Source organism: Mediterraneibacter glycyrrhizinilyticus (genome assembly GCF_015560805.1).
In the GTDB taxonomy this organism is placed as follows: domain Bacteria; phylum Bacillota; class Clostridia; order Lachnospirales; family Lachnospiraceae; genus Schaedlerella; species Schaedlerella glycyrrhizinilytica_A.
In genome coordinates this window covers 173,015-230,685 of sequence record NZ_JADMSO010000003.1, presented here as the reverse complement: position 1 = coordinate 230,685, position 57,671 = coordinate 173,015, and the positions used below count along the sequence as shown (strand labels likewise).

Annotated in this window: 53 protein-coding genes, 1 tRNA gene and 1 other RNA gene (1 of these 55 cut by a window edge); 7 read left to right on the top strand and 48 right to left on the bottom strand. The window is 47.8% G+C overall.

Annotated features, from left to right (window positions below; all coding sequences use genetic code 11):
- The 9 genes from I2H87_RS04700 to I2H87_RS04660 form a co-directional block, all read right to left on the bottom strand.
- Window positions 1-260: the 5' end (the start) of a GGGtGRT protein gene (locus I2H87_RS04700; protein ID WP_009268241.1), read on the bottom strand. The gene continues 751 nt to the left of window position 1, outside the view; 260 of the gene's 1,011 nt are visible here — the first part of the coding sequence; its start codon is at window positions 258-260; its stop codon lies off the left edge, out of view.
- A 97-nt stretch (window positions 261-357) separates the two neighbouring features.
- On the bottom strand, window positions 358-1,050 hold the full coding sequence (locus I2H87_RS04695; protein ID WP_009268242.1) for an iron-sulfur cluster assembly scaffold protein: 693 nt from the start codon (window positions 1,048-1,050) through the stop codon (window positions 358-360).
- A gap of 99 nt (window positions 1,051-1,149) precedes the next feature.
- A complete protein-coding gene (locus I2H87_RS04690; protein ID WP_195609425.1) occupies window positions 1,150-2,670 on the bottom strand; it encodes a GNAT family N-acetyltransferase in 1,521 nt (506 codons plus the stop codon).
- A 25-nt stretch (window positions 2,671-2,695) separates the two neighbouring features.
- Window positions 2,696-3,193: a CinA family protein gene (locus tag I2H87_RS04685; RefSeq protein WP_022151935.1), complete on the bottom strand. Its 498-nt coding sequence runs from the start codon at window positions 3,191-3,193 to the stop codon at window positions 2,696-2,698.
- A gap of 2 nt (window positions 3,194-3,195) precedes the next feature.
- Entirely contained in the window at window positions 3,196-3,738 is a 543-nt protein-coding gene (pgsA, locus tag I2H87_RS04680; protein WP_009268245.1) for a CDP-diacylglycerol--glycerol-3-phosphate 3-phosphatidyltransferase, read from the bottom strand.
- Entirely contained in the window at window positions 3,735-5,060 is a 1,326-nt protein-coding gene (gene rimO / locus I2H87_RS04675) for a 30S ribosomal protein S12 methylthiotransferase RimO (protein ID WP_195609468.1), read from the bottom strand. The genes pgsA and rimO overlap by 4 nt, the downstream gene beginning before the upstream one ends.
- A 224-nt stretch (window positions 5,061-5,284) precedes the next feature.
- Window positions 5,285-5,590 (bottom strand): DNA-directed RNA polymerase subunit omega, encoded by a 306-nt coding sequence (gene rpoZ / locus I2H87_RS04670; RefSeq protein WP_009268247.1) that lies wholly within the window; start codon window positions 5,588-5,590, stop codon window positions 5,285-5,287.
- Window positions 5,591-5,596: 6 nt separating this feature from the next.
- Window positions 5,597-6,229 (bottom strand): guanylate kinase, encoded by a 633-nt coding sequence (gene gmk, locus I2H87_RS04665; protein ID WP_117549382.1) that lies wholly within the window; start codon window positions 6,227-6,229, stop codon window positions 5,597-5,599.
- Between the two features lie 18 nt (window positions 6,230-6,247).
- On the bottom strand, window positions 6,248-7,126 hold the full coding sequence (locus I2H87_RS04660; RefSeq protein ID WP_117549380.1) for a YicC/YloC family endoribonuclease: 879 nt from the start codon (window positions 7,124-7,126) through the stop codon (window positions 6,248-6,250).
- Window positions 7,127-7,443: 317 nt separating this feature from the next.
- Between I2H87_RS04660 and I2H87_RS04655 the strand changes: the two genes are divergently transcribed.
- Window positions 7,444-9,180: an Rqc2 family fibronectin-binding protein gene (locus tag I2H87_RS04655; RefSeq protein WP_195609424.1), complete on the top strand. Its 1,737-nt coding sequence runs from the start codon at window positions 7,444-7,446 to the stop codon at window positions 9,178-9,180.
- A 43-nt stretch (window positions 9,181-9,223) separates the two neighbouring features.
- On the opposite strand, the gene I2H87_RS04650 is transcribed toward I2H87_RS04655, so the two are convergent.
- Genes I2H87_RS04650 through pheA form a run of 3 tightly spaced genes read right to left on the bottom strand, consistent with a single transcriptional unit; the run spans window position 9,224 to window position 12,521 of the window.
- On the bottom strand, window positions 9,224-10,057 hold the full coding sequence (locus I2H87_RS04650; RefSeq protein WP_195609423.1) for a DUF6612 family protein: 834 nt from the start codon (window positions 10,055-10,057) through the stop codon (window positions 9,224-9,226).
- A gap of 23 nt (window positions 10,058-10,080) precedes the next feature.
- Window positions 10,081-11,376, bottom strand: a complete 1,296-nt coding sequence (locus I2H87_RS04645; RefSeq protein WP_009268252.1) for an ATP-binding protein — start codon at window positions 11,374-11,376, stop codon at window positions 10,081-10,083.
- Window positions 11,377-11,390: 14 nt separating this feature from the next.
- A complete protein-coding gene (pheA, locus tag I2H87_RS04640; RefSeq protein ID WP_009268253.1) occupies window positions 11,391-12,521 on the bottom strand; it encodes a prephenate dehydratase in 1,131 nt (376 codons plus the stop codon).
- A gap of 172 nt (window positions 12,522-12,693) precedes the next feature.
- On the opposite strand from pheA, the gene I2H87_RS04635 reads away from it, so the two are divergent.
- Genes I2H87_RS04635 through I2H87_RS04625 form a run of 3 tightly spaced genes read left to right on the top strand, consistent with a single transcriptional unit; the run spans window position 12,694 to window position 14,643 of the window.
- Entirely contained in the window at window positions 12,694-13,230 is a 537-nt protein-coding gene (locus I2H87_RS04635) for a nitroreductase family protein (protein WP_009268254.1), read from the top strand.
- A gap of 21 nt (window positions 13,231-13,251) precedes the next feature.
- Window positions 13,252-14,172 carry an aspartate carbamoyltransferase gene (gene pyrB, locus I2H87_RS04630; protein WP_009268255.1) on the top strand — a complete coding sequence of 307 codons (921 nt, stop codon included), beginning with the start codon at window positions 13,252-13,254 and terminating at the stop codon, window positions 14,170-14,172.
- 27 nt (window positions 14,173-14,199) lie between these two features.
- The gene (locus I2H87_RS04625) at window positions 14,200-14,643 is read left to right on the top strand and encodes an aspartate carbamoyltransferase regulatory subunit (protein WP_009268256.1); all 444 of its coding nucleotides are present in this window, start codon (window positions 14,200-14,202) and stop codon (window positions 14,641-14,643) included.
- Window positions 14,644-14,774: 131 nt separating this feature from the next.
- Here the strand turns inward: I2H87_RS04625 and I2H87_RS04620 are convergent, their stop codons facing one another.
- The 13 genes from I2H87_RS04620 to I2H87_RS04560 form a co-directional block, all read right to left on the bottom strand.
- A complete protein-coding gene (locus tag I2H87_RS04620; protein WP_195609422.1) occupies window positions 14,775-16,217 on the bottom strand; it encodes a DUF1266 domain-containing protein in 1,443 nt (480 codons plus the stop codon).
- Window positions 16,218-16,515: 298 nt separating this feature from the next.
- Window positions 16,516-17,547 carry a 3-deoxy-7-phosphoheptulonate synthase gene (locus I2H87_RS04615; RefSeq protein WP_009268258.1) on the bottom strand — a complete coding sequence of 344 codons (1,032 nt, stop codon included), beginning with the start codon at window positions 17,545-17,547 and terminating at the stop codon, window positions 16,516-16,518.
- Between the two features lie 19 nt (window positions 17,548-17,566).
- Window positions 17,567-18,050: RNase P RNA component class A (gene rnpB, locus I2H87_RS04610), an RNA gene on the bottom strand.
- Window positions 18,051-18,063: 13 nt separating this feature from the next.
- Complete coding sequence (gene rnhA, locus I2H87_RS04605; protein ID WP_054703055.1) at window positions 18,064-18,573, bottom strand: ribonuclease HI; 510 nt, start codon at window positions 18,571-18,573, stop codon at window positions 18,064-18,066.
- A 6-nt stretch (window positions 18,574-18,579) separates the two neighbouring features.
- Window positions 18,580-19,290, bottom strand: coding sequence for an MBL fold metallo-hydrolase (locus I2H87_RS04600; RefSeq protein ID WP_009268260.1), 711 nt, complete (start codon window positions 19,288-19,290; stop codon window positions 18,580-18,582).
- Window positions 19,287-19,748: a MogA/MoaB family molybdenum cofactor biosynthesis protein gene (locus tag I2H87_RS04595; protein WP_009268261.1), complete on the bottom strand. Its 462-nt coding sequence runs from the start codon at window positions 19,746-19,748 to the stop codon at window positions 19,287-19,289. The genes I2H87_RS04600 and I2H87_RS04595 overlap by 4 nt, the downstream gene beginning before the upstream one ends.
- Before the next feature lie 87 nt (window positions 19,749-19,835).
- Window positions 19,836-21,125, bottom strand: coding sequence for an amidohydrolase (locus I2H87_RS04590; protein ID WP_054703054.1), 1,290 nt, complete (start codon window positions 21,123-21,125; stop codon window positions 19,836-19,838).
- 48 nt (window positions 21,126-21,173) lie between these two features.
- Window positions 21,174-21,995, bottom strand: a complete 822-nt coding sequence (locus I2H87_RS04585) for a purine-nucleoside phosphorylase (RefSeq protein ID WP_009268264.1) — start codon at window positions 21,993-21,995, stop codon at window positions 21,174-21,176.
- Window positions 21,996-22,109: 114 nt separating this feature from the next.
- Window positions 22,110-23,582 (bottom strand): stage IV sporulation protein A, encoded by a 1,473-nt coding sequence (gene spoIVA / locus I2H87_RS04580; RefSeq protein ID WP_195609421.1) that lies wholly within the window; start codon window positions 23,580-23,582, stop codon window positions 22,110-22,112.
- Window positions 23,583-23,640: 58 nt separating this feature from the next.
- Window positions 23,641-24,660, bottom strand: coding sequence for an NAD(P)H-dependent glycerol-3-phosphate dehydrogenase (locus I2H87_RS04575; protein WP_195609420.1), 1,020 nt, complete (start codon window positions 24,658-24,660; stop codon window positions 23,641-23,643).
- A 31-nt stretch (window positions 24,661-24,691) separates the two neighbouring features.
- Window positions 24,692-25,324 (bottom strand): glycerol-3-phosphate 1-O-acyltransferase PlsY, encoded by a 633-nt coding sequence (gene plsY, locus I2H87_RS04570; RefSeq protein WP_009268268.1) that lies wholly within the window; start codon window positions 25,322-25,324, stop codon window positions 24,692-24,694.
- A 6-nt stretch (window positions 25,325-25,330) separates the two neighbouring features.
- Entirely contained in the window at window positions 25,331-26,659 is a 1,329-nt protein-coding gene (gene der, locus I2H87_RS04565) for a ribosome biogenesis GTPase Der (RefSeq protein WP_117549357.1), read from the bottom strand.
- 9 nt (window positions 26,660-26,668) lie between these two features.
- Entirely contained in the window at window positions 26,669-27,988 is a 1,320-nt protein-coding gene (locus I2H87_RS04560; RefSeq protein WP_009268270.1) for a DUF512 domain-containing protein, read from the bottom strand.
- Between the two features lie 224 nt (window positions 27,989-28,212).
- Between I2H87_RS04560 and I2H87_RS04555 the strand changes: the two genes are divergently transcribed.
- On the top strand, window positions 28,213-29,385 hold the full coding sequence (locus tag I2H87_RS04555; protein ID WP_195609419.1) for a ribose-phosphate pyrophosphokinase: 1,173 nt from the start codon (window positions 28,213-28,215) through the stop codon (window positions 29,383-29,385).
- A gap of 143 nt (window positions 29,386-29,528) precedes the next feature.
- On the opposite strand, the gene ilvA is transcribed toward I2H87_RS04555, so the two are convergent.
- From ilvA to mgtE, 11 genes are all read right to left on the bottom strand, one after another.
- On the bottom strand, window positions 29,529-30,743 hold the full coding sequence (ilvA, locus tag I2H87_RS04550) for a threonine ammonia-lyase (protein ID WP_009268272.1): 1,215 nt from the start codon (window positions 30,741-30,743) through the stop codon (window positions 29,529-29,531).
- 2 nt (window positions 30,744-30,745) lie between these two features.
- Entirely contained in the window at window positions 30,746-31,687 is a 942-nt protein-coding gene (gene ftsY, locus I2H87_RS04545; protein ID WP_009268273.1) for a signal recognition particle-docking protein FtsY, read from the bottom strand.
- A 38-nt stretch (window positions 31,688-31,725) separates the two neighbouring features.
- The gene (smc, locus tag I2H87_RS04540; protein WP_195609418.1) at window positions 31,726-35,286 is read right to left on the bottom strand and encodes a chromosome segregation protein SMC; all 3,561 of its coding nucleotides are present in this window, start codon (window positions 35,284-35,286) and stop codon (window positions 31,726-31,728) included.
- A 13-nt stretch (window positions 35,287-35,299) separates the two neighbouring features.
- Window positions 35,300-35,989 (bottom strand): ribonuclease III, encoded by a 690-nt coding sequence (gene rnc / locus I2H87_RS04535; protein WP_044955052.1) that lies wholly within the window; start codon window positions 35,987-35,989, stop codon window positions 35,300-35,302.
- Between the two features lie 70 nt (window positions 35,990-36,059).
- Window positions 36,060-36,290, bottom strand: coding sequence for an acyl carrier protein (gene acpP / locus I2H87_RS04530; RefSeq protein ID WP_009268277.1), 231 nt, complete (start codon window positions 36,288-36,290; stop codon window positions 36,060-36,062).
- Window positions 36,291-36,311: 21 nt separating this feature from the next.
- Window positions 36,312-37,340: a phosphate acyltransferase PlsX gene (gene plsX / locus I2H87_RS04525; RefSeq protein ID WP_195609417.1), complete on the bottom strand. Its 1,029-nt coding sequence runs from the start codon at window positions 37,338-37,340 to the stop codon at window positions 36,312-36,314.
- A gap of 231 nt (window positions 37,341-37,571) precedes the next feature.
- Window positions 37,572-37,751, bottom strand: a complete 180-nt coding sequence (rpmF, locus tag I2H87_RS04520; RefSeq protein ID WP_009268279.1) for a 50S ribosomal protein L32 — start codon at window positions 37,749-37,751, stop codon at window positions 37,572-37,574.
- Window positions 37,752-37,754: 3 nt separating this feature from the next.
- Window positions 37,755-38,282, bottom strand: a complete 528-nt coding sequence (locus I2H87_RS04515) for a YceD family protein (protein WP_195609416.1) — start codon at window positions 38,280-38,282, stop codon at window positions 37,755-37,757.
- A gap of 95 nt (window positions 38,283-38,377) precedes the next feature.
- Entirely contained in the window at window positions 38,378-39,568 is a 1,191-nt protein-coding gene (locus tag I2H87_RS04510; RefSeq protein ID WP_009268281.1) for an acetate kinase, read from the bottom strand.
- A gap of 72 nt (window positions 39,569-39,640) precedes the next feature.
- Window positions 39,641-40,639: a phosphate acetyltransferase gene (gene pta, locus I2H87_RS04505; protein WP_009268282.1), complete on the bottom strand. Its 999-nt coding sequence runs from the start codon at window positions 40,637-40,639 to the stop codon at window positions 39,641-39,643.
- 144 nt (window positions 40,640-40,783) lie between these two features.
- Complete coding sequence (gene mgtE, locus I2H87_RS04500; RefSeq protein WP_117549342.1) at window positions 40,784-42,118, bottom strand: magnesium transporter; 1,335 nt, start codon at window positions 42,116-42,118, stop codon at window positions 40,784-40,786.
- A gap of 96 nt (window positions 42,119-42,214) precedes the next feature.
- On the opposite strand from mgtE, the gene I2H87_RS04495 reads away from it, so the two are divergent.
- On the top strand, window positions 42,215-43,498 hold the full coding sequence (locus I2H87_RS04495) for a nucleotidyltransferase (protein ID WP_120171137.1): 1,284 nt from the start codon (window positions 42,215-42,217) through the stop codon (window positions 43,496-43,498).
- 102 nt (window positions 43,499-43,600) lie between these two features.
- Here I2H87_RS04495 and I2H87_RS04490 read toward each other — a convergent pair whose 3' ends face one another.
- Genes I2H87_RS04490 through polA form a run of 6 tightly spaced genes read right to left on the bottom strand, consistent with a single transcriptional unit; the run spans window position 43,601 to window position 50,197 of the window.
- Entirely contained in the window at window positions 43,601-44,464 is an 864-nt protein-coding gene (locus I2H87_RS04490) for a DegV family protein (protein WP_195609415.1), read from the bottom strand.
- Between the two features lie 17 nt (window positions 44,465-44,481).
- Window positions 44,482-45,846, bottom strand: a complete 1,365-nt coding sequence (locus tag I2H87_RS04485) for a PFL family protein (protein ID WP_117549610.1) — start codon at window positions 45,844-45,846, stop codon at window positions 44,482-44,484.
- 34 nt (window positions 45,847-45,880) lie between these two features.
- Window positions 45,881-46,153: an ACT domain-containing protein gene (locus I2H87_RS04480; protein WP_009268287.1), complete on the bottom strand. Its 273-nt coding sequence runs from the start codon at window positions 46,151-46,153 to the stop codon at window positions 45,881-45,883.
- 33 nt (window positions 46,154-46,186) lie between these two features.
- On the bottom strand, window positions 46,187-46,984 hold the full coding sequence (locus tag I2H87_RS04475; RefSeq protein WP_009268288.1) for an MBL fold metallo-hydrolase: 798 nt from the start codon (window positions 46,982-46,984) through the stop codon (window positions 46,187-46,189).
- Window positions 46,981-47,562 carry a dephospho-CoA kinase gene (gene coaE / locus I2H87_RS04470; protein ID WP_117549608.1) on the bottom strand — a complete coding sequence of 194 codons (582 nt, stop codon included), beginning with the start codon at window positions 47,560-47,562 and terminating at the stop codon, window positions 46,981-46,983. Before coaE ends, I2H87_RS04475 begins: the two co-directional genes overlap by 4 nt.
- A 19-nt stretch (window positions 47,563-47,581) precedes the next feature.
- A complete protein-coding gene (polA, locus tag I2H87_RS04465; RefSeq protein WP_195609414.1) occupies window positions 47,582-50,197 on the bottom strand; it encodes a DNA polymerase I in 2,616 nt (871 codons plus the stop codon).
- A gap of 173 nt (window positions 50,198-50,370) precedes the next feature.
- Here polA and I2H87_RS04460 point away from each other — a divergent pair, with 173 nt between their 5' ends.
- Window positions 50,371-50,994, top strand: a complete 624-nt coding sequence (locus I2H87_RS04460; RefSeq protein ID WP_195609413.1) for an HAD family hydrolase — start codon at window positions 50,371-50,373, stop codon at window positions 50,992-50,994.
- Between the two features lie 3 nt (window positions 50,995-50,997).
- Here I2H87_RS04460 and aroE read toward each other — a convergent pair whose 3' ends face one another.
- The 6 genes from aroE to I2H87_RS04430 all read right to left on the bottom strand — a co-directional run bounded on the left by aroE (window position 50,998) and on the right by I2H87_RS04430 (window position 57,596).
- Complete coding sequence (gene aroE, locus I2H87_RS04455; protein ID WP_009268292.1) at window positions 50,998-51,864, bottom strand: shikimate dehydrogenase; 867 nt, start codon at window positions 51,862-51,864, stop codon at window positions 50,998-51,000.
- Between the two features lie 182 nt (window positions 51,865-52,046).
- Window positions 52,047-52,129: transfer RNA gene (locus tag I2H87_RS04450), tRNA-Leu, on the bottom strand.
- Window positions 52,130-52,246: 117 nt separating this feature from the next.
- Window positions 52,247-53,518 (bottom strand): diaminopimelate decarboxylase, encoded by a 1,272-nt coding sequence (locus I2H87_RS04445; protein ID WP_009268293.1) that lies wholly within the window; start codon window positions 53,516-53,518, stop codon window positions 52,247-52,249.
- Entirely contained in the window at window positions 53,511-54,263 is a 753-nt protein-coding gene (locus I2H87_RS04440) for a TrmB family transcriptional regulator (protein ID WP_044955056.1), read from the bottom strand. The genes I2H87_RS04445 and I2H87_RS04440 overlap by 8 nt, the downstream gene beginning before the upstream one ends.
- A 191-nt stretch (window positions 54,264-54,454) precedes the next feature.
- Window positions 54,455-56,221, bottom strand: a complete 1,767-nt coding sequence (ade, locus tag I2H87_RS04435) for an adenine deaminase (protein ID WP_009268295.1) — start codon at window positions 56,219-56,221, stop codon at window positions 54,455-54,457.
- A gap of 13 nt (window positions 56,222-56,234) precedes the next feature.
- A complete protein-coding gene (locus tag I2H87_RS04430) occupies window positions 56,235-57,596 on the bottom strand; it encodes an NCS2 family permease (protein WP_195609412.1) in 1,362 nt (453 codons plus the stop codon).
- Window positions 57,597-57,671: the final 75 nt, after the last annotated feature.

The window sequence follows — 57,671 nt, the reverse complement described above, 5'->3', positions numbered from 1 at the left end:
GCCTGAAGTCCCTCTCCGATTGCTGCCGCTGCGTCTGCTGCTGTCTTGCATCCTTTTTTGATCGCGATCGCTGCACCTACAATGTAAGCCCAGCATGCATTTTCAAAACAGATCGGCTGGATTCCTTTAACCTGATTGTATACATCAAGTCCGGCATCCTTTGTGATCTTCTCTGCTTCTTCGATAGAAGCAATGCCATAGCTGTTCAAAACTTCATTGATTTTATCAATTCTTCTTTCATATGATTCAAATAAAGCCATTTAATTTTCCTCCTGATTTTTTACCTGTATACATCCTTGCGAATACAGAATGAATTTCGTCCATTCTGGCGCGTTACGCCTTCATCGGCTGCACCGATTATTCTTTACGCGGATCAATGATCTTCACAGCGTCAGCTACGCGACCATACTGTCCTTTTGCTTTCTCCCATGCATCGTTCGGAGTGTCGCCGGCTTTGATAAAGTCTGTGAATTTTCCAAGGCTTACGAACTGGTATCCGATGATCTCATCGTGCTCATCCAGAGCAATTCCTGTCACATAACCCTCTGCCATCTCCAGGTAACGAGGTCCTTTTGCCAATGTTCCGTACATTGTACCAACCTGAGAACGAAGTCCTTTTCCAAGGTCTTCCAGTCCTGCACCGATCGGAAGTCCGTCTTCAGAGAATGCGCTCTGTGTTCTTCCGTATACGATCTGCAGGAACAGTTCTCTCATTGCTGTATTGATCGCATCACAAACGAGGTCTGTGTTCAGCGCTTCCAAAATAGTTTTTCCCGGGAGGATCTCGGAAGCCATAGCTGCGGAGTGTGTCATACCGGAACATCCGATTGTCTCTACAAGCGCTTCCTGGATAATACCGTCTTTTACGTTCAATGTCAGCTTACAAGTACCCTGCTGCGGAGCACACCAGCCCACACCATGAGTCAGACCGGAAATATCTTTTACTTCTTTTGCTTTTACCCATTTTGCTTCTTCCGGAATCGGAGCCGGTCCGTGATTTGCACCCTGTGCTACCGGACACATCATTTCTACTTCATGTGAATAAATCATGTTAATACTCCTTTCAAATATGTATGATTTTTCTCGGCATAATGTTGATAATTATTTAACATCATACTGCTATTATTGTCGCATAAAATCGACTGTACGTCAATTGTCACTTTCTACAAGTTTCCACATTTCATGCTCTTTTTCGTACGTCATAAATTCTTCCTTTGTAAACTCTACATCATCCCATCCGCGTGAGATGATATTTCCGTCCGTGCTTCGGAAATGATAAGTAAACGGAAGAAGCACACCGGTCTTTGTCAATACCATACCCGTCATATATCTGCCGTCTACGACTTCTCCCTGCAGCGCCCGTGTAAACACATCATCGCCTAATTCCAAAAAGGCTTCATTTTCCGGCTGCTGTTTCAAAAGTCTGTCATGAAATGCTTTTCCCATCGCTTCATCTGCCTTGTAGGTATCTTCCGGCTTGATTGCCTCCCCGGTCTTCAAGTTGACGATCACGGTTCTGAGATCTGCATATTCCGCCATTGCGCTTCCGAGAAAATAATGATCTGCATAGACGACACTGATCAATTCTTCACTCAGATATGTGATCTTATATCCGACCTCGCTCGCACAGTATGTAGCATTTTGTTCCTCCAGCATCTGTTCCATATCTTCCGTCGGCTCCAGATATAATCCGTCTGCCATCAGCATCGCGGTATCCCGCAATTCCTGATTGACCGCTGCCGCAGTCTCCGGCGGAAGATTATTGATCTGCGGATAGTGTACATTAAATTCCAGGTGTATTTCCCCGCTGTATTCATCCAGTGCATAGACTTCCTCTTTCAGCCTGTATGGAATCCCCTCTTCCACATAGACTTCTACGTCTTTCATATCCTCATCCAAGATCGTCACATAATCTCTCGGACCATTCTCCCACTCATTTTCCGATTCTTCTTCCGGATTCCCGGCTTCCGTATCATTTTCATCTGTATCGGACATATCTCCATCCTCCCCGGCATCCTCCGGCGTGCGGAATTCTTCTTCATCCTCCTCCCACACAACTTCCGACGCTTCTTTCCGGTCATCCATATATGTAGATACCTTTTTTCCCGCAAAAATGACCAATCCGATCAAGATCAGCAGGATCAGTATACTGCCGCCTACAAGAGCCGCGATCAGACCGGTGTGTTTTTTCGCCGACACCACGTCTGTCGTAGAAAACATTTTCTCCATCGGGAGGAATGAAACGCCCGACTCTGTCTGCATATCTCCCCTGCATTCAAATCCACAGGCGAGATAAAATGCCTGAATCTCCGGATCTGCATTTACGGTGATCCGTGTCACGGAATACTGTTCAAAACATGCCATACAGAGTGCATGCAACAGTTGTTTGCCAAGCCCCTGCCGCTGAAATCCCGGTTCCACCGCCAGAAATCCGATATGTCCTCCGGAGCGGATCAGACCACATGCATGCAGCCCCATCTCATCTCCGCAGCCGATCAATATCGCTTCATTTTCCGCACGCATCCGGTTCAGATTTTCCGGCTCGATAAATGCATAAAACGCACTTTTTGCCTCCTCCGGATAAGTGGCTTCCACATGTTCTCCTAACACTTGACGCACCAACTGCGATGCACTTGTCATCTCTGCCTCTGTCAACGGTCTGATCTGCATACACATTCCTCCTTATTTTCTTCTACTATATTTTCTCTTGTAACATTTCCACTGCCAACTGCAAAGCCGTCTCCACCGTCTGAAGCCGGTTCTCGAGACGGGTTCCGGAAAACCGACACTCTTTCACCCGGATTTCTTCTCCGACACAACAGCCGATATATACAAGTCCGACCGGTTTTTCTTTTGTTCCGCCTCCCGGTCCTGCGATCCCGGTTGCGCTGATGGCCACATCACTTCCCGCAGCTTTTGCTGCTCCTGCTGCCATCTCCCGCGCTGTTTCCTCGCTGACCGCTCCAAATCGCTCCAATGTTTCTGCTTTCACATGTACCAGACGCTGCTTCGCCTCGTTGGAGTACGTCACATATCCCTCATTCAGCACATCCGACGCGCCTGCCACATTCACGATCGTTCCTGCGATCAGACCGCCGGTACAGGACTCCGCCGTCGTGATCGTCATCTGCTTTTTTGCAAGCAGACGGACCAGTTCTTCCTCCGGCGAATACGCTTCCATACAGCCTTTCATGCTTACATGCCTCCCTGTGTCAAAACCTGTTTGTTTTTCACGATATAATCCACAAGCGAGATCACAGTCAAAGCCAGAGAAATCCAGATCAACGCTGTTCCGATCAGATCAAATACACCGCCGAGGTCTGCGATCAGAACGATGATCATTGCCATCTGGGAAACGGTCTTAAACTTGCCCCAGTAACTTGCCGCGATCACAATGCCATTGTCCGATGCGACGAGACGGAATCCACTGATGATAAATTCTCTTGCAATGATCACGATCACAAACCATGCCGCCAGTTTTTTCGTCTCGATCATACAGATCATCGCGGAACATACTAGCAGTTTATCAGCGAGCGGATCCATGAATTTTCCGAAATTTGTCACAAGGTTATACTTTCTTGCGATCTTTCCGTCCAGAAGATCTGTTAAACTTGCCACACAGAATAATGCAAGCGCGATCCACTTATTTGCCGCGCCGCCTACATCGGTCAGCATAAAAAACACAAAAAAAGGTACCATCAATATTCGTAAAACCGTTAATTTATTTGGCAGATTCATTCTTCAATTCCTCCTATCAGATCATATTCCAATGCTCCGGTCACCCGCACTTTTGCAAAATCTCCCGACACCAATTCCACGCCGGTTTCTACGAAGATCAGTCCGTCGATATTCGGTGCATCTTTATAAGTTCTTCCCACATATACATTTTCATCGGCAACTTTTCCCTCGATCATGACCAGCACTTCTTTTCCGACCATATTTTCCGCCGCCTCAAATGCGATCTCCTGCTGCAGTTCCATCAATTCCGCCTGACGTTCTTCTTTTACGGATTCCTCGATCTGATCCGGCATCAGAGCTGCCGGTGTATCTTCTTCCGGTGAATATGTAAAGACTCCAAGACGGTCAAATTCCATTTCCGACACAAAGCGGTACAATTCCTCATATTGCTCCTGTGTCTCCCCCGGAAATCCCGTGATCAGCGTTGTTCTCAGACAGATGTCCGGAATCTCTTTTCTGAGTTTCCCTACGATATCGATCAATTCCTGTTTGGATGTTTTTCTGCCCATCCGCTTCAAAATATCATCGTTGGCATGCTGGATCGGCAGATCCAGATAGTGACAGATCTTCGGCTCTTCTTTCATTACCCGGATCAGTTCATCGGTGATCTCTTCCGGATAACAGTACAGTACCCGGATCCAGCGCAGTCCGCTGATCTTACAAAGTTTCCGCAGTAAAACAGGGAGCGATTTCTCACCATACAGATCTTTTCCGTAAAGCGTCGTCTCCTGTGCCACAAGGATCAGTTCTTTTACGCCCTGCTCCGCCAGTTCTTCCGCCTCCCGGATCAGTTCTTCCATCGGTCTGCTGCGGAACCGTCCGCGGATCTTCGGAATGATACAGTATGTACAATGCTTATCACACCCCTCCGCGATCTTCATATAAGCAAAATGACCGCCTGTCGTCACCTGCCGTTTTGCTTCCACTTTCGGAAGACGCTGCAGCTCTTCCATCCGGACGCTGTTCTGTCCTTTCAACGCTTCGTCCACCGCATCTAAGATCTGATCGTATGCCGTTGTTCCGAGAACCGCATCCACTTCCGGGATCTCATCCAAAATTTCCTGCCGGTATCGCTGAGCCAGACATCCGGTCACGATCAGCGCTTTTAAGCTTCCCTCTTTTTTATATTCTGCCATCTCCAGAATATTCTGGATACTCTCCTCTTTCGCATCATGGATAAAACAGCAAGTGTTGATCACGATGATATCCGCTTCGCATTCATCATCCGTCATCTCATACCCTCTGGATGCCAGAAGTCCGAGCATGACTTCCGTATCCGTCAGATTCTTATCACATCCAAGTGAAATAAATAGTAATTTCATCATTCAGCTCCTATCCTTTTGTATCAATTCTTTTTCGCATAAAATATATAACGAAATCACCGGAAGTGCCAAAAGGCACATTCCTGGATTGTAAGCAGTCGCCAAGGTCTCGAGCAAGCCCGGACTTTGGCTCGTCGCCTATACAAGGAAAGGCAGATACCGCCTGTGCATCTGCCTTTTTCACCTGATTTCTTTCGAAATCCCTTTGTCATCGACTGACTGATCTATGCTTCCGCTTCGCTCAAAGCTGCCTCTGCGGCTTCTTCTGTCTCTGCCTGAAGTGCATCTGCTTCCTCCGCATTCTCAGCCATGATCTTCAATTGTCCCTCTTCCAGTTCTTCGATCGCAATAGAGAGCGGTTTTGCTCCGGATTTCGCGTGAACCATCGGCACATCTCCGTCGATCAGCTGCCTTGCACGTTTGGAAGTTGCAAGAACGATAGAATATCTGCTGTTGACTACTTTGGTTTCGCCCTCCTCTACGTCTTTGTTGACCACTTTCATCAAATCTGTGTAAGATGGATGTAACATAATGTATTATTCTCCTTTCAAATCTTTCAATTCTTCTTTCATCTGCTGTATGAATCCCATATTACGGCTGCTTCTGTGATGTTCTCCGCAGATGATCTGATGCATCTCTTCCACACATATCTCCAGATCATCGTTGACGATCAGGTAATCATACTGCTCCATACCGTCGGATTCTTCCACTGCGCGTTTTAATCTGGACTCGATCACTTCCATCGACTCCGTTCCGCGACCGACAAGCCGGTGCTTTAATTCCTCTGCACTTGGCGGCACGACAAATAGCAAAAGCGTATCCGGAAATGCTTTTTTTACTTTCAGCGCTCCCTGGATCTCGATCTCAAGGATCACATCTTTTCCCGCTTCCAGCATCTGCTCCACATAAGCGCGCGGTGTGCCATAATAATTCTCAACATATCTAGCATACTCTATCAGTTCTTCTTTCGCAATCATTTTTTCAAATTCTTCTTTTGTTTTGAAAAAATATTCGATCCCGTCGCACTCTCCCTCGCGCGGCTGTCTCGTTGTCGCAGAAACGGAAAGCGCGTACCGCTCTTCATATTTTTCCAGAAGCCGCTTCATCAGCGTTCCCTTTCCTGCTCCGGAAAATCCGGAAACTACAATCAGAATTCCTCTCTCATTCATGTCCATGTTTCTCCCTGATCATTCAATATTCTGGATCTGCTCCCGGATTTTCTCAATCTCCGTCTTCAGACCGATCGCATAATTGGAAATCTCCAGATCATTTGCCTTGGAAAGGATCGTATTTGCCTCGCGATTCATCTCCTGTGCAATAAAATCCAGTTTTCTTCCGATCCCCTCTTTTTCCTCAAGCGTATCCCGCATATGTGTGATATGGCTTTTCAGCCGTACGATCTCCTCATCGGTACAGATCTTATCCGCAAACAGAATCACTTCCGCTGCGATCCGCCCCTCTTCCATCTGGGTATCACCAAGAAGTTCTTTTACTTTTTCCTCGAGTTTCGCCCGATATGCCGAAACGATCTCCGGAGAATGCGCTTCAATCTGTCCGACCAGCTGTTCCATTCCTGAAAGCTTCTCCAGAATATCCGTTTTCAAGTGCATCCCCTCCGCTGTCCGCGTCTCCACAAACTGCGAAAATGCTCCGACAAGAGCTTCCTTTAACCCTTTCCAGAGTTCTTCTTCGTCCTCACACTGTTCTTCCATTGTAAGAACTTCCGGACAGCGCGCCAGAACCGAAGCGCACAGATCATTCCGGATCTGGAATTCTTCTTCCATCTGTTTGAAATACCGAACGTATTCTCCGGCAAGCGCCGCATTATATTTTAAAGACACCTGACTCTCCGAAGTATCTTCGTATGTAATAAAGATATCAACCTTTCCACGACTTGCATATGTTTTCAGCAGCGACCGGATCGAAGTCTCGAAAAAATTCAGCTTTTTCGGCATCCGGATATTCACATCCAGATAACGGTGGTTCACACCTTTCATCTCCACAGTAAACTTCCTTGTTCCCAGTTGATGCTCACATCTTCCAAAGCCTGTCATACTTTTGATCATTTTGTTCACCCTCTGATTTTTATTCAGTTCATTATACCTCTCACCGGTCTATCCGGTCAACTTTTTCTTCTGTTTTCCTCAAAAATACCGATCCGCATAGATCAATTCACATCTTATAACTTTCAGAAATGTCGTATTTACGCAGCTTTCTGTCTTTTTTCTAAAGTTTCTTCTGTTTTGATGAAAACTATGGTAAAATAACGGGGTCGGTGGACAGGGAGAAACGGTCGATGAAGAGCAAATCCAAGCCTCTTTTCGCTCCGCATATGTCTCTGTACACGTCGTTCAAGTGCCTAAAAGAAAGCGAGGATATAATTATGGCTTTTGACGGAATCGTTGTGGCAAATCTTGCCCACGAACTTCGCAGAGAATTATTGAACGGGAGGATCGCCAAGATCGCACAGCCGGAAGCGGACGAACTTCTCTTAACGGTCAAGACACCCGCCGGACAAAAACGGCTGGTCTTGTCTGCAAGCGCCTCCCTCCCACTTATATATTTAACCGAATCCAACAAACCAAGTCCGATGACTGCGCCGAATTTCTGTATGCTTCTCAGAAAGCATATTGCAAACGGACGGATCGTCGATATCCGACAGCCAAAGCTGGAACGGATCCTGATCTTTACGATCGAACACCTCGACGAAATGGGCGACTTATGTCGGAAAGATCTTGTGATGGAGGTCATGGGCAAACACAGTAACCTGATCTTCTGTACAGAGGACGGTACGATCATCGACAGTATCAAACACATTTCCGCTCAGGTCAGTTCCGTGCGGGAAGTGTTGCCGGGAAGAACGTATTTCATCCCGGATACCCAGTCCAAATTAGATCCGCTCACCGTTGACTGCGACGCTTTCATCCAGACACTCCGGGAGAAACCAACAGTCCTTTCCAAAGCGATCTACACAAGCTTTACGGGCATCAGCCCGGTCACCGCGGAAGAGATCTGTTTTCTCTCCGGTCTGGATTCTGCTTTGCCGCCCGGTGAATACTCTGAAGATGTGCTGACGCACTTATTCAATCAATTTTCTATTTATCTGTCCGCAGTCAAAGATGGGAATTTCCAGCCGCAGATTTATTACAGCGGACGGGAACCGAAAGAATTTTCCGCGCTTCCGCTGACTCATTTTTCAGAATACCGTGCGGCAGCGTACGACAGCATTTCTCAAGTTTTGGAAAATTATTACGCCGTCAAAAACACGATCACAAGGATCCGACAGAAATCTGCCGATCTGCGCCACATCGTCCAGACTGCATTGGAGCGGAACCGTAAAAAATATGACCTGCAGCTCCGTCAGCTTCGCGACACCGAAAACCGGGAAAAATACAAAGTTTACGGCGAGCTCATCCACACATATGGCTACGGTCTTTCTGAGGGCGCCAAGTCCATGGAAGCATTGAATTACTACACCAACGAAATGATCACGATCCCGTTAGATCCGACAAAAAATGCACAAGAAAATGCCAAACGCTATTTTGATAAATACGGAAAACAAAAGCGGACCTTTGAAGCGCTCTCCCATCTGATCAAAGAAACAAAGGAAGAGATCGCTTATCTGGAATCCGTCCGTACCGCTCTGGATATCGCACGCAGTGAAGATGACCTCGCCGAGATCAAAGAAGAACTGATCACCGCCGGATATATGCGCAGAAAATTTACAAAAAAGAAAGTAAAGATCAAAAATAAACCGCTGCACTATATTTCCAGCGACGGATATGATATGTACGTCGGCAAAAACAATCTTCAGAACGACGAACTTACTTTCGGCTTCGCTGTCGGAAACGACTGGTGGTTTCATGCCAAACAGGCTCCCGGCTCCCATGTGATCGTCAAATCGGGAGGAGACGAACTCCCCGACCGTACCTTTGAAGAAGCCGGAAGACTTGCCGCTTATTATTCCAGCATGCGCGGGGTAGAAAAAGTAGAAATTGATTATGTAGAAAAGAAACATGTCAAAAAACCAAAAGGCGGAAAGCCCGGATTTGTTGTCTATTACACGAACTATTCACTTGTCATCGACAGCGATATCAGCAATATAAAAGAGGGGGATTAAATCCTCCTCTTTTATATTGCCGCTCTCATTTTCAGATTATCTTTTAACCTGCCTCTGCCGCATTAATCACTTCCTGCGGCACAACGATCTCTCCGGTCCTGTCATAATCTTTAAACACAAGCTCGATCGTAAAATCATTGACATCGGTACGTTCATCATAGGAATCATACAACGTATTCAGCACATCCGTCATATCGACGATCAGCCTGGCCGGCAGCAATTCTTCTTTATAAATATCCAATGTCAGAGGAATCTCCAGATTCGGGATCGCATTCTCATCCGGCAGTTCCACCAGCCCGAACCCATGGATCATCTGACTCCCCAAAAGCCCGATCAGATCTTCTCCTGTGACATCCCCGTACAATTCATAACATTCCTGTTCTTCCACAGTCACTGTTTCCTCCGCCAGACGGAATTCTTCAATTGAATCCGTCATCTCTCCAAACAGATCCGTATCCACAGACAGACCGGAAGCAGCGCCATTCGTCTGCTCTTTTACCCACAGATCGTCCATACCGCTGTAAGTTGCGGCGACATCTCCCTCTTCCACCTGATAGATCTCCATCTCACTGTTCAATGTCGTTCCGCGCATCACGACTTCCGCCTGTCCTTTCGCATGACCGGCTTTCGGATCCAGCGTCGTCTCCATCGTCATATCCATCGTCACTTTTGTATAATGCACGACGTCTTCCATTTTGAGATCCATCTCAAATGTATTTGTAAATGATTCCACATTTGCAAGCCGTTCCGTCATCGTGTGCATCAGCTTTTTCGGGGCTGCCTCTCTGCCGCATCCGGTCAGGAACACCGCTGTCATTCCCACTGTTATCCCTGCCGCCATGATGCAGCGCCATGTCCGTCTGTAACTTTTCCTCATACAATCTCCTTTTTTCTGCCTATCTACCGTTTCTGTCCCAGCAGGTGATCGATGAACTGTTGCGCCGTCCGTCCGGACAGTCCTCCGTGTGCCAGTTCCCATTTATTCGCCTCGAGTAAAAGCTCCTCTTCCGGCATCTCGATCTCGTTTTGCTTTGCCAGTTCTTTTACGATATTCTGGAACATCTTCTTATCCGGAGAACCAAAATAGATCGTAACGCCAAACCGCGCGACAAGCGAAAGTTTTTCCTGCACCGTATCGTTGGTGTGCAGTTCCTCATCCCTGTCCGCCTTATCCCGGAATGTCTCCCGCACGAGATGCCTCCGGTTGGAAGTAGCATAGATCAGCACATTATCCGGTTTCTTTTCCAGTCCGCCTTCGATCACGGCTTTCAGATATTTATACTCGATCTCAAACTCTTCAAACGAAAGATCGTCCATGTAAATAATGAACTTATAATTCCGGTTTTTGATCTGCGCGATCACATCGTTCAGATCCTGAAACTGATGCTTATATACTTCGATCATCCGAAGTCCCTTATCATAATACTGATTGAGGATCGCTTTGATCGACGAAGACTTTCCGGTCCCCGCATCGCCGTAGAGCAGGCAGTTGTTTGCCTTTCTCCCCTCCACAAACGCCTCTGTGTTCTCGATCAGCTTTTGTTTCGCGATCTCATAACCGACCAGATCGTCCAGATGCACATGCGCAATGTTCGTGATTGGCACGATTTCTGCCCGTCCGCCTGCCGGATGTTCCACGCGGAACGCCTTGTGAAGCCCCAGCTTTCCGACGCCGAATTCCCGGTAGAACTGTGTCATCGTCTCCTGAAATGCTTCCGCTGACTCTGTCTCCGCCAATGCCCGGCTAAGATCACAGATCCGGTTACGGATCCGGGTATTGAATACTTTGCTGTTTCCGTTTGTATGACGGTAATCTCTGAGGATTGCAAAACATCTGGCTTCCAACGTCTGTTCCATTGCCGCAAAATCATAGTCAAACAATTCTTTCATCACTTCAAAATCATGCAGCGCAATAGCGTTGATACTGCCCTCTACTGCGCCCACGATCTCACAGGATGTGCTGTAAGCATTCTCATCACTCGCCAGTAAAAAAGTCAGATATGTATGCCAGAGATTTCCCTCAAATCCGTGACGGACCGACAGTTCCAAAAGCTCATGGATGCATTCAAACAACAGACTTTTCAGATCCTCACGGTTGTAATATTCATTGTCATAATTCTCCATCAGAAACGTGATATTATCCAGGATCTCCCCGTGTTCCATACTCTTATACAGCATCAGTTCATTAGTACGCATCTTCTCCGCTCCTTTCAATAATTTCCAAGGATTTTTAAGTTTCTCGCTTCTTCCCGCAGACCTCTGATCGCATTTTTCACAGCCGGATTGGCCAGATTCCCCTCAAAATCCACAAAGAACCGGTATTCCCAGCTTTTTCCCTCCATCGGACGCGATTCGATCCGTGACATATTCAGATCATTGTAAATAAAATGCGAAAGGATCCGGTACAGTGACCCGCTCTCATGCGGCAGTTCAAAACAAATGCTGATTTTCGTCGCTTTTTTTAAAAAGATCTTCTGATTCGTCACAATGATGAATCTTGTATAGTTGTCTTTTTCATTATTGATATGATCTGCCAGCACTTCCAATCCATATACCTGCGCTGCATACGCGCTGCACACGGCAGCCTGAGTCGGATCGTTTTCCTCCAGCACTTTTTTGGCTGCCACCGCCGTATTCACCACGCTGATCTTCTGCCAATCTGCATGTTCATCCAAAAAATGAGACGCCTGCATCAGCGCGATCCCTTTGGAGTAAATCTTTTTCAAATCGGTAAGTTTTGCCCCCGGAAGTCCGGAAAGCGTGTGGGTGATCGGGATGATCGTCTCTCCGACAATGTAATTTTCAAACTCTTCCAAAAGATCATACATCTCGACTACGGATCCTGCCGAGGAATTCTCGATCGGAAGAACAGCATAATCCGCCGCTCCGTCCTCGATCGCTTCCATTGCATCCCGAAATGTATGGACATGGAAACAATTACAGTTTTCTCCGAAATAGTGCTTCATCGCAGCCTGACCGTAAGCACCCTCCGTTCCCTGAAAAACAACACGAGCCGTCTCTTTCTCCAGAGAATCCACTTCGATGAACGGCAGTCTTCCCAATGCCCCCGCCTGAACAAGCTGCCGATACTGCAGTTTCCGGCTCATGGACATCAGCTGCTCATACAATTCCTGAACGCCCTTTTTGTTGAACTCCCCGGATACCTTTGACGCTACATCCGCAAGCTTCGCTTTTTCCCGCGTCTGATCGTATACTTTTTTCCCGGACTGTACTTTATATTCTCCCACCGCCTCACAGACGCGCATCCGTTCTTCATATAAATGCACGATCTGATCGTCGATCGTATCCAGCTGCTTTCTCAGTTCTTCCAGTGTCGCCATTTTCGCCCTCTCCTTTACGCACAAACTAACACACATTATAATACATTTTTTGTGGAAATTCTACTGACAAATTCACACGTCTTTTCCGTCCAAAAGTCGAAAATAGTCTTGAAAATGCACAACAGATAGTATATGATAATTAGGAGAATTTTAGAGACGGAGGTTTTAAGATATGAACGTCAATGAATGTATTCGGAGCCGAAGAAGTATCCGTAAGTACCAGTCCAGACTGGTCGATCATTCTATTATTGATTCTATTGTTTCTGATGCATCTTATTCTCCCTCCTGGAAAAATACGCAGATTACCCGTTATATTGCAATCGAAGATCTTTCCATTCTGGAAACGATTGCCGAACAATTCACCCCAGACTACAATTCAAATATTATCAAACAGATCCCTGTCCTGATTGCGGTCACATTTGTAAAAGGCAGGTGCGGTTTCGAGCGGGACGGTTCCTATACTACGAAAAAGAAAGACCGCTGGCAGATGTTTGATGTGGGAGCAGCCTGTCAGACATTTTGTCTTTCGGCAAAAGACCACGGACTTGGAACGGTGATCATGGGCGTATTTGACGAGGACGGCATTACCGAACTGCTGCAGCTTCCCGATGATCAGGAACTTGCCGCATTGATCGCGCTTGGATACCCGGATATCGATCCGGAAGCACCCAAACGTAAAACGACAGACATTTTACTACAATACCGGTAGACAATACTAAGGAGGTTTTTTATGAGACATTTAATGAGTCCTCTGGATTTTTCCGTGGAGGAACTGGACACACTGCTGGATCTTGCGCAGGATATCGAGGCGCATCCGGATAAGTATGCACATGCATGCGACGGCAAAAAACTTGCCACACTTTTCTATGAGCCGAGTACCCGTACCCGCTTAAGCCACGAAGCCGCGATGCTGAATCTCGGCGGAAGTATTATGGGATTCTCTTCCGCAGACTCCAGCTCTGCCGCAAAGGGAGAAAGCGTTTCCGATACGATCCGCACCATTTCCTGCTATGCGGATATCTGCGCCATGAGACACCCGAAAGAGGGCGCGCCGATGGTAGCCTGCCAGCATTCTTCGATCCCAGTGATCAATGCCGGAGACGGCGGACACCAGCATCCGACCCAGACGCTGACTGACCTTTTGACGATCCGCAATCTGAAAGGTCGTCTGAACAATTTAACGATCGGTCTGTGCGGCGACCTGAAATTCGGTCGTACCGTCCACTCGCTGATCCACGCACTTGTACGCTACACCGGGATCCGTTTTGTACTGATCTCCCCGGAAGAGCTGCGTCTCCCGGATTATATCCGTCAGGATGTGCTCGACAAACAGGAAATCCCTTACCGTGAAGTAGTCCGCCTCGAAGACGCGCTTCCGGAACTGGATATCCTTTATATGACCCGCGTACAGAAAGAACGTTTCTTCAACGAAGAAGATTATGTCCGCATGAAAGATTTCTACATTCTGGACAAAAAGAAAATGCAGCTCGCGCCGGAAGATATGTATGTAATGCATCCGCTTCCGCGTGTCAACGAGATTTCCGTTGAAGTGGACGAAGATCCGCGCGCCGCATATTTCCGTCAGGTTCAGTACGGCGTTTATGTGCGTATGGCATTGATCCTGACACTGCTTGACATTCATGTTGACTAAGCCCACTGGGAAAGAAAGAGGTAAGATATGGTAGAAAATACATTAAGCGTAGGTAAGATTTCCGAGGGATTTGTGCTCGATCACATCGAAGCCGGAAAAAGTATGGAGATTTACAAATATCTGCATTTGGACAAACTGGACTGCTGCGTGGCGATCATCAAAAATGCGAAAAGCAGCAAGATGGGACGCAAAGATATTATGAAGATCGAATGCCCGATCGATTTTATGGATCTGGATATCTTGGGATTCATCGATCACAACATCACAGTCAACATCATCCAGAATGAAAAGATCGTGGAAAAGAAACTGCTCAAGCTTCCGAAAGAGATCAAAAATGTGATCCGCTGCAAAAATCCGCGCTGCATCACATCCATCGAACAGGGACTGGATCATATCTTCGTCCTGACTGATGAGGAAAACCAGGTATATCGCTGCAAATACTGCGAAGAGAAATACCGCAACAATAAATAAATTCCGATCCAAAACACACGTCTTAAGACGCTGTTTAAAAAGAACCCGATGATTTTTATACGAATCACCGGGTCCTTTTTATTGAACTTATTTTTCTTCCTGTTCGACCGAACTCCTGCAAACGCAACCGTCTAATATTTGATATCTGCGAACACGGTATCCAGGATCAATCCCTCTTTGTCGATCATCAATTCTTTTGCTTTGTTATCCGCGTGAGATACTTCCGCCAACAATAAATAGGAATCCCCGATCGGCGCCCATGCATAGTAATCGATCTCATGAATGCTGGTATCATCCAGATTATCATAAAACATGATATAACTCACATCCAGATCACCGACTTTTTTCGTCTGGATCCCGCTGCTTTCGAACACGCCTTTCCCCTCTGCCGACTCTCTTCTCGTCTTTTCCTTACTCAGCGCCGACTCTTCTTCCATTTCCACCATATCCGGAAATTCTTCTTTTGACCGTAATTTATAAGAAACTGACAGATCTACTCCGCCCTCCGGATTCTCCTTTTCAAACAGTACCATTCCCGTGGAGGAATCAAAATCTTCCTGCCACACATAGTCCTCCGGAAGACGTACTTTCACCTCACCTAATTCTCCTGCTTTTACAGAAACATAACCGGCTTTTGCATCATCCTTATCTTCTTTTTCTTTTGCCTTAGCTCCGTCTTTCCATGTATTTTCCAACTTGGTGTCATAAGGAACTGTATAAGGACCGGATTCCATATTTTTTAATTCCTCATAAACCTCCCAGCGTTTCTGGCTGTCATAATCATCCGTCCGTTCCCCTTTCCAGAACGAATATCCATAAAGATAACTTTCAGCCACGCCATCCCAATTTTCGTATGTTTTCTGCAGTTCCTGCGCGATCGGAAGTGACAGATCCAGGCACTCTTCCAGATTGATGTACTCTGCCTGATAACAATCTCCCAATATCTGAAGCGCCCGACAGTAATCCCAACCGTCAATGCCGTTTTCGCCATATTTCTGATATGCTTCATATGCAGTCTGATACTTGCAGACCTCTTCCTCCGACAAGGAATCGTATCCTGCGATCTCTACCATGGCTTCTCCGGAGCTCAATTCTAAAATCCCTGCCTTTTTCAGTTCACTGACCGCCTCTTTGTATTGCTTTCGATGTCCCTCTTCCAGAAGATCTTCCAATGTATCTTCCACATCCTTCCGGTCATAGATCCCCCAGCCTCCTGCCAGAGCTTCTTTCACCTCTTCCCGATACCACTCCCGGTCATCGCCTGCCAATCCGCCGACCACCTCCAGCGATTTGTCATTATATGCGGAATAGATCGCATACGCGGAACACATCCAACGGATCGTGTCGCTATTGACGTCCCGCTGTTCAAAAGAAGCCGGTTTGTATTCTCCCTCTAAAGAAATGGAAGCTTTTTCCGCATCCTTTCTCTCTTTTTCCATATCCTTTTGTTCTGCTTCTTCCCGCCTGTTTTCTTTTGGCTCCTCCGGCGTTGCCCCACATGCGCAAAAGGAGAGTCCTACTGTCACTGCCGTCGCAACGGACAGAAGTCGTGTGATCATTCTTTTCTTACTCATGTCGTTGTGTTCTCCTGTTCTTAATATACTGATATCTGTATTATACCTACCCGGGTTCTGTCACGCAAGCAATACAAGACGGATTTTCATACAAATTTTCCATCAATCACCGGAAGTGCCAAAAGGCACATTCCGGGATTGTAAGCAGTCGCCAAGGTCTCGGGCAAGCCCGGACTTTGGCTCGTCGTCTATACAAAAAAAGACCATTACCTCCGGCAGGAATCCATATCCCTTTCGGATATATCTCCGCCAAAATCAATGGTCTTCTCTCTATCCTATGATTCCATAGAAAAATAAATCAACACTGCTCCGCGATCTCGAAGATCAGTCGCTCGGTATCTTCCCATCCAAGACATGGATCGGTAATCGATTTTCCATATACGCGCTCATTTCCGATACTCTGACAGCCCTCTTCCAGATAACTCTCGATCATCAATCCTTTGATCAATGTCTTCAGTTCCGGATTGTAGTTCCGGCTGTGCATGATCTCCATCGCGATCCGGATCTGTTCCTTGAACTGCTTGTTGGAGTTGGAGTGGTTCGTATCGATCACTGCCGCCGGATTCTTCAGATCCATCTTCTGATACATTTCCAGAAGCCGTACCAGATCCTCATAATGGTAGTTCGGATTGCATGTGCCGTACTTGTCAACGCCGCCGCGCAGGATCACATGCGCCAGATCATTCCCGTCTGTCGTCACATCCATTCCACGATAAATAAATGTATGCGAGCTCTGTGCCGCCACAACAGAATTCAGCATCACAGAAAAATCTCCGCTTGTCGGGTTCTTCATTCCGATCGGAATATCCATACCGCTTGCCGTCAGACGATGCTGCTGGTTCTCCACAGACCGCGCGCCGATCGCCTCATATGAAAGCACGTCATCCAGATAACTTCTGTTCTCCGGATACAACATCTCGTCTGCTGCGGTCAACCCACTCTCTTTGATCGCACGAATATGCATTTTACGGATCGCAATGATCCCTGCATACAGATCCGGCGCCTGATCCGGTTCCGGCTGGTGCAGCATCCCTTTATATCCGGCTCCGGTCGTTCTCGGTTTATTCGTATAGATCCGCGGAATGATCATCAAGCGGTCAGAAACCTTTTCATTCACCTTTGCCAGACGGTTTACATATTCACAGACCGCATCTTCATTGTCCGCAGAACACGGTCCTACCAATACGATAAATTTATCCGATGCTCCGGTAAAAATATCCCGGATCTCCTTATCGCGTTTTTCTTTGATCTCTGTAATCTCTTTTAAAAGCGGATATTCTGCTTTCAGCTCTGCCGGAAGCGGAAGTTTCTCATTCAGTCTCATTCCCATATCTGTCTCTCCTCTTCTGTGGTTAAGCAAGACGATAAGCCGGGTTATGTCGTTGGACAATCATCTATCTAGGTCCGATGTCGCCACCGGACTCAAGCGACCTACCTAAAGCGTGACGGGCAGCCACATTGCTTTTTTCCGGTCTTGCTTCGGATGGGGTTTACATGTGCCCTCGCTGTTACCAGAGAGGCGGTAGTCTCTTACACTGCCTTTCCACCCTTACGCCAGATAAGTACCGCAGAAACCGGAGGCGCAAAGCGCTATCGGTTACGCGGCATTCGCCGTATACCTGCCCGGCAGAAAGCTTATCCATGTAAGCAAGCTTACGGAAAAACTTTCTGCCAGACAAGCTGCACGGCTCATTGCTGACGCGGTATATTTCTGTTGCACTGGCCTTGGAGTCACCTCCACCGGACGTTATCCGGCATCCTGCCCTGTGAAGCCCGGACTTTCCTCGTCTGCTGCCTTTCGGCAACTACAGCCGCGATTGTCTGTCTTACTTAACGCACGAAGATATTATACGCTGATTCCTGCTGTTTGTCCAATCTTTTTTTCAAGTCCCTCGTCCACGATCCGTGCATTTCCGTCTGCCGCTGTCGTTGCCAGTTCATCACACCGCTCGTTCTGCGGATGACCGGCATGTCCTTTTACCCAGTGGAATGTCACTTGATGCTTCTCCTTTGCCGCAAGCAGCCGTTTCCAGAGATCCACATTTTTCACCGGTTCATTTTTCCCGCGTTTCCATCCCTTTTTCAGCCACCCGTCGATCCAGTGCTGGTTAAACGCATCCACGACATATTTGGAATCCGAATAAATCTCCACGACACAGGGACGGTTCAACGCTTCCAATCCTGCGATCACTGCGGAGAGCTCCATCCGGTTATTCGTCGTCCGCACATACCCCTGCGAAAGTTCTTTCGTATGCAGTACGCCTTTCGTATCCACATACTCCAACACAGCGCCGTATCCGCCCGGTCCGTCCGGATTGCCTCTTGCCGCGCCGTCGGTATATAATTTCACCTGCATGTTTCTTCACCTTTCCAGATCAAAAATCTGCCCCTCCCGCTCAATTCGGATCATACGTTCCCGATATGCTTCGGTACACGCCTCCGAATCCAGCCGGTCAAAAATTTCATATTCTCCCCAAAAATGCATCGGAAATACATTTTTCGTCCTTGTCTGCCGCATAAAATAATCCAATCCCCAACAGTACTGCTCCCCCAGTCTTGGATCCACCGGAACAAACGCCGCGTCGATCTCCATATGATCCAGCTTATCGATCTCTCTCTGATAATTACGGCGCATCATTCGGTTGAACGGCTCTTCCTCTTCCTCCCAATGCCACCAGTTCAAATCTCCGGCATGGTAGATCCTCTTTCCCCGGTACGAAACAAGATACGCTACACCCTCATCTGTGGAACGCAAAGTCCGGATCTTACAGCCTGCCGCTTCATACTCTCCTCCCGGTACCGTCAAGATCAGACGATCCTCCGAAAGTTTCACTTTTGGTTCTTTTGGAATTTTGATTTCCTCCGGAAGAATATAATACGTCTCTTTTTCTCTTTCCGCCAATCGGAAAATTTCCTTTTTATAATGATCGTAATGCCCATGGCTTACAAAAACAAATAGCTGTTTTTCTCTGTCTATATCGGGAATTTCTCCTTTATAATAGTCAAACAAAAAACAAGCGTCATCCATCTCCACCAAAAAGCCGCTGTGGCTCAAATAAGTAACCCGCATCATAAATTCAACGTCTCCATCACCTGTATGATCTGCGGCAGTACATACTCTAATCCCTCTTTCGCCAGTTTCGGACTTGCCGGAAGATTCAGCATCACCGTGCCGCTGCATATCCCTGCCTGGGACCGGTCCAGCATCACTTTCTTGGAATAACGCATATTATAAGCGCGCATCTGCTCCGGTATCCCCGGGAGCAGGCGTTCCGCCGCGTCTTCCACCGCTTCCGGCGCACAGTCCCTTTTCAGAAATCCGTTCGCCCCAACCGTCAGGATCAGCTGGACCGAACCGTTTTCGGAAAGCTGCCGCATCACCGCCGAGACAACTGCGCGGTCCTCCGGAAGCACTCCCGATTTCACTTCCAGACCAACCTGTTCCAACAACCGCGTTAATACCGCACTCTCCGAACTGTTTTTCTTCTCTTTATACATTCTCGTATTGATCGTAAATATTGCTGCTTTCAATCATTCGTACCCCTTTCACGATTCTCCCTCAATTTTCCTTACCCAAAGCGAACACTTTCAATACAAAAGTGTTCGCTTTGGGTACGCTTATTCTCCAAGTATTTTCTGCGCGATCTCATTTGCTTTTTCAAAAATTTCTTCTTTTGGACAATCCAGATAGAACTCCCCATCCTGATACAGCACATTTCCGCCTACCATCGTCATTTTGACATTCTGCTTGGAACCGCTGTACACAAGATTTTTCTCCAGATTCCGAAGCGGCTGCATATTCGGCTGGTTCAGATCGATCAGGATCAGATCGGCTTTCTTTCCTGCCTGAATACAGTCACATTCCGACAGCCCCATGGCATGAGCTCCTCCTGTCGTCGCCATCTTCAAAACCTCGATCGCCGGAACCGCCTCCGGATCTTCGCAAACTGCTTTCTGCAGTCCGGTCGTCAAAAACATCTCCCGGAACATATCCAGGCAGTTATTGCTTGCCGGTCCATCCGTTCCGATCGCCAGCGGGATTCCCTCTTCCAGATACCGCTTGATCGGCGCGATCCCGCTCGCCAGCTTTAAGTTGGATGCCGGATTCGTCACGACATAGATTCCCCGCTCCCGAATGATACGGAAATCATCCTCATCCATATGAACGCCGTGAAATAAAGTGCCGCCGTATTCAAACAATCCCAGAGAATCCATATACGCTACCGGAGTCATTCCGCTGTGTGCGCGGCACTCTTCCACTTCTTTTCTCGTCTCGGAACAATGCACCGATACCGGCGCCTGATATTTATGTGCCAGAGCTGCCACTTCTTCCATTAATTCTCTGCTCGTCGTATACTCTGCATGAAATCCGATCCGATGACTGATCTGTCTCTTTTCATCTGTATTAAACCGCAGATAATCTTTCTCCATCTGCGCGACCGTTCCGCCGAAATTATTGATGCTGTCACAAAATACATAACGGAAACCACAGTCCTTTGCCGCGCGCGCGCCGTCGTCCATATAAAAATACATATCGTATGCCGACGTGATCCCGCTTGTCAGATATTCCATGATCGCAAGCTTTGTAAACCAGTAGACCGCTTCTCCGTCCAGTTTTGCTTCCGCAGGAAACACCTGCTTGTTCAGCCAGTCATCCAGCTTCATGTCGTCTGCGTGGGATCTTAAAAATGTCATTGCGGAATGGGTATGGGCATTTTTAAATCCCGGCATCAGAAGATTTCCCTGTCCGTCGATCTCTCGATCCCACTTCGGCACATTTCCTCCGGTTGTTTCCGGACCTTGTCCCACATAGGTGACCATATCGCCCTCGATCCAGACTTCTCCCTGAAAAATCGACCTGTTTTCTTCCATCGTGAGGATCCTCACATTATAAATCCGTGTATTCATATCGCTTTTCTCTACTGTCCTTTCTCTGAAATCTCCTTATTACTCTGCTTAAAATTTACCGATGACCTTTGTCACAAGCCGTTCAAATTCTTCCGCCCGTTTGTTGGCGATCGTCTGCACATCCAAATGACTCAGTTCTTCCTCAGAAAGTCCGCTTGCCATATTCGAAATACAGGAAATACCGCATACGCGGACTCCTGCATGGCGTGCGGCGATCGCCTCACATGCCGTACTCATTCCGACCGCATCTGCGCCCACAAGACCGTACATCCGGATTTCTGCCGGGCTTTCAAAGTTCGGTCCCGTCGTCTGCAGATAAACCCCCTCACGGATCTCGATCTGCTCTTCTTTTGCCGTATCCCGGATCAACTGCTGCAGCTTTAGATCGTAAATGTGGGTCATATCCGGAAAACGATCTCCCAGTTCCGATACATTTTCCCCGATCAGCGGAGATGGTGCGAAACTGGAGATCTGATCTGTGATCATCATAAAATCTCCTACATGGAACGCACGGTTGATCCCGCCGGATGCATTCGTCAGAAACAGCACTTCGATCCCGAGCATCTTCATCAGACGGGTCGGGAGCACAACTTCCTCCATCGAATATCCCTCATAATAATGAACGCGCCCTTTCATCACAACCGCCGGGACATCCCCGATATATCCAAATAAAAATCGTCCGTCATGTCCCTCCACAGTCGAAACCGGAAATTCCGGAATATCTCCGTACGGGATCTCGCATATGATCTTCATGTTTCTCGCATAATTGCCAAGTCCGGATCCCAGGATCAGACCTACTTTCGGCTGAAAATCTGTCACAGTTCTGCAATATTCATAGCATGCTTTTAATTTTTCAAACGGTTTACTCATCTGTATCATTCTCCTTTTTCTCGAAAAGTCCCAAAATCCCCTCAAATACCATACATTTCATTATAACGTTTTCCCTGCGGTCTCACAAGGGGAATTTTCCGGAAATTCCCCTGTTCAGATAATAATACAGACCAGACCGCCGTTGCTGTCGTTGACGATCTTCTGCATCGTATCCTGCAGTTTTACCTGACTCTCTTCGTTGATCATCAGAATTTTATTTTTCATACCGTCCATTACAAGTTCTTCTACGGATTTTCCGAAAATATTTGTTGACCAGACGCCCTCATCCGATTCGCTTTCCGATTTAATATAAGCAGCCAGATCTTCCGCCTGTTTTTCATTCCCGACGATCGGCGCGATATCCGTCTCAATATTGGCGCGGATCATATGGATCGACGGTGCTTCCGAATGGATCTTCACCCCATATTTATTTCCCTGCCGTATGATCACCGGTTCTTCCAGCACAACTTCTTCTTTTTTCGGGCTCACAACGCCATACCCTTTCATCCGCACATCCGCAAATGCATCTTTGATCTGCGTATATTCTTCTTTCATAGACGCAAGCTCTTTCATAACGGAAATCAACTCATATTCCCCATGGATCTTCGTTCCGGTCAGTTCGCTGAGCACTTCATAGTAAAATTTTTCTGCAAATTGGATCCGTACCGTAACATTTCCGGTTCCCATCTCGATCTTTTCCACCGCGATTTTCTCTATGTATGTCGTTTCCTGTTTCGGTATCCCTCTCACCGCTCCCCGGATGTCCTGAAGCTGCTGCATCAGATTCTGCACCGTATGCAGAAGTTCCTGTTTGATCGGATGCTCGATGGACAGCATTTCCACCCACTTCGGCAAATAAAAAGCGACCTCGGAAACCGGAAATTCATAAAGGACCCTGCGCATGATCTCATGAATATCTTCCACTTTCATCTGTTCACAATTGAGCGCGACAACCGAAACGCCGTATTTTTCCTCCAGCGACCTCTGCAGCGCTTTTGCCTCCTCGGTGTACGGCTTTTTACAGTTCAAAAGAATCAGAAACGGCTTTCCGATCGACTGCAGTTCCCGCACGGTCTTTTCTTCCGCCGCCACATAATTTTCCCGAGGCAGTTCCCCGATGCTCCCGTCTGTCGTGACAACGATCCCGATCGTCGAATGATCATGGATCACTTTCTGCGTGCCGATCGCAGCCGCTTTTGTAAACGGGATCTCATAGTCGAACCACGGTGTTTTTACCTGTCGCTCCTGATCATTTTCGATATGTCCCGATGCCCCCTCCGCCATAAATCCGACACAGTCGATCAGCCTCACTTTCACTTCCAGATCTTCCGTCAGCCGGACTGCCGCCGCTTCTTTCGGCACAAATTTCGGCTCGGTCGTCATCACCGTCGTGCCGGACGCCGACTGCGGGAGTTCGTCTTTTGTACGTTCTCTGGCATGTTCATCGGTTATGTTCGGAAGCACGAGCAGATCCATAAAACGTTTGATAAAGGTTGACTTGCCTGTCCGCACCGGTCCGACTACTCCGATATAAATTTCCCCGTTCGTACGCGCGTTCATATCTTTGTATAGCTGAAATGAATCCATAAAAATACCCCCTTGTTCTGCTGATACCAATGTATGCAAAAACAAGAGGGTTTATTCTCTATTTTTCTTCCGGCCACGGCAGGGAATCGTGTTCGCTTCTGGATTCTCTCTGCATCAGTTCATCCACCGCTTCCGCCGGGTTCTTTCCGTCGAAAAGAACGGCGTTGACCTGTGTAACGATCGGCATGGAGACATCATATTTTTCCGCAAGCTTTGCCGCTGCTTTTGCGGAGTAAACGCCCTCCACGACCATCTGCACTTCGTCCATTGCTTCTTTCATATTCTTTCCCTGGCCGATCAGATAACCGGCTCTGCGGTTTCTGCTGTGTACACTCGCGCAGGTTACGATCAGATCTCCGATCCCGGTCAGCCCGGTAAATGTCTGGATCTGTCCGCCCATCTTCACACCGAGGCGCGCGATCTCCGCAATTCCTCTCGTGATCAGCGCTGCTTTCGTATTATCTCCATAACCGAGTCCGTCTGCGATTCCCGCCGCAAGCGCGATCACATTTTTCAGGGAGCCTCCCAGTTCGATTCCAAGAATGTCCGGACTTGTATAGACACGGAACACCTTGCTGATAAACAATTCCTGCAGATATTCCGCGGTCTTTCGCGTGGATGCGCCGATCACACAGGTTGTCGGAAGTTTTCTTCCCACTTCCTCCGCATGGCTCGGACCGGACAATACCGCCACATCCGCCTGCGGAATCTCCTGACGGATCTGCTCGGAAAGGGTCAGAAGCGTATCCTCCTCGATTCCCTTTGCCACGTCCACAATGATCTGTCCCTCCACGATATACGGAGCCATCTTTTTCGCAGTCGCTCGTGTAAACGGAGACGGAACCGCAAGTACAAGAACATCTTTTTCATGCACTGCCGCCTCCAGATTGCCTGTGATCACCATATCTTCCGAAAGTTTTACGCCCGGAAGCTTCTTCTTGTGCTCCCGTTCTTCGGCGAGCATCTTCACTTCTTCCGGGTCGATGGACCAGATCGTCACCTGATGTCCATTGTCATGCAACAAAACCGACAGCGCCGTCCCCCAGCTTCCGGCGCCGATCACACCTACATTTGCCATATTCGTTCTCCTTTTGCACTCCTCTGTTCATTTATTTCTTTTTTGAGCCAAACCGGTTCTCTTCGCCCGCAAGAAGCCGCTTTATATTCTCCCGGTGCCGTATCCATGCAAGCGCCATGATCACACCGGCAAGCAGATATAATTCCGGCAGATATTTCGCGCCAAGATCCAGATTTCCCTGTACCCCAAACAACACGATTTCTAGAAAAAACATCGTTGCCGCAAGTAAAGATCCGAGAGAGACGTACCGCGTAAAGATCACTGCGATCAGAAATGCCGCAAGCGGAACCGGCACGAGCAAAAATCCGGTGGAAACGACAAGCCCTGCCAGCACTGCGATCCCTTTTCCGCCTTTAAATTTCAGATAAAACGGAAAATTATGTCCAAGCGTCGCTCCAAATCCGGCGTACATCCCGAGAAGCAGCGTCATATCCGTATCACGATATAAATATCGGACAAGCAGTACCGCCAGCACACATTTCAGAACGTCTCCGGCAAATGTCATGGCTCCGGCTTTCCATCCCATCACGCGCACGGCGTTGGTGGAACCCGCATTTCCGCTTCCTTGCTTGCGTATATCAATATGCTTGATCTTTCCGACGATATATCCGGTCTGGAACAGACCGAACACATATCCGATCAATAGACAGATGACTCGTTCCATAACTTTTTACTGCTCCTTTTCCTTTCTCTCACGTATAAAGAATTTCAAAGATGTCCCACGAAATCCGAATGCTTCACGGATCTTATTTTCCAGATACCGCGTATAAGAAAAATGCATCAGTTCTTTGTCATTGACAAAGATCACAAACGTCGGCGGTTTCACGGCTACCTGTGTAATATAGTACAATTTCAGACGTTTTCCCTTATCTGACGGCGGCTGCTGCATCGCAACGGCTTCCGTCATGATCTCATTGAGCACACCGGTTGCCACACGCAGCGTCTGGTTTGCGATCACCATATCGATCATATCGTACAATTTGTGGAGACGCTGCCCGGTCTTTGCCGACACATACATGATCTCTGCATACGGCATAAACGAAAGGATCTGACGTACTTTCGATTCGTACTCGCGCATCGTCTTGTCATTTTTCTCAATGGCGTCCCATTTGTTGACTACAATAATGATTCCTTTTCCCCGCTCATGTGCGATCCCTGCGATCTTTGCATCCTGTTCGGTCACACCCTCCACGGCGTCGATCACCATCAAGACCACATCCGCACGTTCCACAGCGGTCACAGTCCGGATAATGCTGTAACGCTCCAGTTCCTCTTTGATCTTATTCTTCCGCCGCAGTCCTGCCGTATCGATGAAAATATATTCTTTCCCGTCGTGCACCACATCCGTATCGATCGCATCCCGGGTCGTGCCCGCGATATCCGATACGATCACGCGGTTTTCTCCGACCAGCTTATTGATGATCGAAGATTTGCCTACATTCGGTTTCCCGACGATCGCGATCCTCGGACGCTCGTCTTCTTCCTCTTCCTCGGTCTTCTCCGGGAAATGTGCGCATACCGCATCCAGCATATCGCCGAGTCCCAGGCGGGAAGACGCGGAGATCGGAACCGGATCTCCGATGCCCAGATTATAAAATTCATACACATCCGGCATAAATTTGTCAAAGTTATCCACTTTGTTCACAGTCAGGATCACCGGTTTTCCCGAACGGCGGAGCATGTCTGCCACTTTAGAATCCGCATCCTGCAAGCCCTGACGAACGTCAGTGATGAAAATGATGACATCCGCCGTATCGATCGCGATCTGCGCCTGCTCCCGCATCTGGGACAAAATAATATCCCGGCTCTCCGGTTCGATCCCTCCGGTATCGATCAGTGTAAATTCCCGATCCAGCCATGAGACATCCGCATAGATCCGGTCCCGGGTCACTCCCGGTGTATCTTTGACAATGGAGATCATCTCTCCCGCCAATACATTAAATAAGGTGGACTTTCCTACGTTCGGTCTGCCCACGATCGCAACTACTGGTTTATTCATTGTTCTTTTCTACCTTTCTTCTCTTCCAAGAACCGTATCTAACAAGTTCTGACCGCTTGATTTTACAATATTCAGCGGCTCTTGTAAAGTCTTCTCCACATCGGCGACGGTATAATCATCCAGAAAGACGTCTTCGTCCACCCGGAGCATATTGCACGGGATCAGCAGACGTTCTCCAAGCTTCTGCCCTTTCAGCTGTGCCGTCAGATCCTGTCCGGTCACAAGTCCCGACACCGTGATACGCTCCCCGAAGAAATCATTCCGGATCGGGTAAACATGTACGGTCGTATCGGGAAATTTTTCTTTCATCTGTTCCATCAACGTACAGATCGTCGGATATGCCAGCTTTCCGGTTGCAAGCGACAGTTCCCGGACTTCGTTGTCTCCCTGTTCTGCCGCCAGCGCCTCCGTAAATTCATTGTGCAGAAGACGCAGCATACCGACGCCGTTTTCCAGCTGCAGATATCCGTCATACCGCTCTTCTTCCGGCAGTTCCCGTCCTGCCAGCAGATACCACTCGTCGCTGGCATGTACGACATGCTTTCCATATTGCTCATAAAGAGTCTTCTGCCACCGCTCGATCGTGTCGATCACTGCTTCGGCATCTTCTTTGCCAAACGGCTCCAACGGTTCCAGACCGTCCCGGTATTTGCTGAGTCCAACCGGAACGACTGAAACGCTTTGCAGATTCGGAAGATAACGGGTCAGTTCCCGGATGCTGTATTCCAATTCGTCCCCGTCATTGATCCCTTTGCAAAGGACGATCTGTCCGTTCATCTCAATCCCCGCCTCATAGAGTATATCCGCCTTTTTCAGCGATTCTCCCGCGAAACGGTTGTGCAGCATCCGGCAGCGCAGCTCGGGATTCATCGTCTGGAACGAAATATTGATCGGCTCCAGACGGTATTTTATGATCCGCTCGATGTCATGTTCACTCATATTCGTCAGCGTCACATAATTCCCCTGCAAAAATGACAATCGGGAATCATCGTCTTTGAAATACAATGTCTCACGCATCCCCGGCGGCATCTGGTCGATAAAGCAGAAGATACATCTGTTGTGACAGTGCCGGTACTGATCCATCAGCCCCTCTTCAAACTCCATCCCGAGATCTTCGTATTCTTCTTTCCCGATTTCCAGTTCCCACTGCTCGCCGTCCGCCTTTTCGATCAACAGCAGCAGTTCCTCTTCTTCTATATAATAACGATAGTCAAAAATGTCTTCGATTTCCTGTCCGTTCACCGTCAGAAGTTTATCGCCCGGTTCGATTCCCATCTCCCAGGCAATTCCGCCCTCTTCCACAGAACGGATCTTATGTTCATGCGCCATAAAATTCTCCTTGTTCCTTTCATTTCCCCCTGCTTTTCCCTTTCCGTAAAGTATACCACACTTTTTTTCACTTTAGAAGCACAGAAAAACCTTTGATTTTCTCCGGTTCTGCAATCTCCTTACAGAATTGCTTGAATTTCAACATAAAAAATGATATAACCATATTGGAAAACCTGAATAATCAGATTGCATATCTGCAAAATACGAAATCACAGGAGAAAAACATGCCTAATATTGAATTAATCGAAAAAATGCTTCCGGTAGCACCTTTAAAAATTGCTGCTATGGAAAGTTGTAGCGAACTCGGTCAGAAAGTAAATGACTATATTGTTTCTTTCCGGCAGAACACGATCAATGAAGTAACAGAATCCCCGATTTATGTGAATTATCGTTCCAACAATTATCTTGTAGATTGTGCCTGCCCTCGTTTTGGAAGCGGAGAGGCAAAAGGTATTTTAAAAGAAACGATCCGCGGAACGGATTTATTTATCATGACGGATGTATGTAATTATAGTCTGACATACACTGTAAACGGACATTTAAACCATATGTCACCGGATGACCATTATCAAGATCTGAAACGTATCATTTCGGCTGCGACCGGAAAAGCGCATCGTATCAACGTCATTATGCCGTTCCTTTATGAAAGCCGTCAGCACAAACGTACAAAACGTGAATCTCTGGACTGCGCACTTGCTCTGCAGGAACTGATCTCCATGGGAGTCAGCAGTATCCTTACATTCGATGCTCACGACCCGCGTGTGCAGAACTCTATTCCGCTGTACGGTTTTGACAGTTTTAACCCGCCGTACCAGTTTATGAAAGCATTGTTCCGTGCTGTACCGGATTTCAAAGCAGACAAAGAACATCTGATGATCATCAGCCCGGACGAGGGCGCGATGCACCGCGCCGTATATTTTTCAAACGTACTCGGTGTCGATATGGGTATGTTCTACAAACGCCGTGACTATTCAACCGTTGTCAATGGCAAGAACCCGATCGTTGCCCATGAATTCCTCGGCGACGACGTAACCGGAAAAGACGTCATCATCGTAGACGATATGATCTCTTCCGGTGAAAGTATGCTGGACGTTGCAAAACAGCTAAAAGAGCGTCATGCGGCAAGAGTGTTTGTCTGCACAACATTCGGATTGTTCACCGAGGGATTCGATAAATTCGATGAATATCACGAAAAAGGATACATTGACAAGGTCATCACAACAAACCTCACTTATCTTCCTCCGGTTGTCAAAGAAAAGCCTTACTTTGTCACCGCAGATATGAGCAAATTCCTTGCCTTGATCGTGGATTCTTTGAATCACGACCTGACGATCGGCGCGGTATTAAATCCGACCGACAAGATCCATGCACTGCTGAAGAAATATAATCAGATTTAATTTTCAAGACCATGACAAAAAGGATCGCGTTCTCATCTCCTCTGATGAAAACAGGATCCTTTTTCTTTTACAAATTTTTATAACTCAGCCAATACCCAAAGTGAACACTTTTAAACCAGTATTGAAAGTGTTCGCTTTGGGTATTAATACAACTTCGCGCTGATCAGTTTCGGACGGAACCCTTTTGCTTCCAGTGCATCCAGAATACGATGCTTATGTTCGGTTCCGAATGCCTCCATCGTAATACGAAGTTCCACAGCCGCGTTCCGGTTCGTGCTGACAAACTGGTTATGCTCCAGTTTGATCACGTTGCCCTGTGCATCTGCGATCGTTGCCGCCACACGCACCAGTTCGCCCGGCTTGTCCGGAAGAAGCACCGATACGGAGAAGATCCGGTCTCTCTGGATCAGACCATGCTGTACGATCGAAGACATCGTGATCACATCCATATTGCCGCCGCTTAATACGCAGACTACTTTCTTTCCTTTGCAGTCAAGCTGCTTTAACGCTGCAACAGAAAGCAGTCCGGAATTTTCCACGATCATCTTATGATTCTCAACCATATCCAGAAATGCGCCGATCAGTTCGTCATCTTCCACCTGCAGGATTTCATCGACATTTTCCTGTACATACGGGAAGATCTTTTCTCCGACCCGCTTCACTGCGGTACCGTCTGCGATCGTATCTGCACTGTCCAGAGAGACAACCTCCCCGGCCGCAAGAGCCGCGGTCATGCTGGCTGCCGCCGCCGGCTCCACGCCGATCACCTTGATCTTTGGGTTCAGCATTTTTGCCAAAGTGGACACGCCTGTCACCAGTCCGCCTCCGCCGATCGGCACCAGAATGTAATCCACGGTCGGCAGTTCCTGTACGATCTCCATTGCGATCGTTCCCTGTCCGGTCGCCACATCCAGATCGTCAAACGGATGCACGAATGTATATCCGTGCTTTTCTGCCAATTCATATGCATATGCGCAGGCGTCGTCATAGACATCCCCATGTAGAACCACCTCGGCACCGTAACTCTTTGTCCGGTTCACTTTGATCAGCGGAGTGATCGTCGGCATCACGATCGTCGCCTTACATCCAAATGCTTTCGCCGCATAGGCAACTCCCTGCGCATGGTTTCCGGCAGATGCCGTGATCAGACCTCTTGCACGTTCTTCCTCTGTCATCGTACTGATCTTGTAATATGCGCCGCGCAGTTTGTATGCGCCGGTATGCTGCATATTTTCCGGTTTCAGGTATACTTTTCCGCCTGCCTGTTCACTTAAGTATTCGCTGTAAATCAACTTGGTAGGATTCGTCACACGTTTTACGATCTCGCTGGCTTCCTCAAATTTTTCTAATGTCAACATGGTTATTCCTCCTTGCTCTCTTCCCGATAGAATAATGCGTTTACAAATTCATCCGCGTCAAATTTCTGCAGATCGTCAATGCCCTCTCCGACGCCGATATATTTCACCGGAATTCCCAGTTCTGCCTGGATTGCAACGGCGATTCCGCCTTTTGCTGTTCCGTCCATCTTTGTCAGGATCACTCCTGTAATATCTGCCACTTCATTAAATTCTTTTGCCTGATTCAGTGCATTCTGTCCGGTCGTCGCATCCAGTACAACTAAAGTTTCCCGGTATGCTTCCGGATATTCCCGATCGATGACACGGTTGATCTTCTTCAATTCTTCCATCAGATTCTTTTTGTTGTGCAGACGTCCTGCAGTATCGCAGAGCAGGATATCCGCTCTTCTTGCTCTCGCTGCTGCCACCGCGTCAAATACGACTGCCGCCGGGTCGGAACCCTCCTGACCGCCGATCATCTCCACCTGTGCACGGTTCGCCCACTCTTTCAACTGTTCCCCCGCCGCCGCACGGAACGTATCCGCCGCCGCGAGGATCACTTTTTTATGTTCCGCACGGAATTTTCCCGCCAACTTTCCGATCGTTGTCGTCTTGCCGACTCCATTGACCCCGATCACAAATACAACGGACTGCTTTTCTTCAAATTCATATGCCGTCTCGCCCACATCCATCTGCTCTTTGATACTGTCGATCAAAAGCTGACGGCACTCGATCGGTTCTTTGATATGCTGTGCTTTTACTTTCTCCCGAAGATCTTCGATGATCTCCATCGTCGTATGCACGCCGAGATCTCCCATGATCAATGTCTCTTCCAATTCCTCATAAAAATCCTCGTCTATATGGGAAAATCCATGAAAAATACTGTCCATGCCCGATACGATATTATCTCTCGTCTTTGTCAGCCCGGACACGAGCCGCTTAAAAAACCCTTGTTTCTCTTCCATTCCTGCCTCCTCGATTTTACTGCTGATTCACAGTACTTCTATTTTACAAGATCATCTTCCAGCAGATCGACGGAAACCAATGTGGATACGCCTTTTTCCTGCATGGTGATCCCGTAAAGCCGATCTGCCGCCGCCATCGTTCCGCGGCGGTGTGTGATCACGATAAACTGTGTATGTTCTGTGAGCTTATGCAGATACTGCGCGTATCGCCCGACATTGCTGTCGTCCAATGCCGCCTCGATCTCGTCCAGCAGACAGAACGGAGACGGCTTTAAGTTCTGGATCGCAAATAGCAAAGAAATCGCAGTCAGAGCTTTCTCTCCACCGGAAAGCTGCATCATATTCTGCAGTTTCTTTCCCGGCGGCTGCGCGATGATGCGTATTCCCGCTTCCAGCACATCCTCATCTTCCATCAGTTCCAGCGTTCCTTTTCCGCCGCCGAACAACTGTCGGAATACTTTGTCAAACTCGCTGCTGATCAAGGCAAACTGCTCCTGGAACTGTTTGCGCATCGCGGCATCCAGCTCCTCGATGATCTTCACAAGCGTAGCCTCCGCCTCGATCAGATCTTCATGCTGTCCGCTCAAAAATTCATATCGTTCCGACACATTCTTATAATCCTCGATCGCATTGACATTGACATTACCAAGTTTCCGGATCTCCTGTTTCAGCAGTTGGATCTGCTGCTTCATATAGGACAGATCCGTTAGATTTTCATTGCGGAGCTCCATCGCCCGCCCGTAGGTCAGCTCATATTCTTCCCACATATAGTTGATCTGCTTGTCAGATGCTTCCTCATAGCCCTCTTTCTGGCTGTTCAGACGGAAACACTCTTTATCCAGATCTGACATATGCTTTGAAAGTTCTTCGCGCTTTCCTAAAAATGTCTTATGTTTCTGGTTCAGCTCATCCCGTTTTGTGCTCTGGACCTTGATCTCTTCCTGGATTTCGGCAAACAATTCTTTGGAATCTTCGATCGTCTGTCGTAATTCTGTGATCTGCTCTTCTTTCACCCGGATCTCTTCCGACGCATTGCCCTTGTACTGATCCAGTTCTCTTAATTCCTCTGCAAATCTGGCAGATTCCTCCTCCACACGGCTGATATTTTCCAGAATAAATGTATTCTGCTGTTCCAGACTTGCAAATTTCAGATGTACTTCCTCCGACTTGCGCATCTGGGAAGTTTCCTCAATACGCTCCTGCTCCAGAAGTCCGTTTAATTCCTCAATGCGCTCATTCCATTCTTTTTCCAGACGTTCGGATGTCTCCAGTTCCATCTGGATCGAATCTTCATTGTCTTTGATCTGACGGATCTGTTCTTCCAGTTCATTCTGCTCACTCTTATAACCACGGTGACGTTCGGAAAGTTCCCGCAATTTTGCCTGCACCTGCTCCATATTCATCTTCACGGTATTCTCCGTGATCGATGCGTTCCCGAGTTTCTGCTGGATCTCATCGTTGGCACTGTAACATGCGGCACGCTTCTCTTTGATCGCGCTCACTTCCTGCTCCATCGCGCTCATATCTTTCTTCAGCAGCGCCACCGTCTCTTCAAATTCTTCGATCTCACGCCGTCTGCTGAGGAGATTGCTGGAATTTTTAAACGCACCTCCGGTCATAGATCCGCCCGGATTGATCAAATCTCCCTCCAGCGTGACCAGGCGCAGCGACTGACGGTATTTTCTGGCGATCGCGATTCCGTGATCGATATGGTCTACCACGATCGTCCGCCCGAGAAGCTGATCGGCAAGTACTTGGAACTTCGCTTCCACCGTCACCAGTGTATTGGCAAGCCCGATCACACCCGGTTCTTTCAATGCCTGCGCATCCCGGATCCCGCCGCTTCCATGCATACTTGTCAGAGGTAAAAATGTCGCGCGTCCGAATTTATTCTGCTTCAGGTACTGGATCATCCGCTTTGCGGTCTCCTCGGTATCCGTAACAATATTCTGGATACTTCCGCCAAGCGCCGTTTCCACGGCGATCTCATATTCTTTCTCTACCTTGATGATGTCTGCCACAACACCGAGAAGTCCCGGTACCCGGTCTTTGTTGCTCATGACTTTTCGGATGCTGTTGCCATATCCGTCATAACGCTCGGTAATATTTTTCAAGGACTCCAGACGGGAAGACTCCCTGTGATACGCAGTCTGTCCGACACGCAGCTTTTCCTGCTTCTCGGAAAGTTCTCTCTGATACTGTCCGATCTTCTGCTCATTTTCCTTGATCTGCTCCGAAAACCGTGTGATCTGCTCCCGTACGCTGACAAGTTCTTCCTCATAGGAACGCAACGCGCTGTTCTGCCTTTCCCCCTCGCTTGCCGTCTCAAGGATCAATTTATGTAATTCCGCACGCCGTGTCGTAAACTGTGCCTGCGTCGTATCAAAATGCTGGATCTTCGCACGGGTTGACGCACGGTTGTTCAGAAGCTCCATGATCTCCTGTTTCTTTTTTTCAACCTCCGCACTATGTTCTGCGATCCGGCTCTGCACTTCGATCAACGCCTGCTTCGCTTCCTGATCCTGTCTTGATATCTGCGTCAGTTTCTCTGTCACATCCGCTCTTTCCTGTGACAACGTATCTTTTTGTTTCTCCCTTGTCTCCAACTCGATCCGGATCGTCTGCTGCCGCTTGCCGTAATGCTCGTCGTTCATCCTGACCGTATTGATCTGTTCTTTTAAGACATTGATCTGCCCCTCCAGCTGCTGTTTTAACAGTGTCGTCTCATTCAGCTGGCTCTTTGCTTTCTCGATGGAAAGGTCGATTCCCTCCACTTCTTCCTCGATCGCCTCGTACTCGGCTTTCATCTCCTCATACCGGATGCCCGCCTCGCTCAATTCATCCGTCGCCAACTGAAGTTTTTCTTCGATCCCTCGGGTCAGCTCCCGAAGACGTTCTGTCTCCAACAGAAACATATTGATATCAAACGTCTTCAGTTCTTCTTTCTTTTTCAAATATTCTCTTGCCACCTCGGACTGCTTCTGAAGTGGTCCGATCTGTTTTTCCAACTCCGATAAAATATCATTGACACGGGTTAAGTTCTGTCGTTCCTCATCCAGTTTTTTCAGAGACAATGCTTTTCTGCGCTTAAACTTTACGATTCCGGCAGCCTCGTCGAAAAGCTCCCGCCTCTCTTCCGGTTTTCCGCTTAAGATCTTATCGATCTGCCCCTGTCCGATGATCGAATATCCCTCTTTACCAATACCGGTATCATAGAACATCTCATTGATATCTTTCAGACGGCAGGAGGCTCCATTGATCAGATATTCACTTTCTCCCGAACGGTACAGCTTTCTTGTAACCGTCACTTCCTCATAGTCCACCGGAAGCTGATGATCTGAATTATTCAGCGTGATCGCAACGGAAGCATAGCTGAGCGGCTTTCGGTTCTCTGTTCCCGAGAAAATGACATCCTGCATCGTGCCGCCCCGAAGCTGTTTCACTCTCTGCTCTCCGAGCACCCAGCGTACCGCGTCGGCAACGTTGCTTTTTCCACTTCCGTTCGGTCCGACGATTCCGGTGATCCCCTCGTGAAACTCAAATTTGATCTTGTTTGCAAAGGACTTAAATCCCTGTACTTCAATACTCTTTAAATACATAACTCACCTGTTCTTACTGTTCTTTTTTCAATCGCAGAATCGCACGGTAAGCCGCCTCCTGCTCCGCTGCTTTCTTGGAACGTCCTTTTCCGCTCCCATAAGAAACTCCGCCGATCTCCGCATTGACTGAGAATACTTTGTTATGATCCGGTCCGTCTTCTCCCGTCAAGCGATAGTTCACCGCTTCTTTTCCCTTTGCCTGCACGATCTCCTGCAAAATAGTCTTGCTATCGAAAAAGAGTTTCTTATCTTCAAGATCCGATAAAATAAACTTATGGATAAACTCTTTTGCATTAGTAAAACCACTGTCCAGGTAAATCGCGCCGATCAATGCTTCCATTGCGTCTGACGTCACAGAATCTCTCTGCCGGCCGCCGGTCGCCTCTTCACCTTTTCCGAGAAGCAGGTACTTCCCCAGATCGATATCTCTGGCGCAAAAAGCAAGCGATGGCTCGCATACCATACTTGCACGCGTCTTTGTCAGTTCCCCCTCTGAAACTTTCGGATATTCTTTAAATAAAAATTCACTGGACACCAATTCCAGCACTGCGTCTCCCAGAAATTCAAGCCGTTCGTTACATTCCTGCTTCGGCATACGTTTTTCATTCGTGAAAGAACTATGTCTCAGCGCCCGCTCCAACAAGGATACGTCCCGGAACTCATACCCGATCCGCGCTTCCAGTTCCTTTAATCTTTCTCTCATCGACCGTTCCTTTCTCATCAAATCGAAAAAGCCCTCCAAGGGCTTTTCCGGTTCACATTCTATCAATTCATTATTCTACAACTTTTCTGATCTGGTCTGCCGCGTCCTGTACGGTCTTGATCTTCTCAGCTTCCTCGTTGTCGATCTCAATATCAAATTCTTCCTCGATTCCCATGATAATCTGGAATACATCAAGAGAATCCGCTCCCAGATCATCTACAAACGTTGTCTCCGGACGGATCTCCTCCTCTGAAACATTCATAACCTCTGCAATGATTTTCTGTAATTTTTCAAATTCCATGACTTTGATTCCTTTCCCGATTTAATCTTCCTTTTTTTCTTCCGACGCAGCTTCGATCGATACGCGGATCTTCTCATTGATCTGCTGTTCTTTAAATGCCACGCACTGAATAATGGAATTACACACTTCTTTCGCTTTGGAGCTTCCGTGTGTCTTGACAACCAGTCCGTTCAATCCCAAAAGCGGCGCTCCGCCGTATTCACTGGCGTCAAAATCTTTTAATGTAGCCTTTAATGCCGGTTTTACAAGAAGCGCTCCGATTTTTGAACGCAGGGTTGCCATCATACCGTGTTTCACTTTTCGGATCAATGTTGCCCCGACTCCCTCGTATAATTTCAGGATCACGTTTCCTACAAACGCTTCACAGACTACCACGTCCACAGCTCCGGACGGAATGTCTCTCGCTTCCACACTTCCCACAAAGTTGATGTCTTTGCACGCTTTCAGAAGCGGGAACGTCTCTTTCACGAGCGCATTTCCTTTCTCTTCCTCCGCTCCGATGTTGACGATCCCTACCGTCGGATTCTTCTTTCCGATCACATGTTCCATATAAATGGAACCCATCTTTGCGAACTGGACAAGATGTGCCGGTCTGGCATCGACATTCGCCCCGCAGTCGATCAAAAGTGACATTCCCTTTGCCGTCGGGATCAACGGGGCTAACGGCGCCCGGTTCACTCCCGGGATCCTGCCTACAAGCACCTGACCTCCTACAAGGATCGCTCCGGAACTTCCTGCTGAAACAAGCGCATCCGCCTCTTTATTCTTCACAAGCTGCATCGCTTTCACAAGAGACGAATCTTTCTTTCTGCGGATCGCAAGCACCGGCGGCTCTGCCGTCTCGATCACCTCTGATGCATGCACCACCTCGATCTGCTCTTTCGGATATGTATATCCGGCGAGCGCTTCCTCGATCAGATCCTGCTTTCCTACCAATAACACTTTTATATCGCTGCGCTTCTGCACTGCCTCAACCGCACCTTTTATCATCTCTTTCGGCGCATTATCACCGCCCATGGCATCCAGTGCAACTACCGTCATCTCGGACATCTTTTTTCCTCCTTTGCTGCTTCTATTAATTCTACTAAACATCCCTCTAAAAATCAAGAACAAAAGATGGTTCCCACACATGAAAAATATACAACCACCGGAAGTGCCAAAAGGCACATTCCGGGATTGTAAGCAGTCGCCAAGGTCTCGGGCAAGCCCGGACTTTGGCTCGTCGCCTATATAAAAAATGCAGAGCAACCACTCGGGTTCTCTGCATTTTCACCGTCATTCTTAGTCAACAGCTATGATTTCTTTTTTATTGTAGCTGCCGCATGCCTTACATACTCTGTGAGGCATCATAAGTTCTCCGCACTTCGGGCACTTCACCAGGTTCGGAGCGCTCATCTTCCAGTTAGCTCTTCTCTTATCTCTTCTAGCTTTTGAAGATTTATTCTTTGGACAGATAGACATAGGTTACACCTCCTTAAAATTCTTAAACAGATCACGGACAACTGACATTCTTGGGTCAAGTCCTGTGTCTTCACAGTCACAGGTACCCTCATTTAGATTCTGACCACAAACGCTGCAAATGCCCTTACAGTCTTCACTGCAAAGAACTTTTGTCGGCCATCCCACCAATATCTCGTTATAGAGCATTTTGTCCACGTCAAGATAATATCCGTCAATAAAATTGGATTCGTCGAATCCCTCTGGCAGTTCAGCATCCGATGTGCCAAGGTCGACCTGCTTCATAAAACAAAGCGGGATCTCCTCTTTCACCTCACTTAAGCATCTGTCACACGGAATCAGGACTGACACACGTGTCTCTGCCTGAATCTCCAGTTCCTTGTTCTTCCTGTGAGATACTCTGACATGTACCGGATCTTTTTCAATAATCGGAAACACACCGCTCTTCATGCGGATCTCTTTCAATTCAAAAGATACTGTCACATCAATCGGTTTATGCTGCTCTGACAATACGTCTGATAGGTTAATCACCATTGCTATTACTCCTATTCACACCTAAACTATTATATCATGTAAAATGTGTTTGTCAATATGAAATTATCACATTTTAATTTTTTCGTAATAGCCGATTATAAAAGCGCTACGGTCTCTCGAGCGATCGCAAGTTCTTCGTTGGTCGGAACAACCATAACTTTCACTTTGGAATCCGGAGTGGAGATCACAACTTCTTCTCCGCGGATCGCATTCTTTTCGTTGTCAATCTCAATTCCGAGGAATCCGAGGTACCGGCAGACTTCTTCACGAACCTGTACGACATTCTCTCCGATTCCCGCCGTAAATACGATATTGTCCACGCCATTCATTGCAGCAGTATACGCACCGACATATTTTGCCACACGGTATGCAAATACTTCCAATGCGATCTGTGCCGGTTTCTGTCCCTCTGCCGCTGCGGCAGTCAGGTCACGGAAATCACTGGACACACCGTTGGAAAGTCCGTATACACCGGATTCTTTATTCAGGACTTTCATCAGTCCCTCAATATCCAGATTCTCTTTCTTTGCAATGAATTCCAGGATCGCCGGGTCAATATCACCGGAACGTGTTCCCATGACAAGTCCCTCCAGCGGAGTCAGTCCCATGGAAGTATCCACAGATTTTCCGTTTAATACGGCAGATACGCTTGCCCCGTTTCCAAGATGGCAGACGATCGTTTTTGTCTGGTCATACGGAACACCTGCAATCTCTGCCGCCCGTTTGGACACAAAGCTGTGGCTTGTTCCGTGGAAACCATAACGTCTTACTTTGTATTTTTCATAATAAGAATACGGAAGTCCGTACATATATGCTTTTTCCGGCATTGTCTGGTGGAAAGCGGTATCAAAAACTGCGACCATCGGTGTATTCGGCATCAGCTTCTCACATGCTTCTACACCGATCAGGTTGGCAGGATTGTGAAGCGGCGCCAGATCGTTACATTCTGTAACTGCTTTCTTTACTTCCTCGGTGATCACAACGGACTGTGCAAATTTCTCTCCGCCGTGTACGACACGGTGTCCGACAGCTCCGATCTCGTCCAGGCTCTTTACGACTCCTGTCTTTTCATTCGTCAAGGCATCGATCACAAACTGGATCGCTTCGGTATGAGTCGGCATTGCTTTCTCGAAAATTTCTTTTTCTCCGCCTGCCGGCTGATATGTCAGTCTTCCGTCGATCCCGATTCTCTCGCAAAGTCCTTTTGCCAGAACTGCCTCTGTGTCAGAATTGATTAACTGGAATTTCAATGATGAACTTCCGCAATTGATAACTAATACGTTCATTTTTCTATATCCTCCACATATCATTCTTTATAGGAACCGTCCTAAGTTCCTCATCCATTCCGGATAATTTTTTTAGTTCTGTGCCTGAGCCTGTACGGCTGTGATCGCAATGACACCTTCGATGTCTTCTGCACTGCATCCGCGGGACAGATCGTTGACCGGAGCTGCGATTCCCTGTGTCAGCGGTCCGTAAGCTTCCGCTTTTGCCAGTCTCTGTACCAGTTTGTATCCGATATTTCCGGCATCCAGATCCGGGAAGATCAATACGTTGGCATGTCCCGCAACCGGGCTTCCCGGAGCTTTTGACTCTCCGACAGACGGTACGATCGCCGCGTCAAGCTGCAGTTCTCCGTCTAATTTCAGTTCCGGTGCAAGCTCTTTTGCGATCTTGGTAGCTTCTACGACTTTGTCTACGTCCGCATGCTTTGCACTTCCTTTTGTGGAGTGGGAAAGCATTGCGACTGCGGCCTCTTTTCCTGTCAGCAGTTCAAATGATGCTGCGGAAGAAACTGCGATATGTGCAAGTTTCTCCGGATCCGGATTCTGTTCCAGACCGGAATCTCCGAATACAAACGTTCCCTCTGCTCCCATCTCGCAGTCCGGAACAACCATTACGAAGAATGCGGAAACAAGCTTTGTTCCCGGTTTGGTCTTCAAAATCTGCAGACACGGACGCAGTGTATCTGCTGTGGAGTGACATGCACCCGAAACCATTCCGTCCGCATCTCCCATTTTTACCATCATAACACCGTAATATAAATAGTTGTTCAGAAGCAGTTCTCTTGCCTGTTCTTCTGTCATACCTTTTTTCTGTCTCAATTCTACAAGCTTCGCAATGTATGCTTCTGTCTTGTCATTTGTCGCAGGATCTACGATCTGTGCGCCTGTAAGATCATAACCGGCTCCGTTTTTCTCGATCTCTTCCTTGCTTCCTACAAGGATCAGCTTTGCAGTACCCTCTTTCAGTACGGCTTCCGCTGCCTTATAAGTTCTCTCGTCTTCTGTCTCCGGAAGCACGATCGTCTTTACGTCTGCTTTTGCTCTTGCTTTGATCTCATCAATAAATCCCATGGTTAAAAACCACCTTTCCTTTTTTCTCACTTTCTTCATTATAGCGCAAAGAAATACTGTATACAAGTGGGATTCATGTGCATTTTTAAGAACAATTTTATTTCGCTTTCTATATAAAAAGCGAAAAGGCTGCAAACGCAGCCTTTACATTCGATACAATGCAGTTATGATCGCGAAATACATCAGGATCGTACAAGTATCCATGATCGTGGAGATCAGCGGCGCCGCCATCAGCGCCGGATCGAGTCCGATCTTTTTTGCCAGAAGCGGAAGCGTACAGCCGACACATTTCGCCATGCATACAATGGCGATCATCGTAACGCCAATGGCGATCGCAAGCGTCAGATCCTGATCATACATCAGATATACGCGGATTCCATTGACGATCGCAAGCAGCACTCCGACGATCAGAGCCACCCGGATCTCTTTAAATACGACCCTGAAAAAATCTTTAAACTGGATCTCTCCCACGGCGAGTCCCCGGATCACCATCGTAGAACTCTGAGATCCGCTGTTTCCACTTGTTCCCATCAGCATCGGAATAAAAGTGATCAGCACCGGCATCGCCGCCATTGCCTTTTCATAATGCGCCAGGATCTCGCCGCTGACCGTTGCCGAAAGCATCAGAAGCATCAGCCACAGCGACCGGTTCTTCGCATGTTGAAAAACGGACGTACCGAAATACGAATCTTCGTTCGGGCTGACACCGGCCATCATGCTGATATCTTCCGTTGTCTCTTCCTGCATAACGAGCATGGCGTCGTCAACCGTAACGATTCCGACAAGACAATTCTCGTGATCGATGATCGGGATCGCAACAAGACCGTATTTCCGGATCTTGCTTGCCACCTCTTCCTGATCATCTAACGTGCGGGCACAAAGTACATTTTCATCCATGATCTCTTCGATCAATCTGGACTCGCCGGCCGTCAGAAGATCCTTGACGTCCACCGCCCCGATCAGTTTTTTCTTCTCTGTCACATAACAAGTATAGATCGTCTCCCGGTTGATACCAACCTGCCGGATCTTCAAGATCGCTTCTTCCACCGTCATCTCTTTGCGCAGGCTGATATACTCCACATTCATGATGCTTCCCGCGCTGTCCTCCGGATACTGCAGAAGCGCATTGATCTTCTGTCTTGTTTCCTCGTCGGTTACCGACAGCAGACGGTCTACCACATTGGCAGGCATCTCTTCCAGTACGTCGACCGAGTCGTCAAGGTACATCTCATCCATGACCTCTTCCAACTCCGAGTCTGTCAATGCATTGATCAGATATTCACGCATATCGCTATTCATATCCGTAAATACTTCCGCCGCCTCTTCTTTCGCCAGAAGCCGGAAGATCAGGATCATCTGCCGCTGCTCAATGTCCTCTAAAATCTCTACAATATCAACGGGGTGCATCGTTTCCAGCAATTCTTTTAATTCTTTGAACTCCCTCTTTTCAAGCAGTTCTTCGACCTGTTCTTTCTTCATTACGTCCCCCGCTTTCGTTCATTTCATTTTTCTTGATGTTTTTTTACCATCTTTTATAGTATAATAGTTCTCAAAAAGATATACAAGGAGATTCTTATGAAAATTGTCGGATTAATCGCTGAGTACAATCCATTCCATAACGGACACCGCTATCATATCGAGCAGGCAAAAAAAATCACAGGCGCCGACCACGCAGTCGTTGTGATGAGCGGCGACTATGTACAGCGCGGGATTCCCGCATGCATGCCCAAACGTCTCCGAGCGGAAATGGCATTAAAATGCGGTGCTTCCGCGGTTTTTGAACTTCCTGTCTGCTATGCGACCGGCAGCGCGGAATTATTCGCAGAGGGCGCTGTTTCTCTTCTCGATCGGCTCGGCATCGTCGATACGCTTGTATTCGGCAGTGAGTGTAACGACCTCGAAAGTCTTTCGCAGATCGCCGATCTTCTCGTGGAGGAACCGGAACTTTACCGAACCGTCCTTAGGTTCCATTTAAAAAACGGAGCTTCCTATCCCATGGCACGGCAGGAAGCCGTCTCCGCATGTCTCCGCGGAAACGACTGCTCTTTCCTCTTAAACGATCCGAACAATATTCTCGGGATCGAATATTTAAAAGCCCTGAAGCGTCAGAAAAGCCGGATCATACCGTACACGATCGCCCGGCGCGGAGCACATTATCACGATCCGGATCTGCACGATTCCTACAGCTCCGCTTCCGCGATCCGTTCCTTGCTCGCCTACTCCGGTTCCGCGGTTCATATCGACCATGCCGGTCAGCCGGAATCTTCCGGGATACACCATATCCTCGGTGAGTTGGAACATCAGGTTCCGGAATCCTGTCTGGAATTATTAAAAGATCATCACAGGATCCAGTATCCGATCTGCCAGAATGATTTTTCTCTCATTTTAAAGTATAAACTGCTCAACAAAAAACCGGATTCCCTGATCCGATACATGGATGTTTCTCAGGAACTTGCCAACCGGATCTGCGCGCAGCTCAATCATTATTTTCACTACCAGCAGTTCTGCGAACTTCTGAAAACACGGGAGCTCACGCAGACCCGTGTCAACCGGGCGCTGCTGCATATTATGCTGGGGATCAAAAAGAAAAATGTCGCCGCCTATACTTCCGATCATTTTCATTATTATGCCCATCTTCTTGGCTTTCGGAAAGACTCGGAAAAAGTGATCTCCGCAGCCGCCAGGCACGGAAAGCTTCCGCTGCTCACCCGCCTGTATGACGCCGGACATCTCCCGGAATCCGGACAGAAAATGCTGACGCAGGATGTTTTAGCTTCTAATCTTTACACGTCCGTTGTGACAGACAAGTATAAAACAGCTTTTAAAAATGAGTATAACCAGGGGATCCTTAAAATATAAGGTTCCTCTGGTTATCTCTTTCCTGTCAACAGCATCCGTGTACAAGAAAAATACGCCTTTTGTACACGGACGCTGCAATCTTTTAAGCGCACACGCGTATCGTCAGATCTTCACTTTCTTCGTACAAGTCACCGCCATCGCTCCCGGACCGATATGGCATGCAACGCTCAAAGACAGCGGAGCTTCCATGATCTCAAACTGTGGAAACATCGTATGGATCTCTTCTTTCCATTCCGCTGCGTCTTCCTTGCTGCATGTGCACACAACGCCCAATACAAGCTGATCTTCTTTTCCTTTGAAACGTTCTTTCAGATCCGCCTCAATTGCCTTGAGCATCGTACGCTTTGCCGCTTTCCATCCGCGTACTTTTGCAAACGCATCCAGCTTTTCTCCCTGGATCTGCAAAACCGGCTTCAGATTCAATACCGTTCCGAGCGCTGCCGCTGCCGGAGTGATCCGACCGCCTTTCTTTAAATATTTCAGCGTATCTACGGTAATGTAGATCGTAGACTCAAACTTTTCCGCCTCCAGGATCTCTTTGATCTGCGAGGCGTCTTTTCCTGCATCCCGCAAAAGCATCGCATCATAAACCGCCTGCTCCTGCGTCACGGAAATCCGCTGGTTGTTCACCACCTGCACTTTCCCGTCATAATCCTGCGCCAATGTCATCGCGGTTTCACAAGATCCGCTCAAACCGCTGGACATCGGGATATGTACGACCTCATCATATTCTTCCAGCAGCTGATCCCAGCGTTCCATCACATCTCCCGGAGACGGCTGGGAAGTGGAAATGTCCGCATCCGCTTCCAGATATTTGTAAAATTCTTCCTGTGTCAGTGTAATATCTTCAAAATACAGCTTCTCATTGATAAAGAACGGCATCGGCAGAACACAGATTCCCAGTTCTTTGCCCTTTTCCTGTGTGATCCCACTGTTGCTGTCTGTCATGATCGCTATTTTTTTCATGTCGCTTCCTTTCTGTGCTAATTTTTGAAACTATGGATCGGAGCCGGTATTCTTCCTTTTCTGCTGATAAATGCATCACAGCCGAATTCATTGACCGGCATGATCGGCGCATATCCGAGAAGTCCTCCAAACTCCGCGATTTCTCCTACATCTTTTCCGATCACCGGGATCAGACGGACTGCTGTCGTTTTCTGGTTGACCATACCGATCGCCATCTCGTCCGCGATGATCCCGGAGATCGTACTTGCCTCGGTCTTTCCCGGAATGGCGATCATATCCAGTCCCACCGAGCAGACACAAGTCATCGCCTCCAGTTTCTCCAGTGTCAGGCTTCCCGCATTGACCGCGTCGATCATTCCCTGATCTTCGCTGACCGGAATAAACGCGCCGCTGAGTCCTCCTACATAAGAAGACGCCATCACGCCGCCTTTTTTTACCTGATCGTTCAGCATTGCCAGCGCCGCCGTCGTTCCCGGTGCGCCGACCCGCTCCAGTCCGATTTCCTCAAGGATCTCCGCCACGCTGTCGCCGATCGCCGGTGTCGGGGCCAGCGAAAGATCTACGATCCCGAACGGAACACCGAGGCGTTTTGACGCTTCCCCTGCGACAAGCTGTCCCACACGGGTTACCTTAAACGCTGTCTTTTTGATCGTCTCGCAAAGTTCTTCAAATCCTTTTCCCCGCACGTTTTCCAACGCTTTTTTCACAACTCCCGGACCGCTGACACCGACATTGATCACAGCGTCCGCTTCCGTCACGCCTAAAAATGCGCCTGCCATAAACGGGTTGTCATCCGGTGCGTTACAGAAGATCACCAGTTTCGCACAGCCAAGAGAGTCATTCTCTTTCGTCGCCTCGGCAGTTGCTTTTACAATCTCGCCGCAGAGACGGACCGCGTCCATATTGATGCCGGTTTTCGTCGAGCCGACATTGACAGAACTGCAGATCCGCTCGGTTACTGCCAGCGCCTGCGGGATCGAACGGATCAGATTCTCATCACTCTTTGTCATCGCTTTGGAGACAAGTGCCGAATAACCGCCGATAAAGTTCACGCCGACTTCTTTCGCCGCGCGATCCAGCGTCTTTGCCACCTCCACAAAATCTTCCGGACATTTGCATGCCGCAGCGCCGACCAGGGCGATCGGCGTAATGGAAATCCGTTTATTCACGATCGGAATCCCGAATTCTTTTTCAATATCCTGCCCCGTGCTGACCAGATCTTTTGCAATGGTTGTGATCTTATCATAAATCTTCCGGTTCAATTCTTCCAGATTGGAGTCCACACAGTCCAACAGGCTGATTCCAAGTGTGATCGTACGCACATCCAGATTTTCGTGTTCGATCATCTTATTTGTCTCTGATACTTCATACATATTAATCATGTCTGGTTCCTCGCATTCGTTTTTCGTTTTCCGCTTACAGTCTGTGCATTTTTTCAAAAATCTCTTCTCTCTGGCAGTGGATCGTCACGCCGATCTCCTCACCGAGCGTCGCCATCTCGTCACAGACCGCCGTAAAATCCTGTTCCAGATCCGATATGTCCACGATCATCATCATATTGAAGTATCCCTGAATGATCGTCTGTGAAATATCCAGAATATTGATCTGATGCTCTGCAAGATAAGTACATACCTTTGCAATGATCCCTACGGTGTCTTTTCCCAATACTGATACGATACATTTTTTCATCCTGTTTGTCCTCCTGCACATTCTATTTTCTGCTTAAAACATAAGGATCTCCGATACGCTGTCGCGGTTTGCGACCTGCATATTCAGTTCCTCTCCTTTATAAGGATTGTCCCCGAGCGTTACTTCCAGCTTCACAGTCTCATACGCAAGTTTTGCATAATTATTCTCCTTGCTCAAATGCCCCAAAACAATATGTTTCAAATTATCATGTAGTATATCACAAAGAAGTCTGCCTGACAATTCGTTGGACAAATGCCCCCTGTCTCCCAGAATCCTTCGCTTCAGATGATACGGATATCCGCCGACTTCCAGCATATGTACATCGTGATTTGCTTCCAGAAGCACTGCATCCAGATTTTCCAGTTTCTTCACGATATAGTCGTTATAGATCCCCAGATCCGTCGCCACCGCCGCCGCTTTCCCGCCGCACTCCATCCGATAGCCGGACGGCTCGTTGGCATCATGAGAAATCGCAAACGGATCGACCGTAATATCTCCCAGCGTAAATTTCTCGTCGACCGTGATCGGATGCAGGATCCCATCCGGCAGTTTTCCGAGACTGGAACTGGATTTGATCCCCTCGATCGTTCCCGGCGTCGCATAGATCGGGACTCCATACTTCCTGCTGAACACCCCCAGCCCCTGAATATGGTCTGAATGTTCATGGGTCACAAGGATCCCGTCCAGTTCATCCCCTTTGATCTCCAGCTTTTCCAGTCCGGCTTCGATCCTTTTTTTGCTGATGCCCGCATCCACAAGCAGGTGCGTATCGTCGCTTCCCACATAAATACAGTTGCCGCTGCTTCCGCTGGCAATACTGCACATTCTCATAATAATTCTCCTATCTGTTTCTTTGTATTTTCCAATGTTCCGCTGTTGTCGATCATGTGACCGCAGCTTTCCCGGAACATCCGTTCCGTCGGCTGTGATGCGATCATCTGCGTGATCTTCTCGTCCGTATAGCCGCGCGATTCTTTCAGTCTGCGTCTCCTCACCGGTTCTTCCGCATAAATATACCACATTTCATCACAGATCGACTCGTATCCCGCAGTCGGAAGAAGCGCCGCCTCGATCACATACAGCCCGACGCCGTCCTTTCGCTTCCGCGCAATGTCCTCCCGCACCCATTCTTTTACTTTCGGATGCACGATCGTATTTAACTTTGCAAGTTTTTCCGGATCCCGGAACACAATTTCCGCAAGCCGGCTCCGATCCAGCTCTCCGTCATCCCCCAGAATCTCGACGCCAAATTGTGCAACGATCTGTCCAAAGCATTCCTGTCCGCTTTTCTGCAGATTCTTTGCCACCTCGTCCAGCTCTGTGACCACCGCGGCGTACTCCGATTCCAGATATGCGAGCACCGCGCTTTTTCCGCAGCCGACGCCGCCGGTAATTCCTATTACTTTCATATCCTTTTTCTGCCCCCCGCTATTTTGCCTCATACCAGCTGTTTCCCGTATGCATATCGACGATCAACGGTACTTTTAACCGGGCGGCATGTTCCATCTGTTCTTTTAAAATGCCTTTTACTTCCTCCAGTTCTTCCACCGCCGTCTCGATCAAAAGTTCATCGTGCACCTGCAGGATCAACCTGGATCTCAATCCCCGTTCTTTTAATTCCCGGTCCACACCGATCATTGCGATCTTGATCACGTCCGCCGCAGTTCCCTGGATCGGCGCGTTCATCGCCACACGTTCCCCGAAATTCCGCTGCATAAAGTTGCTGGACTTCAATTCCGGTACCGGACGGCGGCGTCCGAACAACGTTACAACATAGCCGTTTTCTTTTGCGTGTTCCACCTGCTCATCCAGAAAACGTTTGATCCCCGGGTATGTTTCAAAATAACTTTCGATATATTGTGCCGCCTCTTTTCGTGTAATGCTCAAGTCCTGACTCAGCCCGAATGAACTGATCCCATAGACGATCCCGAAATTGACCGCTTTCGCATTTCTCCTCTGCAGATCCGTCACCTCATCAAACGGAATATGGAATACCTGTGACGCCGTCATCCGATGAATATCCTGCGCCTCCCGGTATGCCTGGATCAACTGCTCGTCTCCGGAACAATGCGCCAGGATCCGAAGTTCGATCTGTGAATAGTCCGCATCCAGAAAAACATATCCCTCCTCCGGAACGAATACTTTCCGGATCAGGCGCCCCAGTTCCATCCGCACCGGAATATTCTGCAAGTTCGGTTCGGTACTGCTGATCCGTCCGGTCGCCGTGATCGTCTGGTTGAATTTTCCGTGGATCCGCCCGTCTTCACCGATGTAATTTGCCAGTCCGTCCGCATATGTGGATTTCAGTTTTGTAAGCTGACGATATTCCAAGATCTTACTGACGATCGGATGATCCGGCGCCAGTTTATCCAACACATCCGCAGCCGTCGAATATCCGGTCTTTGTCTTCTTTCCCCCCGGAAGTCCGAGCTTTTCAAATAAGATCACACCGAGCTGTTTCGGAGAGTTGATGTTAAACGTCTCTCCGGCTTCCTCGCAGATCTCCTGTTCCAGTTCCGTGATCCGTCCGCCGAGCTGGTCTCCATAACTTTTCAGCGCTTCCCCCTCTACATGGATCCCCGCCTGTTCCATACCATACAATGTAAATAACAGCGGCATTTCAATATCCCGGAACAACTCATACATTCCGCTCTCTGCTAATTTTTCTTTCAAAAGCGGCGCCGCTTTCCATGCCGTATATGCCTCATAGCAGGATCTGCACATTCCGTCCGCTTTTTCATCGATCAAAAGCCCCAGCTGTTCTCTCGCCACATCCTCATACATATAATCATTTTTCAAAGGATTCAGCAGATACGCGGCTACCGTCGCATCAAAACAACGTTCATGCCGCTCTGCCTGAAAAAGGGAAAGATACTGTTTGAGATCAAACATCACAAACTCTCCTGCTGCCGCCTGAACCTCCCCTAACTTTTCAAATAACGCATCCATATCCGTCTCCATACTGCATGGGATCGAATACACTTTTTCTTCATCGCATGCAATGGAAATCCGTCCGTATCCGGAAGCATGTACAAACAGCGGAAGTACATTCCCATCCTCTTTCCAGATGGAAACACCCACCCGTTCTGCCTGACACGCTTTCGCAAACACCGTCTCTATTTCCTGCCGGTCCGTCACTTCACAAAACCGCTCTTCCACACGGTTTGCCGTCGCTTCCACATCAAACCGTCCAAGAAGATTCTTGAACTGCAGTCTCTGAAACAATTCATACGCTTCTTTTGTATATGGGTTGCCGTATTTAGCCTTTTCCGGATCAAATGCGATCTCCGCATGAGTGTCGATCGTCGCCAGCGTCTTGCTCATACACGCCTGTTCCCAGAATTCCCGGATATTTTTGCTCGCTCTGGGAGGCTTTACTTCCTCCGCATGGGCATAGACATTTTCAATCGTCTTGTATTCCGTGATCAGTTTGGTCGCCGTCTTCTCCCCGATCCCCGGAACTCCCGGAATATTGTCGGACGTATCGCCCATCAAAGCTTTCACATCAATAAATTCTGTCGGAGTAACGCCTAATTTTTCTTTGACGTCCGCCGCATAATAGTCTTCCACCTCGGTCCGCCCCTGCTTCGTCTTCGGGATCCGGATCTTCACTTTTCCGGTGGCAAGCTGCAGGGTATCCCGATCTCCGGAAATGATCGCAACATCCATCCCTTTTTCCTCACAGATCCGGGAAATCGTTCCGAGCAGATCGTCTGCTTCCAGTCCCGCTTTCTCGATCGTGGCGATCCGCATTGCCTGAAGCACTTCTTTGATCACCGGTACCTGCTGCCTCAGTTCCTCTGCCATCGGCTTTCTCGTTCCCTTATATTCCGCATACATCTCATGCCGAAATGTCGGCGCATGCACGTCAAATGTCACCGTCAGATATTCCGGTTTCTCCTCATCCAGGATTTTAAACATAATATTTAGAAATCCATACACCGCATTCGTATGCAGACCCTCCGCATTGGTCAGATCCGGCACGCCGTAAAACGCCCGGTTTAAAATGCTGTGTCCGTCTATTAAAACAATCTTTTCGCTCATACCGCTTCTCCTTTGCCGCTGTAAACAGCAACACTCCTTTTTATCCTAATAATTTAGTATACACTAAAAAGATTCTTTTTAAAAGCAGATTTTTGTGATATAGTGATAGCAGCGTCGGGGGATTCTGACGCTGCCTGCATTTTATCTGAACTTACATAAAGGAGGATATTTATATGGATGGAATTATTTTTGATGTGGACGGCACACTCTGGGATTCCACAGATACGGTCGCCGAATCATGGAACAATGCGATCCGTGAACATTCTTCTCTGGATCTTGTCGTGAACCGTCAGGTTTTAAGCGGACTGTTCGGAAAGACAATGGAAGATCTTTACCGCGCACTGTTTCCACAGCTTTCCGACGAAGAACGGACCCGGCTCGGGACCTTATGCTTTGAATATGAGAACAAACTGCTTCTTGAAAAACCCGGCACGCTCTATCCGGGTGTCGCAGAAACGCTCCAAAAGCTCTCTGAAAACTACGATCTCTATATTGTCAGCAACTGTCAGTGCGGATATATCGAGATCCTGCTGGAAACATGTCATCTGAAACCATACGTCAAAGACACACTTTGCTACGGGCAGACACAGACATCCAAAGGAAAGACGATCCGCACTCTGATGGAACGAAATCATATGGATACTGCCGTCTATGTGGGAGATACAAAAGGCGACTCCGATGCCTGTAAAGAAGCAGACATTCCGTTCATCTTCGCCTCTTACGGTTTCGGCGACGTACCGGACGCCAAGCAGACGATCGATTCCTTTCCGGAACTGCTGGATTTTGACTTTTCCTGAATCCTACCGAAAATATTTTTCTTTGATATGTTCCACCGGCATCTGCTGTCCGGTCCAGATCCGGAACGCTTCCGCCCCCTGGTACAACAACATATACATCCCGTTAAACGTACGGCATCCGGCTTCTCTGACCATTCTGAGAAGCCGGGTTTCTTTTGGATTATAGATCATATCCGATACGACTACGCCGGGATGCAGCATCGAAGCGTCTTTTAAAATACAAGTCTCCACATTCGGCGCCATCCCAAGCGACGTTGCGTTTGTAAGAAGCGCGCTCTCTCCGATCTCCCTGCGTAAAATCGATTCATCGTCATAATCGTATAAACGGATCCTGCATCCGGTCTGCTCCTTTAACCTGCCGATGATCCGCTCTGCACGTTCAAAAAAAGGAGTTCGTCGATTGAATACCGTGATCTCCGCCACACCGTCCAGCGCCGCCTGTACAAGGATCGAAGTCCCGGCTCCGCCCGCCCCGAAAATCGTCATTTTCTTTCCGATCACATCATATCCTGCATCCTTTACCGACATCATATATCCGATTCCGTCGGTCGTATATCCGGTCAGAACGCCATCCTCATTCACAACCGTATTCACCGCGCCAATGATTTCCGCAGCCGGAGATAAATGATCGCAGAGACTGCACATCAGGTTCTTATCCGGCATCGTCACATTAAATCCCCGCACATTCAACACTTTCAGCCCTTCTACCGCCGCTTCTAATTTGTCCGTCCCCACATCAAATGCAAGATACGCATAGTCCAGCCCCAATTCTTTAAACGCTTCATTGTGCATCATCGGCGAAATACTGTGTGTCACGGGACTTCCGAGAAGCCCTGTCAATCTTGTTTTTCCTGTAATCCGCTCTGTCATAACTCGATCCCCCGTTTTCTTTTATACGTTTTTTTAACGTCAGTGTACAAGGGGAAATACGCCTTGTATACCGACGCTGCATTTTCTTTTATATCTTGTCTTGTTCCTGCTGATTTCTGATCGCCAAAAAGAAAAAAGCACCGGAAACCGCTTTTCTACGGTATCCAATGCTCTTCATTCACTGCGGATGGTGGGACTTGAACCCACACGAGGTTGCCCCCGCAAGATTTTGAGTCTTGTGCGTCTGCCATTCCGCCACATCCGCTCACGGTCTGAACACTTGCTCCTCAAACCGTTTTATATCATAGCATAGTCCATTGGATAATGCAAGCTTTTTTTATCATCAAATTATAGTTTTCTGATTACTGTTTCTAATTACTGTTTATGAAATTAATGTTTTTCCGATCTCAAAACAATCGAATGTGGCAAAGTAGTCTGCCGGAGTCTCCGCCCGGCGGATCAGTTGTACACTTCCGTCCTCTTTCAGAAGTAATTCCGCAGATTTTAACTTTCCATTGTAATTATATCCCATGGAAAAACCGTGCGCTCCGGTATCATGGATCACGAGATAGTCCCCTTTGTCAATCTTCGGCAGCATCCGGTCAATCGCAAATTTGTCATTATTCTCGCAAAGAGAACCGGTCACATCATACTTGTGATCACATGGCGCTTCTTCTTTACCAAGCACGGTAATATGGTGATATGCGCCATACATAGCCGGACGCATCAGGTTCACTGCGCAGGCATCCACACCAATATACTCTTTGTGCGTATGTTTTTCGTGGATCGCCTTTGTCACAAGACATCCGTATGGCCCCATCATATAACGCCCAAGCTCGGTATAAATTGCCACATCGCCCATTCCCGCCGGAACGAGCACTTCCTCATACACGCGGCGCACACCGTCACCGATCGCACGGATGTTATTCGGTTCCTGATCCGGTGTATACGGAATGCCGATCCCGCCGGACAAATTGATAAATTTAATATGCACTCCGGTCTCTTTCTGCAGTCTCACCGCCTGTTCAAACAACACTTTCGCAAGCATCGGATAGTAATCGTTGGTCACCGTATTGCTTGCCAGAAATGCATGGATCCCGAATTCTTTCGCTCCCTTTTCTTTCAGGATCTGAAATGCGTCTTTGATCTGTTCCGTCGTCATGCCATATTTGGAATCTCCCGGATTATCCATAATGTCATTACTGATCTTAAATAACCCGCCCGGATTATAGCGGCAGCTGATCGTCTCCGGAATATGTCCGATCGTCTTCTCCAGAAAATCAATATGCGTAATATCATCCAGATTGATGATCGCTCCCAGCTTATCGGCATAAGCAAAGTCTTCTGCCGGCGTATCATTGGAAGAAAACATAATATCCGCGCCTTTTGCACCGATCGCCTCGGAAAGCATCAGTTCCGTATAAGACGAACAGTCGCAGCCGCAGCCATATTCCCGAAGAATCTGCATCAAAAACGGATTCGGCGTCGCTTTCACCGCAAAATATTCTTTGAATCCCGGATTCCATGAAAAAGCTTCTTTTAACGCTTTTACATTTTCCCGGATTCCTCTTTCATCATATAAATGAAACGGGGTCGGATATGTCTTTACCATCTCTTCAACCTGTTCTTTTGTCACAAAAGGTACTTTATTCATCTCCCTGTTCTCCTTCTCTTTTCTGTCTCTTCTGTCTTTCCAGACTCTCCTGCCCGATCCGGATCAGCCGGATCTCATTTGCAAGCGCATTTTTAAATAATTCCACAAAATTTTTCTGACCGGAGTACAGGCAGGTATTCGTGTTCCCGCCTCCGTACTCACCGGATAATGCATATTTCGAATCCACGATCACACCGATCTGATTCCCCTTATCCCCGGTCAAATATACGCTCGTCCCCGGAAATGCCCCATCCTCATCTGTGATGATCACAACTTTCCGCTTCTTTTCCACAAGAAGTTCCAAATCTTCTGCAAATTCTTGAATATGCGCCCCCGTACCGGAAATATAAACACGCTCCGCCGCATTCCGGATCAGATTGTGCAGTTTATCCCGGATATTCGCATCTCCCTCTATTGTGATATATCCCTCTTCCGCTTCTTTTATATCCGGAAGATTCTCCCGCATCCACTGTTCTTCTTCCTTGAGTTTCCGGATCCAGTTCCCGCAAAACTCCTCCAGCTTCACCGGTATATATTTTTTCGCACTCTCCTCCAGCACATATGCCGCGCCTTTTTCCGCCAGAACCGACAACGCACCGTATACGTTGGAACGGGAAATCCCGGTCTCTTTCGCGATCTCATACCCTGTCCGCTTTCCGTATAGTAAGAGATTCTGGTATACAAGCGCCTCCTGTCTGCTCAATCCGAAGTGCTGCAGATATGCCGCAAACGCTCCATTCTCCATTCTTTTCGCGCCTTTCATCCGCGGTTCCATTTGTTTTATAGTAGTCCTTTACAGAACTACTATACTGCCTTTTATAGAAAATGTCAATCTCTCTGACGCAAAATACACTGGTTTAAAATGTTCAAAATATGAAAAGACGCCGATCCTTTAAGAAGAACCAACGTCTTTTTTTCTGATTTTCTGCCTTTTTCCTATTCCTCTGCTTCCAGCGGGATCAATTTATGTTCCAACACATCTACAAGTCCAAGATCTGTCAACCCTAAATCGGGAACTGTCGGAAGAGAGATAAAGCTCAAGGACATAAAAGGAGCATCCATTCCACATCCTAATGCTTTTGCGTCCGCATTCAAAATATCCAGCTGTGCCATCACTTCTTCTGCCGGCTTTTCACTCATCAGACCGCCGATCGGAAGTTCCATGCTGTTTAATATTTTTCCGTCGCATGCGACAGAAAGACCGCCGTTCAAGCGCGCCACCTCATTTACAGCCAATGCCATATCCTCATCATTTGTTCCGACAACGACAATATTGTGATGATCGTGAGACATCGAATATGCAAGAGCGCCTTTTTTCAACTCAAATCCTCGGACAAACCCTACGCCTACATTTCCATTCTTTCCGTATCGTTCCACAACTGCAAGTTTCAAAATATCTTTCTCGATATTGACCTGGATCTTTCCATTTTTCACTTGCATTTCTTCCAGCACATGATGATTGATGATCTGGCGCGGGATCATATCGATCAAATGGATTTTTGTACTGCCGTCCTGCTTCTTGGACAAAGCGGCAAACGATTCTGCCGTGATCGGATTTTTCAATGTCACGGTATGTTTCAGCCAGTCCGGATATTCTTCCACCTTACATTCTTCTAAAAGATTTCCGTTTTCAGCTACCACATTTCCTTCAAAAATGACAACGGTAGGTTTTACCTCGCGCCAGTCTTCTACAAGAATGATATCTGCCAGACGTCCCGGTGTGATACTTCCGATCTCATCCTCCATCCGGAAATGTTTTGCACTGTTCACGGTTGCGATCTGTATCGCTTTCATCGGATCCAGTCCCAGTTCAACCGCTCTTGACACATTATAGTTGATATGTCCTTCTACCTGGATTTCTCTCGCATGTTTATCATCTGTACAAAACATCAGGTTTGACGTATCTAACTCATGTTCGATCACACCTCGGATCAATTCATCCACATTCCGCTCGCTGCTTCCCTCCCGAATAAACACTTTCATTCCAACTTTAAGACGCTCGATCATCTCGTTTGTATTTACACACTCATGATCATCAGAAATCCCTGATGATGCATACACATTCAATTCCTGACCAAGCCGGCCAATCGCATGCCCATTCACCAGTTTTCTTTTCGCAAGCGTATCTGCAACCTTTTTAATATATTCATCTTTCACAAAAAGAATTTTCGACGGATCCAGCTCACCCAGACTGACGCTTTCTTCCCATTCCATAATATTCGCCACTTCTTCCGCGCCAAGAACCGCTCCTGTTGTTTCCAGTCCCGGAGCAGTCGGCACCCGTGAAGACACTTCGATCAGCATACGGTACGGAAGACGGTTCATAGATTGGAGCATTGCACGCAATCCCTCTTCTCCTGCTACATTTGCGATTTCCATCAGATCCGCGCACATCGTTGTCGTTCCCTGCGGTACAACTACCGATGCAAGCGCTTCCGGAGAAAGCATCGTAGACTCAAAATGCATGTGCGCATCGATCAGTCCCGGAAGGGCATATTGCCCGTTTCCGTCCAGCACTTTTTTTGCCTCAAGATCTGCTGACGGATCGATCGAAACAATCCGCTTGTTTTTGATGTAAATGTTCGTTGGATATACTTCTCCCGAAAATACATTCACAAGTTTGACATTTTCGATCTTCAAATCACATACATGCATCCCGAGACCTGTTTCAATCGTATTTTTTATTTCTTCAAATGTTCTCATATTCAACACGCTCCTATAACACAATATCTAAAATCATATAAAGTAAGAATACCGCGGTTAATACCCAGACAGTCTTTGTAATCTGCTTCGTCTTTCCTGCCGCGATCTGTCCGACTGTATATCCGATCAATCCAAATAAAATACCGTAAGCGATATTATATGTAAACGGCATCAAAGCTACGGTCAAAAAGACCGGAAGCGCTATGGAGATGTCGTTCAGCTCCATTTTGCGAAGCGGTTCGATCATAAAAATTCCCACCATGACCAATGCAGGCGCAGTTGCGATCGATGGGATCATCAAGAACAACGGGGAGAAGAATAATGTCAGGATAAATAAAATTCCGGTTACACAGGCAGTCATTCCTGTTCTGCCGCCCTCATTGATTCCGGTTGCGCTCTCCGCACCATAGATCGTTACGGTATTTGTTCCAAGTACCGCTCCAACCGCAGCTCCTCCTGCTGAAACAAACAATGCTTTTCCTGCACATGGAATATTTCCTTTTTCGTCTACCAATCCCGCTTTCGATGCCACACCTAACAAAACACCGATACTGTCAAACAGATCGACAAATAAGAAACTGATGATCGCAAATATAACACCCAATACCATCTCCGGACTTCCGGAAAACATTCCCTTTAAAGTCAGCTGACCAAAAGTCGGCGCCATAGCCGATACCGGATTTTCAAAAGAAAAAATCGTTTCCGGTATCACGGTGTATGCCAATCCTGTCTCCGGATTTTTCACCACAATCCCGAGTGCCGTTACTACAAGTATTCCGATCAACAACGCTCCGCGTACTTTTTTTATCACAAGAACTGCTGTAAAAAAGATACCAAATAACGCTAACAACGCTCCCGGATTTGACAAATCCCCTAATGTGAGAAGAGTATCCGGTGATTCCTGGATGATCCCGGCCTGCATAAAACCGGTAAATGCAATGAAAAATCCGATTCCCGCTCCGACCGAATGTTTAATACATTCCGGCATAGCATCTACGATCTTTTGCTGAACTCTGAAAATACTTAAAAACATAAACAAAATTCCCGAAATCGCAACACATGCCAATGCATTCTGCCAGGAAAGTCCTAATGTATTACAGACATAGAATGCAAAATAAGCGTTTAGTCCCATCGCCGGTGCCAATGCAAACGGAAGATTTGCCCAGACGCCGATCCAGATACAGGCAATCGCAGCGGAAAGTGCAGTTGCCCAAAACACCGCCTTTGTGTCCATTCCTGCTGCCGCTAAAATCCCCGGATTTACGGCCACGATATAAACACATGTCAAAAAAGTCGTCAATCCCGCTAAAATCTCTGTTTTTACATTCGTGCCCCGTTCTTTCATGTGGAAAAACTGATTTAATTTGTTCCCCATTTCATTCTCTTCCTTTCTTTTAATGATAATATGGTATTACCTTTTTATTTTTTATAAAAAAAGGTAATTATGCAG

Bases quoted from the DNA above. Each gene is read 5' to 3' on its own strand.
- I2H87_RS04695 (WP_009268242.1), bottom strand. From the start codon at position 1,050: ATGATTTATTCACATGAAGTAGAAATGATGTGTCCGGTAGCACAGGGT.
- I2H87_RS04690 (WP_195609425.1), bottom strand. From the start codon at position 2,670: ATGCAGATCAGACCGTTGACAGAGGCAGAGATGACAAGTGCATCGCAG.
- I2H87_RS04685 (WP_022151935.1), bottom strand. From the start codon at position 3,193: ATGAAAGGCTGTATGGAAGCGTATTCGCCGGAGGAAGAACTGGTCCGT.
- pgsA (WP_009268245.1), bottom strand. From the start codon at position 3,738: ATGAATCTGCCAAATAAATTAACGGTTTTACGAATATTGATGGTACCT.
- rimO (WP_195609468.1), bottom strand. From the start codon at position 5,060: ATGAAATTACTATTTATTTCACTTGGATGTGATAAGAATCTGACGGAT.
- rpoZ (WP_009268247.1), bottom strand. From the start codon at position 5,590: ATGTTACATCCATCTTACACAGATTTGATGAAAGTGGTCAACAAAGAC.
- gmk (WP_117549382.1), bottom strand. From the start codon at position 6,229: ATGAATGAGAGAGGAATTCTGATTGTAGTTTCCGGATTTTCCGGAGCA.
- I2H87_RS04660 (WP_117549380.1), bottom strand. From the start codon at position 7,126: ATGATCAAAAGTATGACAGGCTTTGGAAGATGTGAGCATCAACTGGGA.
- I2H87_RS04655 (WP_195609424.1), top strand. From the start codon at position 7,444: ATGGCTTTTGACGGAATCGTTGTGGCAAATCTTGCCCACGAACTTCGC.
- I2H87_RS04650 (WP_195609423.1), bottom strand. From the start codon at position 10,057: ATGAGGAAAAGTTACAGACGGACATGGCGCTGCATCATGGCGGCAGGG.
- I2H87_RS04645 (WP_009268252.1), bottom strand. From the start codon at position 11,376: ATGCGTACTAATGAACTGATGCTGTATAAGAGTATGGAACACGGGGAG.
- pheA (WP_009268253.1), bottom strand. From the start codon at position 12,521: ATGGCGACACTGGAAGAACTGAGAAAGCAGCTGGATACGATCGACGAT.
- I2H87_RS04635 (WP_009268254.1), top strand. From the start codon at position 12,694: ATGAACGTCAATGAATGTATTCGGAGCCGAAGAAGTATCCGTAAGTAC.
- pyrB (WP_009268255.1), top strand. From the start codon at position 13,252: ATGAGACATTTAATGAGTCCTCTGGATTTTTCCGTGGAGGAACTGGAC.
- I2H87_RS04625 (WP_009268256.1), top strand. From the start codon at position 14,200: ATGGTAGAAAATACATTAAGCGTAGGTAAGATTTCCGAGGGATTTGTG.
- I2H87_RS04620 (WP_195609422.1), bottom strand. From the start codon at position 16,217: ATGAGTAAGAAAAGAATGATCACACGACTTCTGTCCGTTGCGACGGCA.
- I2H87_RS04615 (WP_009268258.1), bottom strand. From the start codon at position 17,547: ATGGGAATGAGACTGAATGAGAAACTTCCGCTTCCGGCAGAGCTGAAA.
- rnhA (WP_054703055.1), bottom strand. From the start codon at position 18,573: ATGCAGGTGAAATTATATACCGACGGCGCGGCAAGAGGCAATCCGGAC.
- I2H87_RS04600 (WP_009268260.1), bottom strand. From the start codon at position 19,290: ATGATGCGGGTTACTTATTTGAGCCACAGCGGCTTTTTGGTGGAGATG.
- I2H87_RS04590 (WP_054703054.1), bottom strand. From the start codon at position 21,125: ATGAATACACGGATTTATAATGTGAGGATCCTCACGATGGAAGAAAAC.
- I2H87_RS04585 (WP_009268264.1), bottom strand. From the start codon at position 21,995: ATGAGTAAACCGTTTGAAAAATTAAAAGCATGCTATGAATATTGCAGA.
- spoIVA (WP_195609421.1), bottom strand. From the start codon at position 23,582: ATGGATTCATTTCAGCTATACAAAGATATGAACGCGCGTACGAACGGG.
- I2H87_RS04575 (WP_195609420.1), bottom strand. From the start codon at position 24,660: ATGGCAAATGTAGGTGTGATCGGCGCCGGAAGCTGGGGGACGGCGCTG.
- plsY (WP_009268268.1), bottom strand. From the start codon at position 25,324: ATGGAACGAGTCATCTGTCTATTGATCGGATATGTGTTCGGTCTGTTC.
- der (WP_117549357.1), bottom strand. From the start codon at position 26,659: ATGAATAAACCAGTAGTTGCGATCGTGGGCAGACCGAACGTAGGAAAG.
- I2H87_RS04560 (WP_009268270.1), bottom strand. From the start codon at position 27,988: ATGGCGCATGAACATAAGATCCGTTCTGTGGAAGAGGGCGGAATTGCC.
- I2H87_RS04555 (WP_195609419.1), top strand. From the start codon at position 28,213: ATGCCTAATATTGAATTAATCGAAAAAATGCTTCCGGTAGCACCTTTA.
- ilvA (WP_009268272.1), bottom strand. From the start codon at position 30,743: ATGTTGACATTAGAAAAATTTGAGGAAGCCAGCGAGATCGTAAAACGT.
- ftsY (WP_009268273.1), bottom strand. From the start codon at position 31,687: ATGGAAGAGAAACAAGGGTTTTTTAAGCGGCTCGTGTCCGGGCTGACA.
- smc (WP_195609418.1), bottom strand. From the start codon at position 35,286: ATGTATTTAAAGAGTATTGAAGTACAGGGATTTAAGTCCTTTGCAAAC.
- rnc (WP_044955052.1), bottom strand. From the start codon at position 35,989: ATGAGAGAAAGATTAAAGGAACTGGAAGCGCGGATCGGGTATGAGTTC.
- acpP (WP_009268277.1), bottom strand. From the start codon at position 36,290: ATGGAATTTGAAAAATTACAGAAAATCATTGCAGAGGTTATGAATGTT.
- plsX (WP_195609417.1), bottom strand. From the start codon at position 37,340: ATGTCCGAGATGACGGTAGTTGCACTGGATGCCATGGGCGGTGATAAT.
- rpmF (WP_009268279.1), bottom strand. From the start codon at position 37,751: ATGTCTATCTGTCCAAAGAATAAATCTTCAAAAGCTAGAAGAGATAAG.
- I2H87_RS04515 (WP_195609416.1), bottom strand. From the start codon at position 38,282: ATGGTGATTAACCTATCAGACGTATTGTCAGAGCAGCATAAACCGATT.
- I2H87_RS04510 (WP_009268281.1), bottom strand. From the start codon at position 39,568: ATGAACGTATTAGTTATCAATTGCGGAAGTTCATCATTGAAATTCCAG.
- pta (WP_009268282.1), bottom strand. From the start codon at position 40,639: ATGGGATTTATTGATGAGATCAAAGCAAGAGCAAAAGCAGACGTAAAG.
- mgtE (WP_117549342.1), bottom strand. From the start codon at position 42,118: ATGAAGAAAGAACAGGTCGAAGAACTGCTTGAAAAGAGGGAGTTCAAA.
- I2H87_RS04495 (WP_120171137.1), top strand. From the start codon at position 42,215: ATGAAAATTGTCGGATTAATCGCTGAGTACAATCCATTCCATAACGGA.
- I2H87_RS04490 (WP_195609415.1), bottom strand. From the start codon at position 44,464: ATGAAAAAAATAGCGATCATGACAGACAGCAACAGTGGGATCACACAG.
- I2H87_RS04485 (WP_117549610.1), bottom strand. From the start codon at position 45,846: ATGATTAATATGTATGAAGTATCAGAGACAAATAAGATGATCGAACAC.
- I2H87_RS04480 (WP_009268287.1), bottom strand. From the start codon at position 46,153: ATGAAAAAATGTATCGTATCAGTATTGGGAAAAGACACCGTAGGGATC.
- I2H87_RS04475 (WP_009268288.1), bottom strand. From the start codon at position 46,984: ATGAGAATGTGCAGTATTGCCAGCGGAAGCAGCGGCAACTGTATTTAT.
- coaE (WP_117549608.1), bottom strand. From the start codon at position 47,562: ATGAAAGTAATAGGAATTACCGGCGGCGTCGGCTGCGGAAAAAGCGCG.
- polA (WP_195609414.1), bottom strand. From the start codon at position 50,197: ATGAGCGAAAAGATTGTTTTAATAGACGGACACAGCATTTTAAACCGG.
- I2H87_RS04460 (WP_195609413.1), top strand. From the start codon at position 50,371: ATGGATGGAATTATTTTTGATGTGGACGGCACACTCTGGGATTCCACA.
- aroE (WP_009268292.1), bottom strand. From the start codon at position 51,864: ATGACAGAGCGGATTACAGGAAAAACAAGATTGACAGGGCTTCTCGGA.
- I2H87_RS04445 (WP_009268293.1), bottom strand. From the start codon at position 53,518: ATGAATAAAGTACCTTTTGTGACAAAAGAACAGGTTGAAGAGATGGTA.
- I2H87_RS04440 (WP_044955056.1), bottom strand. From the start codon at position 54,263: ATGGAGAATGGAGCGTTTGCGGCATATCTGCAGCACTTCGGATTGAGC.
- ade (WP_009268295.1), bottom strand. From the start codon at position 56,221: ATGAGAACATTTGAAGAAATAAAAAATACGATTGAAACAGGTCTCGGG.
- I2H87_RS04430 (WP_195609412.1), bottom strand. From the start codon at position 57,596: ATGGGGAACAAATTAAATCAGTTTTTCCACATGAAAGAACGGGGCACG.